Source organism: Sphingomonas sp. Ag1, assembly GCF_000980895.1.
Taxonomy (GTDB): domain Bacteria; phylum Pseudomonadota; class Alphaproteobacteria; order Sphingomonadales; family Sphingomonadaceae; genus Sphingomonas; species Sphingomonas panaciterrae.
The window spans coordinates 1-52,258 of record NZ_LAZX01000078.1; the positions used below are offsets into that span (position 1 = coordinate 1).

Below are 52,258 nucleotides of genomic sequence, written 5' to 3' on the forward strand. Positions count from 1 at the left end.
TACGCCAGCGATCCGGTTTACGGCATGGAGAATGGCCGTGCTCGTCCGCTCTACAAGGGCACTGGTAACGCACGTCGCAACATCAGGCTTCGCAAGCACTATTACGGCTACGGCGAGGCGTCCGTTCCTGAGACCAAACGCCCCCAATGCTGGCCGCTCGATCGCGTTCTGGGACAGCCCCACGACCTGTTCTACCCGCCTGACGAGATTGCGGCGCGTCGTCCAGGCGCAGACCTGGCGGCCGCCCTTCACGAGGGCACGCTGGAGCGCGAAGCGTGGCGGGTCTGCGAGAACGGCGCGGAATATCTCGCGCGCCTGACGATCAGCGCCCTGTTCGAAGGCGACACACATCGAGGCTTCGCCTGCATCAGCCGCGATGTCACCGACGAGGCGGCGGTCCGCGCATCGATCGAGACCCGCGAGCAGCATCTGCAATCGATTCTGGCGACGGTGCCGGATGCGATGATCATCATCGACGAGACCGGCGCCATCACGTCGTTCAGCGCAGCGGCACAACGCCTGTTCGGCTACAGCGAAGCCGAGCTCGTCGGCCGCAACGTCTCCTGCCTCATGCCCCAGCCCGATCGCGACCGGCATGACGAATATCTCGCGCATTATCTGCAGACCGGCGAGCGCCGGATCATTGGCCTCGGTCGCGTCGTGGTCGGCCAGCGCCGCGACGGCTCGACTTTCCCGATGCAGCTGACGGCGGACAGTCAGGATTACCGATCGGGCCAGACGCGACTGGCAAAGATCATGGTGAGGCCGAGCGCAGCGATCCTGATGAATTGCACGTTCATCTTCACAAAGGCCAACGACTGACCGGCGGGTTCCTAACCCCAGCTCCCGGCCGCCAGCCATTTGAGCGCGGACAGGCTTGGCATGAACAGATATTCGCCGCCCTTCATGACATTGAAAGTCTGCACACCGTCGATGCGCTTGCGCGCCGACGCCTGCGGGATCGTGAACCGGCCGTCATCCTCATGCAGGCCAACGATCGGATCGCGCTCTTCGCCAAGGTCGACGAAATTGCCTCGGTTGATCCACTCCTGCTGCATGAACTCGATCGTGTCATAGGCACGCGCGCTGATGAAGATGAAGAACAGGCCGCGATCGCCTTCGGCATCGTCTTCCGGCGCGACATCCTCGGAATAGACCGGTCCGAAGGTCGAGGAGCGGCGGATGATCCGGTGGATGTTGACGTCGGTAAGCAGCGTCAGCTCGGAATCGCGGGGATTGAGTCGACGCATATGGCAGCCGAGCGGCACAACGCGGCCTTTGGGGTCTTCCTTGAACGTGAAGTCATTGTTGCGCTGCGGATCGGCGCCGAGGTCGGGATCGTCATGGTCGGGCGACAGCGTCAAGGGCGCGCCGGAGCGCCAGCGCCCGAACATCTTGGCGGCTAATAGCTCGCGTTCCTCCGGCGTCTCGCCATGCGCCTTGAGGAAGGCGTTGAAGCAGCCGACCCGGCTGTTGTACTTGCGCATAACGACGAAGGTGCCGTTCTTGCCGAGCGCGGCGGGCTCCGGCATGCCGAGAGGCTGGCCGTTCTCGCTCTCATAGCCGAGGATGAATTCGCCGGCCTTGATCGGCCGCTCCTCGCCTGGCAGCGGATCAACGCCGCTGCCCTCCACTGCGGGCTGGGAGATCGAATCCCGGAAACCGAACGGGTTTTTCGCGCCGTCCGGCGCGCCGAAGCGATGCTCGCCGAGCAAGGTGACGCCGCTGCTCCGGTCGAGTTCGGTGCGCGCCGTCGCCAGCGCCTTGTCGAGCGCATCATCGTCGACCGCGTAGATGGTCAGCGCGAGATGGCAGTTGCCCGGCTTGAACACGTCTTCCCAGTTTTCCGGCGCGTTGGGTCCGAAGTCGCGAAGCTGCTCCGCGCGTGCGGCCATGCCCTGCTGGAACGGGAGCGGAAAGGTCTTGAGCTGGGCGTCGGGAACGCCGAGCGCCTTCAGACCCTCGAAGCTGAGCGCAGCGCCGATCCAGAAATCGAGATCCTCGCTCCAATTGTCGGCCGAAGCGACATGCGGTGCCAGCCGGCCGAGAAGATTGCGGGCTCCCGCTGCCTCGTCGAAATGGAGCATGGCGTGAACGCCGACATAGGGTTCCGGCCGGCTTCTGAGGATCAGCGCCTGGATGTCCTGCAGGTCGAGCGTGACGCTATCCCGCGAGAAGTGCTCTTTTAGTTTCTGAAGGATCGCCATGGCTCAGCCCACCTTGTCCAGGAATTCGTTGACGGCATGTTCGAGCCGTTGGAGCCGGCGCACATCGACGACGGTGACCTGCGGATTGGCGACGAACCAGCCGGCGGCGGTGATCTGATGCTCGGCGATGAAGTCCTTGACCTCGGGGCTGGCGATGCCCGGCCAGCCCTCGACCGAGGCGAAGATCAGGTCCATCAGATCGGGGATCTTGGTGGCGAAGTCGTTGATATAGGTGTCCCAGTCGCCGTCATAGGCGGTGGCGAACAGGATGCGGGTGTCGTTGTCGAAGAACACGAACCGCATGTTGTGCAGCGTGCCGACCTTCTGCGCCCCGTCGAAATTGCCGTTCACCAGCCCGAATATGCGTTTCAGCCGATCCGCGCCGCCGGGCTTGAGGTTGGCGATGGCGGTGAGCTCGGAGACATTGCCGGACTGCGCGCCGACGCGACCGGCCGAGCCGGCTGTGCCCTTGAGGTCGGGATTATGCTTCGTCACCATCTGCTCGAGGGCGAGCTTGGCGAGCTGTGGCGCATCGCCAACCACTTCCTCGATGCGGCGGCGGATGGCCTGCAAGCGGGTTTCATCGATCTGCGGGGTTTCTTCGGTCTCGGCCATGGCTGGCCTCCTTTCGTGATTGCGTGTGACGATCGGATCGTCAGTCCGGAATGACGTCGATGCTCGCCGGCTCGACGCGCGGTTGCGCGTTCATTTCGTGGCGGTAGCGGGTGGATCGTTCATAGGCGGCGATGCGCACGCGCATGATCGAGCCGAGTGGCTGATGATCGCGGATACCGTGCCAGGGATTGAACGACAGCACATCATCGCCGTAGACGCGCCGCGCCGGCGAATAGGCCTCCTGTGGCGGGATGCGCAGGGTCGCGATCGGCTGGTGCGGCGAAAGGTCTTCCGGCCAGAGCACGGCGGCGTCCTCGACCGGCATCCTGTCGAGATCGGCACAGAGCTGAGCACGGAGCTGATACTCTGCGCCTTGCTCGCGGAAATGTTCAACCACCAGATCGCGCATGGTGGAATCCTCAACCGCGCCGACATCCTTGCCGGTCAGTGCACGGACGTTGTCGGAGAACGGCGCGGCACTGATCTTGGCGATATGGTCGCCGAAGCGGATCGCCGCCATCGAATGATAGGTTTCGCCCAGCAGATGGTTATTGTCGCGAGCGAGCCCGCGCAGCGTGGCGCCGGGCTCGACGCCGACCGCTTCGACTGCCGCCTCCACGCCGCGCGCGACCCCAGCCATCGCTCGCTGGAGAAAGGCCGGGTTCTGGGCATTTTTCTCCAGAAGGCTGATGAGCTGGCGATATTTACCGATCGTGCCGAAGCTCAAGGTCGGGATGTTGACGAGCAGGAAATCCTGGTTGTGGCCCTGGTCTTCGGGGAGAAGCCGCTCGCCATCGACACCGATCACCTTGATCGCCATGCCACGCGGCGCGGGAATGGTATCGGAGTGGATGTCGCCCGGCGCCGAAGAGAGGCGGATCACCACCGGATAGTTGGCGGGTCGGGCGAACAAGCCCTGGCGCAGATGCGAGGGCAGTTCGTGAACGATCAGTTCGCCCTTCAGGAACCCATGGCTTTTGGCATGGGCGTCGCGCACGGCGTGGCGATGACGCTCGAAGGCCCGCCGGTTGGTGGTGGCCATGATCTCGAGGATCTCGGCGGTCAGCCGCTCCTCGTCCTCGCCGAGAACCTCCACGTCCGGGGAATAGCCAATGTAGGTTTGAGCCAAGAGCGCTCCTTCACACTGAGATTTCGTTGCCCAGGAACGATTTCGGGTCGAAATCGCCGTTGATTTCGGATATCAGTTGATATCTGGTTTCACTGAGAACGCGGAACCTCCGAAAAGGTTTCGCACGTCTCGCCCGTTGGTTGGAGAACGAACCCATGCCGCTTACGCGCAAGGACACGCAGCGCCAGACGCGGGACCGGCTGATCGCGGCCGCGCATTCCTCGATTATCGAGGAGGGGGTCTCTGCCATGTCGATTCGCAACATCTGCAGCGCCGCAGGGCATTCGCAGGGCGCCTTCTACTCGAACTTCGCCAGCAAGGATGATCTGCTGGTCGAGATCCTGCAAAGCCATATCCAGGACGAGGTCACACAGCTTCGCGACCTGGTCGCGCACTGCTCCGGCGACGATATCGAGGCGACGCTGCAGGTGCTGGCCGCGCGGCTCGCGAAGTTGGCCGACGAGGCACAATGGTCACTGCTCTCGATCGAATTGCAGCTCCATGCCCGGCGCGATCCGGCTTTCGCCGAGCGGCACCGGGAGGCCAAGGCGGCCTGCTATCGGATATTCGGTGAGCTCGTCGCCGATCTGACGCAACGCTTCGCACTTCGACCGGCCTTGCCGCCGATGCAGACCGGTATCGGTCTTTACGCGGTCTGGATGGGACTGGCGGTGCAGGGCGATGTCGAAGGCGCCATGCCGCGCGACGAGATGCTCGTCGGCTTCTTCCGCGCCATGGCAGGACTGGGTTCGTCGCATGAGGAGCAGGCGTATTCGTGAGCGGGATCGTGTCAGATCGTCGACGCATCGGCTGCGATGAGCACGGACACCCACTCGTCGGCGAGGTGGATGAGCATCGGCGCTTCCATATCCGCTTCCGCGCCCGGGACGCCGACATCGACGAACTCGGCCATGTCAACAATGCGGTCTGGGTGACCTGGATTCAGGATGTGTCGGTGGCGCATTGGCTGACGGCCGCGCGGCCGCAGGATCGCGACCGGTTCGTCGCGGTCGTGCTGCGCCATGAGGTCGACTATCGCGGCAATGTCCGGGCGGGAGACGAGGTCAGTGCGATCACCTGGGTCGTCCGAGCGCCGCGGGGTGCCCGCTATGCACGATGTGTCGAATTCCATGCCGAAGACGGCCGGACGATCGTCGCCTCGCTGACCCAATGGGCCCTGGTCGATCGGGAAACCGGCAAGCTGGCCCGCGTCCCGGTGGAGGTGGCGGCTCCGTTTCTAAGTGACGATACCGCGCAGAAGGAAATTGGATGAGCGATATCAGGAAAGTGGCGGTTCTCGGCACGGGAGTCCTCGGGAGCCAGATCGCCTTCCAGACGGCCTATAGCGGCTTCGATGTTGTCGCCTACGACATCAGCGAGGAAGCGCTCGAACAGGCGCGCGCACGGCTGGCGGCGCTCGTCGAAACCTACACGAACGAGGTGTCGGGCGCGGCTGGCGGCAAGGCGGCCGGGGCGCTCAAGCGGATCGCTCTGCTGAGCGATCTCGGCGCGGCCGTCGCGGACGCGGACCTCGTGATCGAGGCGGTTCCGGAGGTTCTTTCGATCAAGCAGGCGCTCTACGAGAAACTGGCGGGGCTCGCGCCGGACAGGACGATCTTCGCCACCAATAGCTCGACCCTGCTGCCGAGCGACCTGAAGGCTTACACCGGCCGACCGGACCGGTTTCTGGCGCTGCACTTCGCCAACAGCATCTGGAAGTTCAACACCGCCGAGGTGATGGGCACGGACGACACCGATCCGGCCGTGTTCGATGCCCTGATCGCCTTCGCCTCCGCCATCGGCATGGTGCCGATCCCGGTGCGCAAGGAGAAAGCGGGTTACGTCCTCAATTCGCTTTTGGTGCCGCTCCTGAACGCGGCCGCCGATCTGGCGGCCGGCGGCTATGCCGAGCCGGAAGATGTCGACAAGGTCTGGCGGATCGCCACCGGCGCGCCGATGGGGCCGTTCCAGATCTACGACATCATCGGATTGAACACCCCCTACAACATCCTCTCGCATGGCGACGAGCATGCTCAGTCGCTCGCCGCCTGGCTGAAGGAAAACTACATCGACAAGGGCAGGCTCGGCATCGCCTCGGGCGAAGGCTTCTACAGCTACAAGCCCTCCGCAGACTGATCCCAACAAGAAGAACAGGAGTTCGCCATGCACTATAGCAGCGGAAACTATGAAGCCTTCGTGCGTCCCCGCAAGCCCGAGGGCGCCGACAAGAAGACGGCCTGGTTTGTCGGTTCGGGGCTGGCGGGGCTTGCCGGCGCGGCCTTCCTGATCCGCGACGGCGGCGTTTCCGGCGACCGCATCACCATCCTTGAAGAGCTGGAAATCCCTGGTGGCGCGCTCGATGGTCTGGACGTGCCCGAAAAGGGCTTCGTCATTCGCGGCGGCCGCGAAATGGAAGAACATTTCGAGTGCCTGTGGGACCTTTATCGCTCGATCCCCTCGCTGGAGATCGAGGACGCCAGCGTGCTCGACGAGTTCTACCGGCTCAACAAGGACGATCCCAACTTTTCGCTCCAGCGCACGACGCAGAACCAGGGCCAGGACGTGCCCGACAAAGCGCTGTTGACGCTAAACGACAAGGCCCAGAAGGACCTGCTCTCGGTCTTCCTCGCGACGCGCGAGGAGATGGAGAACAAGCGTATCAACGAGGTCTTCGGCGAAGACTTCCTCAAAAGCAATTTCTGGCTCTACTGGCGCACCATGTTCGCCTTCGAGGAATGGCATTCCGCGCTGGAGATGAAGCTCTACCTGCACCGCTTCATCCATCATATCGGCAGTCTCGCCGACTTCTCCTCGCTCAAGTTCAACCGCTATAACCAGTATGAATCGATGGTCCTGCCGCTGGTGAAGTGGCTGACCGATCACGGCGTCACGTTCCGCTACGGCGTCGAGGTCACCGATGTCGATTTCGACATCCAGCCCGGCCGCAAGCAAGCGACCCGCATTCACTGGAAAGAGCGCGGCGTCGAAGGCGGCGTCGATCTCGGGCCAGACGATCTCGTCTTCATCACGATCGGCTCGCTGACCGAGAATTCCGACAATGGCGACCACAGGACGCCGGCGAAGCTCAATGAAGGACCGGCGCCGGCCTGGGACCTGTGGCGCCGCATCGCCGCGAAGGATCCGGCCTTCGGCCGCCCCGACGTGTTCGGCGCCCATATCCCGGAGACGAAATGGGCCTCCGCCTCCATCACTGCCCTCGACGCCCGCATTCCGGCCTATGTCGAGAAGATCACCAAGCGGAACCCCTTTACCGGCAAGATCGTCTCCGCCGGTATCGTCACGGTGAAGGACTCGGCGTGGCTGCTGAGCTGGACGGTTCATCGCCAGCCGCATTTCAAGAAGCAGCCCAAAGATCAGATGATCGCCTGGTTCTACGCGCTCTTTGTCGATTGCCCCGGCGACTTCGTGAAGAAGCCGATGCAGGAATGCACCGGTGAGGAGATCACCCAGGAATGGCTCTATCACCTCGGCGTGCCGGTCGAGGACATTCCCGAACTCGCGGCATCCGGCGCCAGCACCGTTCCCACGATGATGCCCTATATTACCGCCTTCTTCATGCCGCGCCAGGCGGGTGACCGGCCGGACGTGGTGCCGGAGGGCGCGGTCAACTTCGCCTTCATCGGCCAGTTCGCGGAATCGAAGCAGCGGGACTGCATCTTCACCACGGAATATTCGGTGAGAACCCCGATGGAGGCCGTCTACACGCTGATGAATGTCGAGCGCGGCGTGCCGGAGGTCTTCAACTCGACCTATGATATTCGTACACTTCTTGCTGCGATCGGTCCGCTGCGGGACGGCAAGGGCATCGATCTTCCCGGACCGGCCTTCCTGCGCAAGCTGCTGATGAAGAAGCTCGAAGGCACAGAGATCGCCAAGCTGCTCGAAGAGTTCCATCTGATCGAGGAGTGAACAAAGACCGGAAGGCACGCGCGGCGTGTGAAAGGTGATGAATGGCCGACGACGATCAGAAGAGCGAACGCGCCGCCGAGGTGACTGGGGCGCACGGCCATCATCACCATCATGAGCCGGACGGCGAAACGCCGTCCGGTCACGTCGACCATGATCCGGTCTGCGGCATGGTGGTCGATCCCGCCAGGACCGCTCACAAGGCTGAGTATGAAGGCGAGCGCTACGTCTTCTGCTCGGCCGGCTGTCCGTCGTCAGAACATTCGGCACAACTCGCGGCGTAGATTAGCGGAGTGCGGACCTCGTCAGGGGGTTGATGTTAGGCGGCGAACTTGCGGTGCTGCAAGCGCCGATGTTCGATGGTCTGTCGCTTGATCCTTTCGCGCAGTTTGATGATTGCCGGAGCCCTGCCGAAGTAGGCGTCGGCAGGCGTCACGTTGGCCAGGCTCTCGTGGTATCGCTGGTGATTGTAGTGCTCGACGAAGGCCTCGATGTGGGCTTCGAGGTCGCCGGGCAGGAAGTAGTTTTCCAGCAAGATGCGGTTTTTCAGGGTCTGGTGCCAGCGCTCGATCTTGCCCTGGGTTTGGGGATGACACGGGGCGCCGCGGACATGGCTCATCTTCCGGGCCTCGATGTATTCCGCCAGCTCACCCGCGATGTAGCTGGGACCATTATCGCTGAGTAGCCGGGGTTTGTGCAGCACCGTGGCGCTGTCGCAACCAGAAGCCGCCAGGGCGAGGTCCAGCGTGTCGGTGACGTCCTCGGCTCGCATGTTGGTGCACAGCTTCCAGGCGATGATGTAGCGCGAGAAGTCGTCGAGCACGGTCGACAGATACATCCAGCCCCACCCGATGATCTTGAAGTAGGTGAAGTCGGTCTGCCACATCTCGTTCGGCCGCGTGGTTTTCGTGTGGAACTGATCGGCAGCCTTGATCACGACATAGGCCGGGCTGGTGATCAGGTCGTGGGCCTTCAACAGGCGGTAAACCGTGGATTCCGACACGAAGTAGCGCTGCCCATCGGTGAAGCGCACGGCCAGTTCCCGGGGGCTCAGCTCAGACTGTTCCAGCGCCAGCTCGATGATCTGGTCGTGGATGCCCGCCGGGATGCGGTCCACACCCGGCTCGGCGCCGATGGCCGATCTTCCAACGCCTCCGGCCCGCCTTCGAGGTAGCGATCATACCAGCGGTAGAATGTCCGACGAGGGATGCCGAGTTGGTCCAGCGTGCGCTTGGCCGACAGGTGCGACTGCTCGACGGTTCTGATGATCTCGAGCTTCTCGGATGCGGGATATCTCATTCGTCGTTGCCCCCATCCGCGACCATGCTTTTTTTGAGCAGACGGTTTTCCAGTGTCAGATCGGCCACGCATTCCTTCAGGGCCCGGGCTTCGCGGCGCAGGTCCTGGACCTCTCCGGTGGTCGCGGCACGGGCGGTGTCGCCGGCCAGGCGGCGCTTGCCAGCTTCCATGAACTCCTTCGACCAGGTGTAATACAGGCTCTGGGCAATGCCTTCCTTGCGGCATAGCTCGGCGATGCTGTCTTCCCCGCGCAGGCCATCCAGCACGATGCGGATCTTGTCCTCGGCCGAAAAGTGGCGCCGGGTCTGTCGGCGGATGTCCTTCACTACCCGCTCTGCTGGGGCCTTGGCGGGCGATTTTACATTGGAGGATCTGGGCTTCATCTTCGTTCCTTCGTCACTACGACGAAGCCCAGATCCTCCTTAAATCACAACCTCAAATCTGTGCCATTGGTGCTGACGGCGGACACTGCCTGACCCGTGTCGCCCAAGTTCCCGGGTCTTGTAATGGCAGGTTCAACTGAAATCAGCCGCGCGCAATTGGACGTTGAATGGCTGGCTTTGGTCGGCTGCCGACTTAACGTGCGTGTCAGCTATCCTCGCAACCCGGCTCCGATCCGGACTGTCTCCTACCGGCCAATGTACGACAAACAGGTGTTTTCCGACGCCCTCAGGCCTTAGCGTATATCTGTGCCCGTTTTATGTGACGCCCCCATCCCGGTCAGGATCAGCAGGGCAACGATGATCGTTCCTACCAGGGAGAAGCCCGTCAAGGCCTCCTCGGCGAGCGAGACCCGCTCCATATCACCGGTCGCTGCTTTAGGCATAACCAGCGCGAGGAAGGCTGCAAGCGCGCCGACCCAGGCGCCGGCGGCGAGCAGATGGACGAGATCGGCGACCAGTTGCAGCCAGCCCGGATAGCCTTCGCCAGCCGCGCCATGTCCGCTCCAGGCGAGGGTCGCGAGCGCGAGCGCGCCTGCGAGAGTAGAGGCGATGAAGGCGGGACGTGATTGCCGTCGATACAAGAGGACGCAGAATAGGAGGACAAGGAGCGCGACAAGGCGCGCCTTCAACGCCGCCCCCATGGCCGTCTCATTGATGAGATCACCCAGCAGGGCGAAATCAGGCTGTGTGAGCGGCAGTCCGGACATGGCCGCAGCCTGCACCGCAAAGCCGAACGCAGATAGCAGCAGCCCGAAGCAGGCAAGACAGGCCACCATCGCCCCCATCGGCAGATGCCGCTGCACCGTCCGGCCGCCACCTGGGGCATAGAGCGCGAACAGCGGCAGGCCGAACAAGAGGCCGAGATCGGCGTACAGCGCCCAGCGGATCGCGATGCCTGCTACCTCACTCATTGCCCTATCGCACGATGAAGGCGAGATTGCCCTGGATGCGGTGCGTGTCCATCGAGACGACATGCCAGGTGACCTGATAGGTACCAGCGCCAAGCGGCTTGGCCAGTGTCAGCGCCAACGTCTTGTTACCGCCCTCGACCGCGGTCTTGAAGCCGGTCACCGCCATGCGATGGTTTGGCATGCCGGGCATACCGGTCATCACGATCTCGGCACCAGATAGTCTGGCCATCAGGCCTTCACTGAACGTCAGAGTGATACGCGACGGTGCCGAGACTCTGGCGTTGGCGGCGGGCGTTGAAGACACGAGCTTGGGATGTGCATAGGCCGGAGCCGAAACGCTCAGGCTGACGGCGGCGACAGCTGCGAAAGGCGAAAGGAAGCGCATTCGGGAATTCTCCAGTCATTGACATGAGAGAATACGCAGCTGCAGCCTGCACCCCTCTCAAATTTCTTTTCTGTTCCGAGCCAAGGGGTCGTGGGCCAGAATGCGTATTGTGAAGAGAAGACGGAGAAACACCATGGACCACCTTGACGAAATGCTCGCGAAATTGCGCGATGCCCCAATTGACCCCAGGCTTGCCGGCCTGGACAGCCGCGTCCTGACGGAAATCGCTAGGGTCCAGGCCATGCCGCGCTTGGGCGCAACGACGTTTGGTCTAGCCGCCGCAGTCGCGCTTTTCATCGGCATCGCGGGCTCCGCGGTTCCAATCGGGTCGGCGGACGCGAGCCCGATATCGCCCTTCGATGCGCAGTTGGCGCTCGCGCCCTCGACGCTGCTGGGCTCGCAATGATGCGGGACCGCCGCCGGCTCCTGCTCCTCCTACTGTTGACCTTTACCGCGGCGATCGCCGGGGTGGTGATCGGGCGGATCTATGTGGTGTCGGCACCGCCCGTGGAAAACGAACTGCACGAGCTGCTCCATCGGGATCTCAAACTGGATACGGCTCAGCACGCCCGGCTGGAGTTCATCGAGAAGAATTATGCCATTCGGCGTCAGGCACTTGAAGCCGAGCTGCGCGCCGACAATGCTCGCCTAGCAGAGGCGATTGAGGCGGAACATGGCTATGGCCCTAAAGTCGCGGCGGCAGTGGACCGCTCGCACCAAGCCATGGGCGCGCTGCAGAAGGAAACGCTCGAGCACATCTTTGCAATGCGTGCCGTACTTCGCCCCGATCAGACGCAGAAGTTCGACGACGCCGTAGTGAAAGCGCTGACGGCAAAGTCCGAATGACCATAATTCTCCCCGACTGCTCGGACGGGGAGCTTGCCGCTCTTGCACTCGTCGGCCGGCAGGCCGCTTTCGCCGAACTTGTGCGGCGACACCAAGGCTGGGTATTTCGGCTCGTGCGCAGCCATATAGGTGACGGAGAGGAGGCGCTGGACGTCACGCAGGCAAGCTTCGTCGCCGCCTTCGCCGCACTCAACCGCTATGACGCTGCGCGACCCTTCCAGGTCTGGATGTCCCGGATCGTCATCAACAAATGCCATGACTGGCGGCGCCGGCGCGCGGTCCGGAACTTCTTCTCCATGGCCCTGCCGCTGGGCGAGGCGGATGACGTCGCCGATGAGGCGCCGCTACCCGACCAGGCAATCGGCGCCGAGCAGCAACTGGCAGAGGCGATGAAAGCGATCGCCGCCCTGCCCGCCTCGCTCAAGGACACGCTCATCCTGCGGACGATCGACGAGAAATCGGAAGCCGAAACCGCCGAGATCCTCGGCATCTCCCAGAAGGCCGTCGAGACCCGCCTCTACCGCGCCCGGGCGCGCCTCGCGGAAAGTTTGAAGAAAGTTTGAGGGGCAGGCGGGTGGGCTGCGTATTTCCAATAGGTCCGCCCTCTTTCCGCAAGCTGAGACAAACCGAATGATTTCTGCCCTCGACCGCCGCCAGTTCCTTCGCGGCGCGGCCCTCGCCGGTGGTGGCGCCGCATTATCAGCCTGGCTGCCTGCCTGGGCGCAGACCATCTCGCCGGGGATGCGACCGACGCTACCGACCGTGTCGGGCGAAGACATCACGCTGACCATCGCCCGGCAGTCGATGAGCATCGACGGGCGCCAGTTCCGCGCAATCGGTCTCAACGGCACGGTCCCCGCCCCGCTGATCCGGCTGCGCGAAGGCCAGCGCGTGCGGCTCAACGTCGTCAATCAACTCGAGGAGGACAGCTCGATCCACTGGCACGGGCTGATCCTGCCGGCCAATATGGACGGCGTGCCGGGCGTGTCTTTTCCGGGCATCAAGCCGGGATCGAACTACCTCTACCAGTTCCCCGTCGTGCAAAGCGGCACCTACTGGTATCACAGCCATTCGGGCCTGCAGGAGCAGGAAGGCCATTACGGCCCGATCATCATCGACCCCGCCGGTGCCGATCCGGTCGCCTATGACCGCGAGCATGTCATCGTGCTCGCCGATCACAGCGCACTCTCGCCGCAGGCGATCTTCCGGCGTCTCAAGGTCAACCCCGGCCATTTCAACTTCCAGCGCCAGACGCTGGCCGGGCTGCTCTCGGGCAAGGACCAGCCACTCAAGGACCGGCTCGACTGGGGCCAGATGCGGATGGACCCCGCCGACATCTCCGATGTCACCGGATCGACCTACACCTATCTCGTCAATGGCCATGGTCCGATGGACAACTGGACCGCGCTCTTCACCCCGGGCGAGCGGGTGCGGCTGCGCGTCATCAATGCGTCGGCGATGACCACCTTCAACGTCCGCGTACCCGGCCTGCCGCTCAGCATCGTCCAGGCCGACGGGCAGAATGTGGTGCCCGTCACCGTCGACGAGTTCCAGATCGGTGTCGCCGAGACCTACGACGTCGTTGTCAGCCCAGGCGAGGACAAGGCCTATACTCTTGTCGGCGAGGCCATCGACCGCTCGGGTATGGCGCGTGCCACGCTCGCGCCGCGCGCCGGCATGGCTGGCGAGGTGCCTCCCTTACGCAAACGGCCGCTCGCCGACATGAAGGACATGGGCATGGACATGTCCTCGATGCCGGGCATGGAAGGCATGGACATGTCGGGCGGCGCTATGCGGGGCGTCGATCCGACGGCCGAGAAGAACGCGTCCGCGCGCCTCGCGACCGGCGCGGCGGCAGCGATGGCGACCATGGACAACAGCGCCATGGCGGGCATGGACCATTCGGGGATGGATCATTCCGCGATGAGCGGGATGGATCATGGATCGATGGCCGGCATGGACCACGGCGCGATGGGCGCCGATGGCCAGATGGCGGGCATGGATCATGGCGGGCACGCGATGGGTTCGATGAAGATGCGCGACTTCTCGAACGCGCCGCAGGTGAAGCGCGATCCGAGCGTCCAGACCATCTCGCCGATGCCCGTCGACCGCACCGGCGAGCCCGGCCAGGGCCTCACCGACGTCGGCCACAAGGTGCTCGTCTACAAGGATCTGATGGCGCTCGAGCGCAATCCAGACGTGCGCGCGCCGAGCCGCAGCATCGACATCCACCTCACCGGCAACATGGAGCGGTTCATGTGGTCGTTCGACGGCGAGAAAATGTCGGACCATCACGAGCCGATCCCGTTCATCGAAGGCGAGCGGGTGCGCGTCAATCTCATCAACGACACGATGATGGGGCATCCGATCCACATCCACGGCCATTTCTTCGAGCTGGTGACCGGGCATGGCGACCATGCGCCGCGCAAGCACACCGTCATCGTCCAGCCCGGCGGCAAGGTGAGCTGGGACTTCACCGCCGACGCGGTCGGGGACTGGGCCTTCCACTGCCATCTCCTCTACCACATGCATGCAGGGATGATGCGGGTCGTGAGCGTGCGTCCGAAGGGAGACGCGCAATGACCCGCATCCTCACGCCGCTGGTGAGCGCGATCGCCCTTCTCGCCGCCGCACCCGCCTTTGCCCAGGATCATTCGATGCACGACATGCCCGGCATGGCGCCGCCGGGCGGGGCGCGGCCGGCGCAGGAGAAAAAGAAGGACAAGGCCGCCGCGCCGCGCCCCAAGCCCACTGCCAGGCCGCGCGCTCAGAAGCCAGCGCCGGACACCATGCCGGCAATGGACCATTCGCAGCACCAGACCACTCCCGCGGCGCAAGCAAATGCGGCCGGTCAGCCGCAATCCACGTCTCCCGCAATGCCGGAGATGCCGGGCATGGACCACTCCCAGCATCAGGACGGCGCGATGCCCGACATGCCCGGGATGGACCATGCGCAGCATGGCCAGACAGCGACGCCGGGAACGCCCGCCATGCCCGGCATGCAAATGACCGGCACCGCACTTCCGGCCGGCAATGCGCCCCCGCCGCCGCCCCCAGGCGACCACTTCGCCGATCGGGATTTTCCCGGCGGCGAGATGGCGCGCTCGCGCGACATCATGATGAAGGACAGCGGCGGCAACAATTTCGGGCAGGTGCTGCTCAACCTGTTCGAGTATCAGGCGCATAGCGGCCGCGATGGCTATCGCTGGGATGGCGAAGGCTTTTACGGCGGCGACATCAACCGCCTCTGGCTCAAGAGCGAGGGCGAAGGCGAGTTCGGCCGCGGCATCGACAGCGCCGAGGTGCAGGTGCTCTACAGCCGGGCCATCGACCCCTATTTCAATCTTCAGGGCGGTATCCGCCAGGACTTCGGCCGCGGGCCCGACCGCACCTACGCGACGATCGGCGTCGAGGGCCTGGCTCCTGGCATGTTCGAGGTCGAAGGCGCGCTGTTCCTCTCGACCAAGGGCGATGTTCTGGGCCGGGTCGAGGGCTATTACGACCAGCGCATCACCCAGCGCCTGATCTTGCAGCCGCGCGCCGAGGTCAATTTCGCCGCGCAGGATATTCCGGAGAACGACATCGGTTCGGGGCTGGTCAACATAGAGCTCGGCGCGCGCCTGCGCTACGAATTCAGCCGCCAGTTCGCACCTTACATCGGCGTTTCCTATCTGCGCAAAGCCGGAGACACGGCGCGGCTGTCGAGGCTTGCGGGCGAGGACGTCCATGCCACCAGCTTCGTCGCCGGCGTTCGCTTCTGGTTTTAGCATCAGGACGGCTGATGGCGGGGGCGAACAAGAGAGCGGGGCGTTACACTCATACCCAGGTCGGCCGGCGCCGAGCGAAGGAGATACGCCATGGACCATTCGTCCCACATGAACACCCGGAAGATGGGTGCCTATTGGAGCCTTGCCGTTCAGACCGTCATCAGCGGCGTCATCATGTATCTGGTGATGTTCGTCATGATCGACGGGCTCGACAGCTTCTACAACAACCTCAACATGCTCTACATGACGCTGATGATGGTCGCACCGATGGTGGTGCTGATGATCCTCGCCATGCGACACATGTTCGTGTCGAAGGCCGCCAACATCGCGCTGATCGCCGCGTCGCTGGTCGCCTTCTTCGGCAGCTTTGCACTCATCCGCACCCAGACCACGATCGGCGACACGGCCTTTCTGCGCTCGATGATCCCGCATCATTCCGGGGCGATCCTGATGTGCCAGGAAGCAAAGCTCAGCGATCCGGAAGTCATCCGGCTTTGCGAAGCGATCAAGCGCTCGCAGCGGCAGGAAATCGACGAGATGAAGGCCATACTCGCGCGGCGCTGAGTGGCACGGTCGGGCTACGCCCGGATACGTGCGCCCGGCCAGGTATGTGAGCCGGCCGATGGTCGACACGAGGCGCGGGGCGGACGAGATTGCCAGGGAGGTGGTGCGGCTTGCGCCGTTGTTCCTGCGACAGGCTGGCGGCCATGTCCTGACGCTGCTCGATCCTGCCGGGATCGTGCTGAGCTATAATGAAGAAGGCGAGCGTGCCGAATGCTGGCCCCTCGATCGCGTCCTGGGACAGCCCCATGACCTGTTCTACCCGCCCGACGAGATTGCGGCCGGCCGCCCGTGCGCAGACCTGGCGGCCGCCCTTCACGAAGGCACGCTGGAGCGCGAAGCGTGGCGGGTCTGCGAGAACGGAGCGGAGTATCTCGCGCGCCTGACGATCAGCGCCCTGTTCGAAGGCGACGCACATCGAGGCTTTGCCTGCATCAGTCGCGATGTCACCGACGAGGCGGCGGTCCGGGCGTCAATCGAGACCCGCGAGCAGCATCTCCAGTCGATCCTGGCGACCGTCCCCGATGCGATGATCATCATCGACGAGACCGGCGACATCACGTCGTTCAGCGCGGCCGCCCAACGCCTGTTCGGCTATTCGGAAACCGAGCTCGTCGGCCGCAACGTCTCCTGCCTGATGCCCCAGCCCGATCGCGACCGGCATGACGAATATATCGCGCATTATCTCCAGACCGGCGAGCGCCGGATCATCGGCCTCGGCCGCGTCGTGGTCGGCCAGCGCCGCGACGGCTCGACCTTCCCGATGCAGCTGTCGGTTGGCGAGGCCGGTGAAGACGGGCAGCGGTTGTTCACCGGCTTCATCCGGGATCTCACCGCCAAGGAGCAGGATGAGCTCAGGCTCAAGGAACTGCAGGCAGAGCTGGTCCATGTCTCCCGGCTGAGCGCGATGGGCACGATGGCCTCGACCCTCGCGCATGAGCTCAACCAGCCGCTTGCCGCGGTCGCGCTCTATCTCGAGACGATCCGCGACATGCTCGACGAGCGGGACGACGAACCCTTCGTGTCGCTACGGTCGGTGATGGATGATGCTGCACAGGAAACGCTGCGGGCCGGCCATATCGTCCGGCGCCTGCGCGATTTCGTCGCCCGCGGCGAGGTCGACAAGAGCCTCCACGATCTGCCGCAGGTTGTCGCCGAGGCGAGCGAGCTCGCGCTGGTCGGTGCACGCGAGCGCGGCATCCGCAGCTTCTTCGCGGTCGATCCCGCCGCGACGCCGGTTCTCGTCGACAGGGTGCAGATCCAGCAGGTGCTGGTCAACCTGATGCGCAACGCCATCGAGGCGATGGCGGCGTGTCCTGTTCGCGACCTCAAGGTAGCGACCAGGTTGCGCCCTGACGGGCTGATCGAGGTGACCGTGGAGGATACCGGCCCCGGCATCGCCGACGAGGTCCGGGAGCAGCTCTTCACGGCGTTCAAGTCGACAAAGGCCGACGGCATGGGCCTCGGCCTTTCGATCTGCCGGACCATCATCGAAGCGCATGGGGGCCGTATCTGGATGGAGCGCCCCGACCGCGGCGGCGCGCGCTTTCATTTTACCTTGATCCATGCGCGGGCGGAGGAGGAACATGGGGGATAGACGCGTCATCCATCTGGTCGACGACGAGGAGAGCATCCGCAAGGCGGCGAGCTTTGCGCTCAAGACCGCGGGCTACGACGTCGTGACCTATGCCTCGGGCGTGGAGTTTCTCAAGGAGGCGAAGTCGGCGGCCGTCGGCTGCGTCATCCTCGACGTGCGCATGCCCGAGATGGACGGTCTCGAGATTCAGGCCGCCATGGCAGCACGCGGGGTCAATATGCCGGTCATCGTCCTGACCGGCCATGGCGACGTGTCGGTTGCGGTGCAGGCCATGAAAGGCGGCGCGGTCGACTTTCTCGAGAAGCCCTTCGAGAAAGCCGCCCTGCTCGGCGCCGTCAGCCGCGCGTTCGCGCGTCTCGACGATGTCGACCTTCGCACTCTGGAAACCTCTGAAGCCGGCGTGCGGGTCGCTGCACTGACGCCCCGGGAGCGTGAAGTGCTGGAAGGGCTGGCGAACGGCCTGCCCAATAAGACGATCGCCTATGACCTGGGCTGTTCATCGCGAACGGTCGAGGTCCATCGCGCGAGCCTGATGGCCAAGCTCGAGGTCCGCAATTTGTCCGAAGCCCTGCGGATCGCCTTTGCCGCGGGCATGGGCCGCAAGCCGAAGTGACTGCGACCTCTACGTAGCGACGGGACGAGGCGCGATATGCGATCGATGGTGCAATCGTCACACGGGTGTCCGCTTCTCGCAATGCCATCGGTCCGTTCCACTCAGCATGATGGCAGATACACCATCCTCGTCTCCGACGACGATCCCGGCGTGCGGCGTGGCCTCCAGCTGCTGCTGAGATCGCGCGGCTATGCCGTGTGGGGATATACGACCGGCCACGCGCTGTTGGCCGACCCCCGCGCGAAGGAGGCAGACTGCGTCATCCTCGACTATCGCATGCCCGACATCGACGGATTCGCGATGCTGCGTCACCTTCGCGAGATCGGATGGTCGGGACGCGCGATCATGATCTCAGGCTTTCATGACACGCTGCTGGCCTCGCGGGCCGCTGAGGCGGGCTTCGATCATGTTCTCGCAAAGCCGCTGATCGGCAGGGCTTTGCTCGAAGCGTTGGACCGGCACCGCATCGAGACGCTTCGAAAGCATTGAATTGTGGCGGCCGGCCCCCGGCAGCCTCAGCCCGGCGCGATGTGGAAAGCCGATCTGCGCCGTCAAAGCCAGTGGCTACGTTTGAACCGGATGTAGAGCCCAATGCAGACCGCAGCGATGACGCCGAGGATGACGAAATATCCCCATTGCGTCTTCAGTTCGGGCATATTCTCGAAATTCATGCCGTAGATTCCGGCAATCGCGGTAGGCACCGCGAGGATCGCAGCCCGGGCGGCAAGCTAACGGGTGATCGCACCTTGGCGCTGCTGTTCGAGCAGGTGACTCGCCTCGAACACCGAGATCAGGATGTCGCGGATGCCGGTGATGGCGCTCTCAACCCTGAGCATGTGATCGTCGAGCTTCGAAATCTGGTGGCCGTTGTCGGCACCTTCCATGGCAAGCGGGTGAAGGCCGTAATTCCCGGCGATGTCGGCAAGTTCTGTTTCGCTGGGCTGGGACATTTTGATCCACACGAAGTCATCCTTGCCGACGTGCTCGCACGCCGGATCGATCAGGGTCGCCGGCCGTAGCCGTTTGCCATTGTGACAAAGAACGGCGGCGGCGACCGGAAGCCGTGTGCCTCGCCTATTGAGACGCGCGCACAAACACTCGTCATTCTTCAAGCCCAATCGCAGGAAGAAGAAGGCGGCGCGCAGCAATTCGAGCGAGAGCTTATAGAAAATGCGGCGGAGCGTTGGGTTTCGCAGAAGGCCGCTCCCGTTCATGACGCGCGTGGCTGGGCGGCGCGCTGCCACATCAAGGGCACGCAGACTGCGAAGGTCTGCGCACCCTTGATTGGCGACCGCGAGGGTTTTCCTCTCTTGCGATGGTACCAAGCGATTGCCCGTGTGGCGCCTCTGCAATCGTGTCGGATGACTATACCTAAGTATCGGATAACGGCGCTGACGACAGGGTTGCCGGGCCCCGGTGAGGCGCGTCGCACCGCGCGGAGACGAAAGCTGGAAGACGGAAAAGCTCAACTGTCGAAAGCGACCGAGCGCGCGAGCGCTTCCTGGGACTGCAGAAAGGCGAGCCGCGATTGCAGCGCCGCCTGGACAACGCCGAAAGCGTCACCCCCCAGAGTCACGCGCAGCGGCGGATGGTCGCTGGTTGCGACATCAACGATCGCTTGCGCGATCTTTTGCGGGTCGAGCGTGTAGAGCTCGTTTCCGGCGGTCTCGAACATCTTGCGGATATGGCCGGCGGGCGTATCGCGATACGCGGCGATCTCGCTGGCGAATTGCAGATTGTGGCTGAAGCTGGTGCGCGCCCCGCCCGGCTCGATCAGTGTCACGAACAGGTTGAAGGGTTCAAGCTCCTGGCGGAGGCATTCGCTGAAGCCCTCCAGGCCCCATTTGGCCACATGATAGAGACTGCTCGTCGGAAGCGAGCCCTGACCACTAGCGCTGGAGATCTGGATGATCCGGCCGCTCCCGCGCAGCCGCATGGCGGGGACAAAGGCGCGGGTGATGTGGATGGGCGCCATGAGATTGAGCGCGATCTGGCCTTCGACCTCGGCGTCCGACATCTCTTCGGTGGCGCCGATCACGCCGCCGCCGGCGTTGTTGACCAGAATATCGACGGGTCGACGCGCCTGCGCCCGGGCCACGACCGCAGCAATATCGTCCTTGACCGTGACGTCGAGCGCTTCGACGCGCAGCTGGCTCGGATATTTCGCCGCGAGATCATCGAGGCTTTCGGGCTTGCGGGCCGTCGCGGTAAGGTCGTCGCCAGCGGCCAGGATCAGTTCGGCCAGATGGCGGCCGATGCCGCTGGACGCGCCCGTGAGAAACCAGTGATTGGACATATGTTACTCCATATATTACCAACTGGTAGGTAACTTGAAACCTGGAATGCGTCAATGCTTGGAGGTGTGATGAAGCAACGAACCCGGCGGAATGCCGCACAGAGCCGCGAGACGCTCCTGGCTGCAGCGACCGAGGAGTTCGCGTCCCATGGGCTGGCGGGCGCGCGGATCGACCGGATTGCGCAGGCGGCGGGTATCAGCAAGCCGATGCTCTACACCTATTTCGGGGACAAGGAGGCGCTCTTCGATGCCGCGCTGACGCAGGAAGTGATGGACGCGGCGCAGGCCGATCGCTTCGATCCCAATGATCTTGAGGGTTATGCGGGGCGCACCTATGACTTGCTGGTCGAACGCCCGCGCCTGTGGAGGCTGCTGACCTGGCATCATTTGGAGCGTGGCCAGGATGTTCTGATGCTCCCGGCCGGCGAGGTCCTTCTCGGGGAGAAGCTGGACGGGATCGCAGCGGCGCAGGCCGAGGGGCGGATCGTCGCCGACTTCACGCCCCTGGATGTCGTCCGGCTTGTCGCCGCCCTCACCCAGCTCTGGTGCATGACCGGAGCTGCACGCGACGCTGCCGAGCACGCGGCGCGCCGGGCGACGATCATGCGGGCGGTGGGGCGACTGCTGCGCGTGTGATCGTGCGAGGCGCGAGCTGCACGCCCGCGCGCCGACCGGGACACAGCAAGCATTTTTCGCAACCTGCCGTACTGCCCACCGGCAAAATCAGGGCGGCTCATGCACAAGCCGGCCCGTCGGCTCCGCGGATGCGATCGACGTTCGAGGACTGCGCCGCCACTGCCGAACCGGATTGGATCATCGCCAAGTGACCCAGTGGCTGCGCGACGATCTCAGGTCGCCGGACTCGTCGCACGACGTTTCGTCAGGAGTCGTTTCATCTGCCTCAAAAGGCGAACCTGCGGCTCAATCCGGAAGAAGGCGCGACACATCCAGGAAACGAGGATCAAATGCGGTCCGCATCGGTATTACTTTCCCTGGCGCGTGCAAGCTCAGCAAAGGACTAATGTTCCCGGAGCATCTCTAGCGCTATACCTAGGTATATCACGCCGACACCAATAACATGTGATCATGCCGCTTCGCATTCTTGCCGGCCAAATGTCCCGATCATCAAATCGAAGCGTGCGAGGCTGTATTACGATATGATATTCTAACTTCTATCTCAGCAGCTTTGCAAATGAGCGCTCGCAAAAATATCTCTTCAGTCATGAGGGTTCGACGTCTGGCGTGCGTATTATAGCTATATCTATATCTAAATTTCACGAGAATAAGGTATTGGAAAAACAGGAAAAATACTGTTGACCTGTATATACAACTGATGTTGTCTGTGGCTGTTCTAAAACGTCAGGGGGATTGCACATGACCATCAGGATGGCCCTGCTCGGCAGCGCCGCCATCGTCGCGGGCTACGCCGCGCCGGCTCTCGCTCAGGCCGATCCGACACCGCAGCCAAAAGCACAAGTCCTGGGGGATGACAGCGACATCGTCGTTACCGGCTCACGAATCCGTCGGCAGGATCTGGCCGGGGTTGGACCGGTCACCGTGGTCACCGCCGAGCAGATCCAAAATACCGGCATCGTCAATATCGAAACCGCCTTGCAGCGTTTGCCGGCCAATGCCGGCTTCGCGGGCAACCAGACATCGGCCTACTGGACCAACAACGGTTATGGCACTGCTCAGGTCAATCTGCGCGGCCTCGGCATCAAGCGCACACTCGTGCTCCTCAACGGCCGACGCCTCGTCGCGGGCGGCACCGGCGCCAATTCCTCACCCGATCTCAACATGATCCCGGTCGTGGCGCTGGCACGCACCGATGTCCTCAAGGATGGCGCGTCCGCTATCTACGGGGCCGATGCCATGGCCGGCGTGGTCAACCTTGTCACGCGCACCGATTATGAAGGCCTGGGTCTCAGCGTCCGACAAGGCATTACCGAGCGCGGCGACGGCTCCGATCTCACCGCGGACCTACTTTGGGGCATTCGCAACGATCGTGGCGGGTTCATGGCAGCAGTCACCTACCAGAAGACCAGCGCCGTCAACATGGCCTCGCGTGCGCCCTGCTCGCTCGCTGAAACGACGCCGGGCTCGCTGAGCTGCGTCAACAGCGCCTCGACGATCGGCGGACGCGCGGTGCTGCCCAACGGCCAACAGATCAACTTCAACCAGGTACCCGGAGGGAACGGGAACTTCTACGAGCCTTACAGTCCCGCCAAGCACAACTTCAACTCGAACCCGTTTCTCAATGCGGTCAGCCCAGTCGAGCGCGTCAGCACGGCCTTCTTCGCGGACTATGCGCTGACCGACGGTATCCAGGCGTTCGGCGAGTTCCTCTATACGTTCCGCAAGTCGAATCAGATCGCGACACCCGGCACGCTGCGCAATCTCTCGATACCAGCCAGCAATCCGACCAATCCGACCGGCCAGAACCTGGTCCTGGCCCAGCGCCGCCTCGCCGAACCCGGCGCGCGCCACTTCTTCCAGGAGACCGATACCTGGCAAGGCACCTTCGGGCTGCGCGGCAAGCTGGCGAACGACTGGGCCTGGGAAGTCGCGGGCAGCTTCGGGCGTAACACGGCCGTCGACGGCTCGACCAACATCGCCAATCTCGAGCGCGTCGCGAACACGCTCGACAGGAGCAAATGCTCCAGCACGGCGGGCGCGGCCATCCCCTGCGGTGACTATCTTGGGTTCGGAGACCTGACACCTCAGGTTCTGGATTATATTCTGTTCACCTCGCGCGATCGCGGAGGCAACGAACTCGGCACGGTCACGGCTGACCTCAACGGCGATCTCTTCTCCCTTCCAGCCGGCGCGGTGTCCTTCGCCACCGGCGTGGTCTATCGGCGCGAAAAAGGCTGGCGCGATCCCGACCCGTTGACGGTGCTCGGCGTGGCGAACGTCAATCAGCAGGATCCTATTTCGGGCTCGAGCACCGCCAAGGAAGCCTATCTCGAGCTATCGGTGCCGGTGCTTGCCAACACAGCTTTCGCCAAGGCGCTCACGCTCGATGGCGCAGTCCGCTACTCAGACTATAATCTCTTCGGGAGCGACTGGAATTACAAGCTCAGTGCCGACTGGGTAGTCAATGACAGCATCCGTCTGCGCGGCACTTATGGGACGGGCTTTCGCATTCCCAACGTGCCGGAGCTTTTCGGCGGCGTCTCGGAAGGCAATCTGACCACGACCGATCCCTGCTCGCGCTACACCTCCAGCGGCAACGTGACCTTGATCGCCAATTGTCAGGCGTCCGGTGTGCCGGCCAACTATACGCAGCTCGGCACCACGATCCTCACCACAGTGGGCGGTAACCAGAGCCTTCGGCCCGAAAGCTCCACGACCTGGACCGTTGGTACGGTGATATCGCCGCGCGGCATCATCCCAGGGTTGTCGCTGACGGCAGACTGGTTCGACATCAAGATCAAGGACGCGATCCGGGCCATTCCCGGCTCGACCAAGCTCGCAGTCTGCTATGCGAGCCAGAACCTGTCGCACCCGTTCTGCAGCGACTTTACGCGCAGCGCGCTGACCGGCGAGGTCACTTACCTCTCCGCCCAGCCCATCAACACCGGCCGCGAGGAGATGAATGGTCTCGATCTGGGTCTGGTGTACAGTGGTGCGGTGGGCGAGGTGAAGATCTCCTTGGATCTCAACATGACCTATCTCAACAAATATGTCGTAAACCCCTTCCCCGGCGGCGCGCCGATCTATTTCGACGGGTTTATCGGGGGCGGCAATGGCGGCTATCCGAAATGGCGTGGTTATGGCGTGCTGACGGCGGAAAAGGACGGCATCAGCGCGACCTGGTCGACACAATGGATCGGCAAGGCGACCGACTTCAACGCATCGGCCGGCGACATCGGCTACCGCACGCCGAACGTCTTCTACCACAATCTTCAGCTTGCCTTCGCGATCGACGAGAAGACACGTTTCCAGATCGGGGCCGATAATCTGTTCGACCGCAAGGCGCCCTATATCCAGAGCTTCACCGATGCCAACACCGACACGATGACCTATGATCTGCTCGGACGGCGCTTCTACGCCGGCTTCCGAACCGCGTTCTGAAGGGCAGCACATGGCAATTCGCTGGCCTTTGGTCATCCGCCGGACGCACAAGTGGCTGGCCCTGATCGTCGGCGTCCAGGTTCTGCTCTGGACGCTGACCGGCTTCTATATGGTGGCCGTCCATATCGACATCATCCATGGCGACGATCTGGTCCGCCCACCGGTCGTCGCCCCCATCGACCTTGCGAGCTTCGTCCCGCCGGCGCGGATTGTTCAATCGGCTCCCGACGCGTCCGAGATCCGCCTGCAACGGTTCATGGATCAGCCCGTCTGGCGCGCGCAAACCTCGGGTGGTCCAAGACTCTTCGATGCAGGTTCGGGACAGCCCATCCCCGATTTGAGCGAGGCACAAATCCGCGCCGCCGCTCGGCGCATCTACAGCGGCACCGGGGACATCGTCGCAGCCCGGCTGCTGACGACGGCGCCACTGGAAATGCAGGCGCGCAAGCCTCCCTATTGGCAGGTCGAATTCGATGCCTGGAACCGGCCAACCCTGTATCTCTCTCCGCAGACCGGTGAGCTGATCTCGCGCCGCCATGCGCTGTGGCGCGTGTTCGATTTCGCGTGGATGCTGCACATCATGGACTATGACGATCGCTCCGACGTCAACAATCCGCTGCTGCGCGTGGCGACCTGGAGTGCCCTTGCCATGGCGCTGGCCGGGGCTTGGCTGCTGCTTTGGTCGTTCCCGCGGCGCAGGAAGAAGAAGGCATGAAGAAAATCCGGTTCACCCCGCTCTTTTTTCGGCGCATCCACAAATGGGTCGGCCTGATCCTGGGCGTGCAGTTTCTCCTTTGGGCTCTGAGCGGCTCGATGATGGCCTTGCTCGATCAGGAGAAGGTCGGCGGACACAGTGCGCAGGCCAGCCATCAGCACGCCCTACCTGCCGGTGACTATATTGCGCCGGCAAAGCTCGCTCTTGATGGTCCCGTGCTCGGCATCGCCTTGCGGTCCCTTGCCACACGCCCCGTCTACGAGCTTCGATCCACCACGGGCACGCGGCTAATCGACGCGACGAGCGGCGCCCCGGTTCGGGTCGACGAGCAGGTCGCGCGCGACGTCGCGACGATGGTGAATGAAGCACCGATCCGCAAGGCAACGTTGCTCGCCGAACCGAATGTGGAAGCGCGCGAGCACGAAGGCACCATGTGGCGACTGGATTTCGCGGACGCAGAGAACAGCAGCGCCTACATCTCCGCCGACACCGGCCGATTCCTGGTCATGCGCGGCGACACATGGCGCACCTGGGATTTCTTCTGGATGCTCCACAATATGGACTATGTGAACCGCACCAGCTTCAATCACCCGCTGATCGTCTTCGTTGCGTTCGGTACTTTGTGGCTGTCGGGGACGGGCTTCTACCTGCTGTTTAAGAGCTTCAGTCGCGCCGACGTGCGATGGTTGCGGCGCAGGCGCAAATCGGCCGTCAAGTTGGGCGCGGGCTGATCGCTAGGTCCCAACAGAAAAAGCCGCCGATAGCTCGAACCGATTGCCCGGGTGCGTGAGCCAAGCGTGCGATACGAGACGTCCGCGACTCCAGGTTCTGCGCGTCATCATTAGCACTGGTTCTCCTTCAGCGAGGCCCAGCATTGTTCGCATGGCTGTATCCGGCATCGCCGCGCACACCCGGTGCTCTACTCGCTCGAGCGGGGCAACACGTGTCAGATATTCATTCGGCGTCGAGGCGCTGAAATCCCTCTCTCCGTAGCGTGGCGCAGCAGATGCCAGCACAAAGCGCTCCTCGACCTGAATTGGGAATTCGGTCTCGTGATGGACGATAAGCGAATGGAAGAGGCGCGTGCCCAAGCCGACTTCCAGCAGAGCTGCCCTTTCCGCATCAGCCCGTATCTCGATATTATAAATGACGCGCGCGCGATAGGCGTGGCCCCTGCCGCGCACCTCCTCCGCGATGTTGCGGATCTCGATCAGCTGCCCGATCGGCCGGGGCTCGGCGACAAAGCTGCCCCGCCCCGCCCGCCGTACCACGACACCGGCCGATTGCAGTTCCCGCAACGCCCGGTTTGCGGTCATGCGCGAGACTTTGAACGTCTCGACGAGCTCGGCCTCTGACGGCGTCTGGTCGCCGGGCTTCAGGCGACCTTCCCGGATGTCCTCGAAAATGCTGTCTTTGATCGCCACATAGCGAGGTTGCTTCTCCGCACCGGCAGCGTCGACCGCGGGTTCGCCCACAGAAGCAGCTTTCGTCCGGGGAGCGGATGCGCGGCTATGGGGGCGAGCGGGAGCATGCATCAAATGACTATACAGGTGGGGGCGAGCAAGTCCCAGTCATTCAAACAGGAAATCACCAGCGAGAGCCGAGGCGTGCGTGATCAATGCCGCGCGAAGACCTTCTGGCCCGAACTGCCGAACGACACCACCGCATAGGGTTGGCGGGCGGCGCCTGCCACTTCCATGCCCTCCGAGCCGATCGGCATCCCCGCCACCGCAATGCCTCTGACGCCTACGGGACGGGTTGCCAGCAGGCGCTTGATATCGGCGACCGGGACATGGCCCTCGATCAGATAGCCATCAACCATCGCGCTGTGGCAGGATGCCAGCGTGCCCGGCATGCCGGCCCTCCGCTGAAGCGCCCCGCGCGACGCATCGTCGCGCATGACGACCGTGCGGCCCAGCTTCGCGCGAAGCGCCTGGGCCCACTTCTCACAGCATCCACAACCCGGGTCCCGGTGGACGACGACATCATTCGCCGCAAGCGCTGCGCCGGGCAGGGCGAGGAACAGCAAGGCGGCAGAAAGACGGGTCTTCATGAACGGCTCCCGGAAGCATGCGATAGGGTTCCTAATGATCTATACGCATTGATGCCCCCTACCCCTCATCACGCTGAAGATTTCACGATGGCGCGCGGCCTCCAGGCGAGCGGCAAGGACACAAGCAGCGCCAGCGACAGACCACCAATCCCCCACAAGACTAAGTGCTGCGCCCCGGGAGCGACGACGGCGATCGCCAGCGGCGCGAGCGCCTGCCCGATGCTGGCGGCGGAATGCTGGAGACCGAGCTTCAGACCCGAAGGGGCTGCCGCACCGCTGATCCAGAAGCTGGTGACCAATCGAAGGGTTGCCGAGCTCCAGCCGGCAGCAACGATGATCCCACTGAGTTCGGCCATGCTCGCGGCGACAGGGAACAGGAAGAGCGCCGCAGCCAGCAGGCCGAGCGTCAGCCCCGCAAGCCGCCTCGGCATGGTCACCAGCCAATCGAGCCTCGCATGGAAGATCTGTGCTGCCAGCATGCCCAATCCGCAGAGACTGAGCATCCAGGCGATCTCTTCGCGGCTCAGCGAAATGACGCTCCGCGTCACCAGGAGATTGACATGCATCGCCGCCAGCCCGCCGCCCGCGACGATCGTGACGAAAAGCAGGATCAGCGTCGCGCCGAGCGTCGGCGCGGGCAGGTCTCCGCCATCGATGCAAGGTGCACACCAGCGCGGCAGACGCACGGCGCAAAGCGCCGCCCCGACGGCACCGATGCCGAAAGCGAGGATCATGAGGGGAGCGCGGGGCAGGATCGCGGCCGAGACCTCCGCCACCAGCGGACCGGCGAGATCGCCCAGAAACAAGAAGGCGGTCAGCCAGGTGAAGCGCCGCGCCTGGTCCGCGCGCTCGTTTGCGGCAAAGCTCGCGCAGAGCAAGCCCAACGGTATGATGGCGGCCGACGCCATCCCCGCCACCAGGCGCAATGCATAAAGCTCAGGCAGCCCGACGAGGCCGATCGGCGCGGTCACCAGGGCGAGGATGACCAGCGCTGCGCGCAACATCGCCCGATAGTCGACCCGGTCCGCGATCCAGCCCCAGAGCGGCGCCGCCAGCAAGGCTGCCAGGGGATGGACCGCGGTCAGGCTCGCGACATGAAAATCATGAGCGCTTGACGATAGCGCGCCACGAGCCGGGTCGACCAGTGCCGGAAGGAAGGCGAGAATGGCCGTCTGTCCCGCCGACGCCGCAGCCGCCGCGAGCAACAAGACGAAAAAGGAGGCCGGCCAGCGACCGTTGGCTTGCGATCCAGCCTTGTCACGCGGCGCGTTCGCGGTCGACCCCTCGAGTGGCCATCCGCGGATCACCACCAGGCGCGCAAGCCGATCACCAGCCTGTGTTCGGAAGGCCCTTCCCCGCGCAGGCGACGGAAATCGGCCGTGCCGTCAAATGCGCGCTCCCAGACGAAGCCGATATAGGGCGCGAACTTGCGCGACACCTCGTAGCGCAACCGTCCGCTCAGCTCGACATTGCTGAAGCCGCTGCCGAGCTGCCGATCGCTCGACCGCTTCGAATAGATATTGGTCTCCACCTGCGGCGTAAGGATCAACCGATTGGTGAACAAGACCTCATAGGACGCCTTGGCGCGCGCCGCGAGACGCCCATCGGTTCCTACATAGCCGGTGAGCTGGACGTCGAACCAATAGGGCGCCAGTCCCTCGACGCCGGCGGCCAGCCAGGTGGTCGCACCCTTGCCGAGATCCTGCCTGACCCCGAGCAGCGTGCCCCAGAACGGGTTCTTGCTGTGCCACCACAGCGCCTCGACGCTGCTCTCCGGATCGAGACGTTGGTCGCGGGAGTTCTTGAGCCCCTGGCTGCGCAGCCAGAGCTTGTCATTGTCCTGACCCTTGGTGACGAGCACGGTCCAGCCCACGCCCTGACCCTCGTTGCCGCTGGTGAACTCAAGCTCATCGACAAGTATCTTGGGGATTGAGAGCTTGTCGGCCATCTCATAGCCCGGCAGCGTCGAGTTGCGGTAGCCGTCGGCATAATCGTCCGAGTTGCGCGCGTCCGGCGGGGCCTGGCCGCCCTGCATCGAGCCCATGTCCATCGTGGCGCCGTTACCGGACGCCTTCGTGTCGGTCATATCCATGCCCGGCATGTCCATGCCCGCATGGTCCTGAGAGCCTTGCGCGGAAGGGGTGTGCTGAGCGGGAGTGGCCGTTTGGGCAGGGGTGGCGGCGGGCGACGGGGGCGAGGCATCCTGCGCGAGGGCGGGAGCCGTGATCGCCGGCGCCAGGAAGAGGGCAGCGCCAAGAGCGATGCCGCGCGAGGGGAAAATCCGGATCATGCGACCACCACCTCCCGGAACATGCCGGCCGCCATGTGATAGAGCAGATGGCAGTGGAAGGCCCATCGGCCCATGGCGTCGGCGGTGACGCGGAAGCTCACCCGCTGGGCGGGCTGGACCACGACCGTATGCTTGCGGACCTGGAAGGCGCCGTCCGGGCCTTCGACATCGCTCCACATGCCGTGCAGATGCATCGGATGCGCCATCATCGTGTCGTTGACGAAGGTGACGCGCAGCCGCTCGTTTGGCTTGAAATGAAGCGGCCTGGAATCGTTGAGCTTGATGCCGTCGAGCGACCAGATGAACCGTTCCATATTGCCCGTCAGATGCAGCTCGATGTCGCGCTCGGGCTCGCGCGGGTCGGGATCGCCGCCCGGCGTGCGCAGATCGGCCAGCGTCAGCACGCGCCAGCCGCGCCCGCGCAGCCCGGCGCCGGGATCGTCGAGATTGGTGCGCGGATAGTCGACGCGCATGTCGGTATTGGCGCCATATTCGGTGCGGGCGTGCCGTGCCCTGGCCGGCATCTCGGTCATGCCGTGCCCGGCATGCGCGTCGCCTCCCATTGCGCCCATCGTCGCCATCGCGCCCATCATGTCGACCGGCTCGAGCCAGGTCCGGGCATCGAGCGGCGGCACGGCTGCCGCCATGCCCGGGGCCGGTGCGATCGTGCCACGCGCATAGCCGCTCCGATCGATCGCCTGCGCGAAGATGGTGCGGGCGCCGCCCTCGGGCATGGTGAACTCGACGTCGTAGGTCTCGCCCGGGCCGATCCGGAATTCCTCGACCGTGACCGGCTCGACCGGCTGCCCGTCGGTCGATACGACCGTCAGCTCGACCCCGGGGATCCGCACGTCGAAGAACGTCGCCGTCCCCGCGCCGACGAAGCGCAGGCGCACGCGCTCGCCGGGCGCGGCGATACCGGTCCAGTTGCCGGCGGGCGGCGCGCCGTTCATCAGATAGGTGTAGGTCGCGGCAGAGACATCGCTGTAGTCGGTCGGGTTCATCCGCGAGCTGTTCCACATCCGCCGCCGCTCGAGCGCCTTGCCCAAGCCCATGGTGCCGACATCCTTGAGGAAATCGCCGGCGGTCGGCTGCGCAAAATTATAGTAGCTGCTCTGCTTCTTGAGATTGAGGAAGATCTGCAGCGGCGGCTCGTCCGACCAGTCGCTGAGCACGATGCAATAGTCGCGATCGGGCGCCCGCGCCGTCGGCACCTGTTTTGGCTCCACGATGATCGCTCCATAGAGTCCCGTCTGCTCGGCGAGCGTGTGAGCGTGATACCAGTAGGTTCCGCTCTGGCGGACCTCGAAGCGATAGGTGAAGGTCTCGCCCGGCGCGATGCCGGCAAAGCTGATGCCGGGCACGCCGTCCATCTCCGCCGGCACGATGATGCCGTGCCAATGGATGCTCGACATCTCCTTGAGGCCGTTGCGTACGCGCAGCGTGACCGTGTCGCCTTCGCGCAGGCGCAGGACCGGCGCGGGCACGCTGCCGTTCACGGCGGTCGCGATACGGCGTTTGCCGGTGAAGTTGACCGGCAGCTCGGCGATCTCGAGGTCGAACTCGGTCCCGCTCAGCTCAGCGGGCAAGGTTGGTGCGGATCGCGCGAGAAGCGCCGGGGCGAAACCGGCGACCGCGCCGCCGATCGCCAGCCCCTGGACGAAACGGCGCCGCGCGATCGGCCGGATATGTAAGGGAGACATGAACTGTACTTTCGCGAAGTCGGCTTCAGGCGAGGTCGAGGACGATCCGGCCCTCGATGTCGCCATGATGCATGCGGGAGAAGACGTCGTTGATGTTCTCCAGCTTGTCTGCATGGACCGTGGCCTTGACCTTGCCCTCGCCGGCGAACGCCAGTGCCTCGAGCAGATCGAGCCGCGTGCCGACGATCGAGCCGCGCACGGTAATGCCGTTCAGCACGGTGTCGAAGATCGACAACGGGAAGTCGCCCGGCGGCAGGCCGTTGAGCGCGACCGTGCCGCCGCGCCGGACCATGCCGAGCGCCTGCTGGAACGCCTTGGGCGAAACGGCGGTCACCAGCGCCCCGTGCGCGCCGCCAATGGCTTTCTTGAGCGCTGCCGAAGGGTCCTCGTTGCGCGCGTTGACCGTCAGTGTGGCGCCAAGGCGTGTAGCGAGGTCGAGCTTGCTATCGTCGATGTCGACCGCGGCCACATTGAGACCCATGGCTCGGGCATATTGCACCGCCATGTGGCCGAGCCCGCCAATGCCGGAGACGACCACCCACTCGCCGGGTCGGGCCTCGGTGGCCTTCAATCCCTTGTAGACGGTGACGCCCGCGCAGAGGATCGGCGCAATGTCGAGGAAGTCGACATTGTCGGGAAGGTGACCAACATAGTTGGGATCGGCGAGGACATATTCGGCAAAGCTGCCATTGACCGAATAGCCGGTGTTCTGCTGTTCGTGGCAAAGCGTCTCCCAGCCACCCAGGCAATGCACGCAGTGCCCGCAGGCGGTGTAGAGCCAGGGCACACCGACCCGGTCGCCTTCCTTCACATGGGTGACGCCGGCACCAACGGCGGCGACATGCCCGACGCCCTCATGGCCAGGAATGAAGGGCGGGTTGGGCTTGACCGGCCAGTCCCCTTCTGCCGCGTGCAGGTCGGTATGGCACACGCCGGTTGCCGCAATCTTGACCAGGACCTGCCCGGGGCCGACCGTCGGGATCGGCGCGTCCTCGATGACCAGGGGCTTGCCAAATTCGCGGACGACCGCCGCCTTCATGGTTTTCGCCATGTCCGTTTCTCCTTTTAAGCGGGGGGTCAGAATAGGCCGAGCGCGTGCTCGTCATAGGAGACGAGCAGATTCTTGGTCTGCTGATAATGATCGAGCATCATCCGGTGGTTTTCACGCCCGAAGCCCGATGCCTTGTATCCGCCGAAGGCGGCATGGGCGGGGTACTGATGATAGCAGTTGGTCCAGACCCGCCCGGCCTCGATCGCGCGGCCGAGCCGGTAGGCGGTGTTGCCGCTCCGGGTCCAGACGCCCGCGCCAAGACCGTAGGCGGTGTCATTGGCAAGTGCGATCGCCTCCTCGACCGTCTTGAACGTGGTGACCGACAGGACGGGACCGAAGATCTCCTCCTGGAAGATGCGCATGTGGTTCTGACCCACGAACACGGTCGGCTGCACGAAATAGCCCTGGTCGAGCGCACCGCCCGGCAGCGCCCTGGCGCCACCGACCAGACACTGCGCGCCCTCGGCCTTGCCGATATCGATATAGCCCAGGATCTTGTGGAGCTGGTCCTCCGACGCCTGCGCGCCGACCTGGACCGACGGGTCGAGCGGATCGCCCTGGCGGATCGCGGCGACGCGCGCCACGGCGCGCTCGATGAAGCGGTCGAAGATCGACTCATGGATCAGGGCGCGCGACGGGCAGGTACAGACCTCGCCCTTGTTGAAGGCGAACAAAGTAAAGCCTTCGAGCGCCTTGTCGAAGAAGGCATCGTCCTCGTCGAGCACGTCCGCCATGAAGATGTTGGGCGACTTGCCGCCAAGCTCCATCGTCTGGGGGATCAGATGGTCCGCCGCGGCGTGCATGATCTGCTTGCCGGTGACGGTCTCGCCGGTGAACGAGACCTTGGCGATGCGCGGATTGGCGGCGATCGCCTGGCCAACGGTCCGTCCCGGGCCGGTAACGACATTGAGCACGCCGGGCGGCAGGATGTCGGCGGTGAGCTCGGCGAACATCAGCAAGGTGAGCGGCGTCTGGGATGCGGGTTTGATGACGGTGCAGTTGCCCGCCGCCAGCGCCGGGGCGATCTTCCACGCCGCCATCAGCAGCGGGAAGTTCCACGGGATGATCTGGCCGACGACGCCGAGCGGCTCGCGGAAATGATAGGCGATGGTGTCCGCATCGATCGTCGAGATGCCGCCTTCCTCCGCCCGGATGCAGCCGGCGAAGTAGCGGAAATGGTCGATCGCGAGCGGCACGTCGGCAGCGCGCGTCTCGCGGATCGGCTTGCCATTGTCGATCGTCTCGGCAAGTGCCAGCAACTCCAGATTGTCTTCGAGCCGGTCGGCGACGCGATTGAGAATCCTGGCGCGTTCGGCGGGCGCGATCCTTGCCCATTGATCCTTGGCGGCGTGCGCCGCATCGAGCGCGCGCTCGACATCTTCCGGCGTCGACAGCGCGAACTCTGCGATCTGGGCGCCATTGATCGGGCTCGTGTCGGCGAAATACTCGCCGCCCGCAGGAGCGCTCCAGCGGCCTCCGATGAAATTATCATAGCGGTGTCGGAAGGAGGCCGCCGCGTTAATGGTCCCGATCGCCTTCTCGAACATAACCTGACTCCATCTCTATCGATGGCCTGACGGAGTAATCTCTTTGCCCGGGTGGCCTATAAGTAAGTTCCGCAGAAGGTAGTCTGGTATCGGGGTCGCGGGCTTGAGGGTCAGACACGCCAACAGAGCCGATGACTATTCATCGACTCCTGAACGTATTCGCGCACGCCTGATCGGAATTATGCCGAGACAGGCGTTACTCGGCCGAGTCTTCTTTTGGCGAGGGCGGCGCTTGGCATTCCAATTCTGGCGTTACGCCCGGACGCGCTTTAGGCTCACCCAATCGCCTTTCTGAAGCGTCCCGTCCCTCACGCGGAAATGAGCATAATGGTCGTCGAAAATCTGGTCGACTTCGACATGACCGACAAGACGGCGGTGGCGCGGCGTTGCGTGATAGACTTCGAGTATCTGCCCGATGTGCGCGCCATCGGCCTTACCCAGGCAGGCCACTGTGCCGCCCGCATCCATACGGACGATCTTGCCGCGCATGAACAAGCTATGGCCGATACCCTGTGCGAGGAGCGGCGTGCTGCCAAAGAGCAGAAAGCCAACAGCAGCACCGACGCCAAGATGTTTTCGCATCGCTGTTTCCTCTGTCAAGTCAGACGCTCGGACCCGGTTTTGAAAGCTGGGAGCACGGGGCGACGCTGGGCATCGTCAAAGAACTGGCCCGCCGCGGGGGAACGGCGGGCCCTCAGCCCCTGGGGTCTGTTCTCGGGGCTGGAAACCTCACATGTCGCTCATCGGCTTGTCGGCCATGGGCTTGGCGGTCTTCTTCTTCGCCGCCGGCTTGGCCTTCTTCATCGGCATCTTGCAGCAGCCACTCTTCGCCTTACCGGCCATGCCCGAGCCGTTCGATGCAGGCGAGCCGCCGGACATGCCGGCCATCCCCGACATGCCCTGTTGATCCTGCTGGGCCGGTTGCCCCTGCTGCTTCTGCGCGCCGGCCTGATGATCCTTCATCATCTGATCGTGCATCTGCTGCCCGCCATGATCCATGCCCTGCTGGTGGGCATGGGCCGGCGCAGCCTGCGCGGGCGCGGGCGTCGACTGGGCGAGAGCGGTGCCGGCGGCGAAGGTTAGCGTCGCGAAGAGGCTGACGGGCGCCGCGAGAAATGTCGTCTGTCGCATTGAGGGTCTCCGAGTGTTCTTCCTGTTGCCCGATCGACGTTCCGATCCCGGCAATTCCGAAGCTTCAATGCTGCTAGCGAGACGCTGTCTGTATACGTAAGTTACGAATCGAAATCCGATCGGCCGTGTGCCTGCTGGAGCAGGCGCGTAAAATGATGATCCGGGATCGATCAAAAATGTGACCCGGCCTGGTTTTCTCGTCCTGAGACCGGCCAGAAAAGCGATTGGCCCGCCGTGGGAACGGCGGACCAAGGCTTCGGTTGAAAGCGGCCATGATCTTGTCCGTCAACCTTGTCGTCTGATGGAATGATGGCAGGGTCAGCAACCACCGTCCGACCTGTGTGACATGCCGGAGGCGCCGTCCTGGTCCTGCGAATCCCGCATCGCCATTCGATGGCCCTGCATCATCTGGCCGTGCATCTGCTCCTTACCGTGAGCCATGCCCTGCATGTGGGCAGGATCGGGCTGGGCAGGCGCCGGCCTGGCCTTGAGGGTCTCCTCAAGATCGGGCATGCCCGGCGGCATCCCGTCCGCCAGCACCGGTCCGGCACTGACGGCGAGGAAGCCGAGAGCTGCGAGCGAAGCGATCATTGCCGTCTTCTTGCGCAAGTATCCATTCCTTCAAGTCTGGGTTTCCCGTTCGATCGAGCATATGCCCGGTCGATTGTCGCCCCTTCCGGAGCTTGCCCGTGAAATGGTGTCACCTTCCGCCTTGCTGTATACGTAATGTGCGAAGTCCGTCTCTGAGATGGCCATAAATTATCGCACTGGCATCGTTGTTGTGCCGATGTGTAACTATGGTTCGGACTCGAGAGCAGGACAGGTCGGCAACAGTGACTAATCCATGGCGGCCAGCAGACGCTCGAGAGGAATAGTGGCAAAAGTGGTGAAGCTGTCAGCAATGGCATAAGGCAGTACCAGCACCCGATTATGTACCATCGCGCCGCAGCTGTAGGCTACGTTTGGCACATAACCTTCGCGCTCATCCATGTCCGACCGCAAAAGCGGTAGCTTCGTCCGCGCCAGCAGCTTCGAGGGATCGTCACGGTCCAGCAGGCACGCCCCGATGCAATAGTTCCGAACGGCGCCGACTCCATGAGTTACGACCAGCCAGCCTTCGTCGATCTCGATCGGCGATCCGCAATTACCGATCTGGACAAACTCCCAAGGCCAGCGAGGTTCGATGGCTTTCGCTCCGCCACTCCAGTCGTGAATGTCCGCGGACGTCAGGAACCAGATATTTTCGTTATCCTCGCGCCCAAGCATGGCAAAGTGCCCGGCAATGCGTCGGGGGAAAAGCGCCATGCCCTTGCTACCGGTGGCATCCCCACGCAGCGGTCTGAGTTCGAATGTCCGGAAGTCCGGCGTGGACAACAACTCCTGCCGGACGGACTGGCCGCTAAATGCCGTATATGTACCGAAATAGGTGGCTCGGCCATCGTCGTCCAGGAAGCGGACCAAGCGAAGGTCTTCGATGCCACCACGCTGGCTGGGGGTTGTCGGAAAGATCACGATCTCCGAGAGATCGTGGCTGCCATCGCACTTGATCCGAATGCCCGCGTCCGGCCCGTCCTCGCCGGAGATGTTTTCAGTCTCCAGCACGAGCGGCATGGGGCTCGGAGGATTGATTGCTATGGTTCCGTCCGCGGCGCAAAACCCGGTGCGAAAGGTGACGGAGGAGATATGCCCCTCGCCCACGCCTCGCAGGGAAAGAATGAATCGGAGAGAGTTTTCAGGTACAGCAGACTGATCAGGATGCAGGACGATGCTCGGATTGAAAAGCGCTGCTGCCTCATAGGAATATTCGTTGCAAAAATGGGCACCGATCAAGAGCGCCTGTTCATGGGTGACCTCGCAATCACAGACGATGATGCCATCAACCTCGTGGAACCGCCGCAAAAACAGGGACGGAACCTCACGATGCCTTCCCGAGAAATCATCAAGAATGCGTTGCAACTCATCGTGGAGCGATGCTGGGTCGAGCGCCAGGACGCGGTCGGCGATGCGCTGCGCACGTGGCTGATCCGGTACCGCATATTTATAGGTTTCCGTCGACGGCATATAGGGTCTGATCACTACCCTTGCTGGATTGGGGCGGAGCAATTCGGGTAGCCGGTTGACAAATTCGGCGGTTGACACTGACTTCTCCAATACAGATCGACCGTGGAGCGTTCACGCAATCGTAAAGATGGTGCTCGGCATTACCCGACTATCGGGTGGCGGCACGGAAGGCTCCGGCGATGGCGGGTGCGATGATTTCCGCCGTTGCCGGATACTCGGACTTTGTGCCACGTGCCATGATCGCTGTCCTGGCGTAGTTGTCGGACACACAAGCTGTGACCGGGGGCTCTGGCCTGAACGTGACTATGTGGGGCACGTGCGAAGCGCGCCGCTCAGCTCGACATGTCCGCCATCGTTCGGCAGCTCGCCGCGCATTTCTTGCAGGTGGCCGAGCAACGCGCGATCCGCTGGTCCGCGCTATGGCGTCCGCATTCCTCGGCGCAGCGCTCGCAAGCGTCGGCGCAGGCGCGGCAGACGATGCGGTGCAGGGCAGATTCCCGCAGCATCGAGTTGGCGGTCGCCTGGCACAGTTCCGCACAGTCGTTCAGCATGGCGATCAGCGACGCCGTAGCTGACGCGCCGCCTTGCTTCGTCAGCCAAGCGGCGGTTTCCAGGCACATGCGGTGCGAAGCCACGCAATCGTCGATGCAGTCCGTCATCGACATCGCCATCCCTTCCATTCGATGCTGCTGCGCCGCCGCCGGCACAGCCAGCGTTCCGGCGGCGGCAAGGCCGGCGCCGGCCATCAGCAATTCGCGTCTCTCGATCATCATGCACCTCCCATCTGCTATCCCTTGAGCGCTGTGCCGCATCCGGCGGCCTCAGCCGTCGCAGGCGACCCATCCGACGCCGCACGCGCCTTCTCCCGCGCCATCCGGGTTTCCTCCCAGGGCCAGTGGCCGTTGATCTCGACCCCGAGCGAGATGCTCAGGAAGGTCCGCACCAGCACCAGCCCGGCCAGAACGATGAGATCGTCGAGCGTTGGGTTGATCACCAGCGACTTGACGATGTCGCCGGCGACCAGAAATTCCAGGCCGAGCAGGATGCTGCGGCCGAGCGCCGAGCGGAACGCGCTATAGGCCTCGGTTCGGTCGCCCGCCCTCGCCCGCCGCGCAAACAGAAAGGTTGCGAGCCCCGCGCCGACCAGGATGGTCAGCGTGCCCGCCAGTTCCAGGCCGATCACCGCGAGCCGGAAGAAGGCGCTCAGCCAGTCGGCCTCAATGGTGATCATACCAGCCTCGCTTGCGGATATTGTTGAAGCTGTCGGTGGCGTGACAGGCATAGCATTGGTCGACGCGCGCCTTCGATCCGGCTGCGCGCTGCGAGACCATGCTGAAATGCTCCATGAAGTGACTCGGCGGCGCCTTGTGGCACTCGGCGCACTGCGTCGAATTGACCGATGGATGGCGGTAATTGGCGATCTTCCAGCTGTCGGTCTTGTGGCAGCTCGCGCAGTCGGTGCCGAACAGGCCCTGGTGCGGATCGCGGAACGCATGGCAGCTCGCGCAATTGAGCGCGGTCTCGGGGGTCAGGCTTCGAGTGTTTGTCGACATGCCCGCCAAAGGCTGCCGCCACTTCGCCATGTCGAGCAACGCGGCGTGATCCATGCGGATGATGCCGCGCTCTCCCTCATGTTCGACGTGGCAGGAGGTGCACTGCGTCGCTTTCGCGTGGAACTGCGTCGACTGCTTCGTCCCGAAATCGGTGCCCGCATGGCAGGTGAGACAGGTCCGGGTTTCGACGCCCTTGCCCGGCGTGTGGCAGGCCGTGCATTGGCCGGCAAAGGACTGGTGCGCGCTCGAGAGCGGGCCGGGCGAGACGAGCTGCGCCACCAGGCCGGCATCCCTCGGCGCGTCCGATCGCATCCGGATCGCGACCGCGGCGACCATCACCAGCAGGGCTGCGATGAAGACGGCGTAGGAAAGACGCTGCCAGCTCATAGCCAGCGCAGCCCGTAATAGATCGCCGCGCCGACGTGGAGCGCGAGCAGCGCGAAGATGAGACAGCCCAGCAGGATGTGCAGGAACCGCCACCGCGCGAACAGGGTGTTGGTTGCCTCTTCGGCACGGATCGCGAATTCGGTATCGGCCAGCGCTGCGGCGATCCCCGCCTTGTCCTGGGGGCGCTGGCCCGCGGACGCATCCCCGGCGACGAACAGATAGCGCTTCCAGCCCGACAGCGGCGGGGCTGCGGTATCGGCCTGCGTCGGCGCCGCCGGCTCCTCGAGGAAGGCGGCGCGAAGCGAGGCCAGTTCTGACCTGCGTCCGCGCAGCGCCCGACCAAGCTGGGCAAGCAGGTAGCGGCCGATGAAGCCGGTGATGACCGTCATCAGCAGGAGGACGGTCAGAAGCAGGCCGACCGGGCTTTCGAGCTTGTGCGCGGCGTGGACCAGACCCAGGATCGGCGCCAGCACGCCGGCATAGATGTGGATGGCGAGCAGGGTTGGCTTGCTGACGACCCGGGAGAGCGCCTTGTCGACCCAGGCGATGTGCTTGGCCGCGACATAAGGAAGCGTCAGCAGCATCAGCACGAGCGCTGCGATCCCGATGATCCCGCCGGCCAGGCTACCCGGAAAGCGGGGCGACACATGCACGAGATAGCCGAACGGGAACAGCAGCAGGAACGCGACCAGCAGGCCCACGGCAATGTCGCTGCGTTCGCGCATCAGGCTTCGACCACGAGCGGCGTGCCCGTCCCCTTCGCCTGGCACGCGAGCACATAGCCTTGCGCCTTGTCGGCGGGCGCAAGGCCGGATTCGACCTCCATCGTCACTTCGCCCTGCAGCAGCTTGACCACGCAGGCGCCGCATGTGCCCGCACGGCATGCATAGGGGATCTCGACGCCCGCGCCCTCGGCCGCCTCCAGCACGGTCTCGTCCGCGGGCAAGGCCGCCGACACCCCCGACACGGAGAAGGTCACCGTGCTCGGCGCCACCTCGGCGCTCGGGGCCGGCTTATCCGCTGGCGGGGGCGCGGGCTTGACCTCGAGATCCTCGTGGTCGGCCGGCAGCGAGGCCGGACCGAACGCCTCGGTGTGCAGCTGCGCTTCGGGGACGCCGAGTTCCGCCAGCACGCCGCGCATCGCGCCCATCATCGCCGGCGGGCCGCACATATGGATGCGCCGGCTCGCGATCTCCGGCACCGCGGCCAGGATCATCTCGCGCGTGATCGGCCCTTCGGGGCCCATCCAGACGGTGCCGGGCGCGCGCTGCATCGCGGCGACGACATGGAGGTTGGGAAAACGGCGTTCGAGCCGCTCGAGCTCGTCGCGGAACACGAATTCCTCGGTCGACCGTGCGCCGTAGAAGAAGAAGATATCACCCTTCCACGCGGTGTCGGTGAGATAGCGCAGCACCGACATCATCGGGGTGATGCCGACCCCGCCCGCGATCAGCACGATGCTCTGGGCATCCGTTCCCGTGAAGGTGAAGGCGCCGAACGGTCCGCTGACCTTCAGCAGATCGTCGGCGACGACCTTGTCGTGCAGGTATCGCGAGACCACGCCCTGCTCCTCGCGCTTGACCGTCAGTTCGACATAGGCCCGCTGGGTCGGCGAAGAGGCGATCGTGTAGGAACGGCGCGCGGTCTTGCCCGCTTCGGGCTCTACCTCGACCTGCAGGAACTGGCCCGGCAGGAAGTCGAACGGCAGCCGGTCGGCGGTCGGGTCCGCGAGCCGGAAGGTCAGCACGCTCGGCGTCTCTCGCACGATCTGGACCACGCGCAGCTGCCCCGCCCAGCTTTTGGGCTTGCGCAGCGACGCCCCAGCGGGTGCGGCCGCATTGCTCGGCGCGAGCCCGGCGCTGTCGGCAACGGGTGCAGGCGCGGGCGCAACCCTGGTAGCGGGAGGGGCAGCCTTCGGCTCCGGCTTTGCTGGAACCTTGGCGGTGGCGACACCGCCGGCGATCGCCCCGATCCGCCGCAGGCGGAAGATCTGCAGCGCGATAAGCGTGGCGCTCACCAGCCCCAGGAACAGCATGAGAAGGAGGTGCGAGGGCGAGATGCCGAACCAGTGATCGGCATGGCCGGGCGCGGCCTGGTCGATGTCGAGCTGATCGCGCAGCCAGGCAAGCCCGACCTCCCGGGGCGGCTGCAAGCCCCCGATCGCGCCCTGCGCGGCGGTGCCGGAGCGGAACAGGTCGGTTCCCTCGCGCAGGCGCCGCGCCGCATCGAGCCGGGCCGAGACCGTGGTCGCACGCGCGCCGTCGGCCGAGGCGGCGTTGATCATCGCCAGACCCGTGCTTACCCGTTCGCCGGCCTGCGCAGCGACCCGCTGCCTTGCCGCTTCGTCAAGCGCGGGAAAGGCGAGCAGCTGCGAGATGAAGCCGGTCCGGCGCGATTCGTGGCCGTGCTCATTCTCCCCTTCCCCATTGATCATGCGATCCATCATGGGGTTCATCATCTTCGCCATGTCCGACGACCCCGGCTCTGCCGGTGCGGACATGCCCCCGCCGGCCGGCATGCCTGCGCCATGATGCGCGGCATGATCCTCGCCCTCCTGCGCGCCCGCGCTCGCGGACAGGCTGAGAGCGATTGCGCAGCCGAGGCTCAAGCGTCGAAGGCTGATCCGCCTGGACATCCTCATCCCCTTAGTGTGCGAGCCTACATATCCTTCATCGGCATCGCCGCATTGCCCGGCGCGGGATCGGGTGCCGGCGCGGTCTGGTTGCCGGCCCCGGCGCGCATCGCGTCATGGTCCATCGCCTGACGGTGATGCCGCTCCATCTCGGCCTGGTTGCTCATCGCGTCCATCGGCGCCGCGTCTGCAGCGTTGCCGCTGTCGGTCAGGACCGGGGTGGCGGCGACGCTGTTCGCCGCGGGCGGCACCGTCTGGTCGGCCTGGCGGTCGCAGCCCGAAAGCGCGAGCGCCAGCAACAGGCTTCCGCCGACAAGTGGAAGGGCTTTCTTCGCATGGTCGATCATGGCTTTGCTCCTTGGCTTGAAAACTGTGTCCGGGCGCCATCCCTGGCGTCCGGACCGGCTCATTGCGCGCTGCGCAGAATCCGGAGACACCGGTCGTGCGAGAGGTTCATCGGGTTGCGCCCCTGCCCCTTCATCTCGCCATGATCATGCGGCGTCTGGAGACCCATATTGCCCTCCATCGCCCGGCAACTCTCGACCTGCGCCGAGGTCGGCCGCGTGGTCACACAGGCGCCTAGAAGCAGCGCCGGCGTGAGGACGGCGATCAAACGCATTTTCTTCATGACAAAACCCCTTTCGCTCGTGGTGATCGTTCGTCCTGCGCTGCCTGATGTTTCTTGTTATGCTGCTGGTCTTTCCGCCGCGCCGTCAGGAAGGCGAGGATCGGGCAATCGGAGACCGGCACTTCGCCCGGGCATTCGTCGGCGAGCATCCGCAGCATGTCGCGGATATCCGACAGGCGCTCGAGCCGGGCTTCGGCGTCCGCGATCTTGGCAAGCGTGATATCGAGCACGGCCTGGGCATGCGCGGTGTCCGACGCCCTGAGCGCCAGCAGCTGCCGGGCCTGTTCGAGTGTGAAACCAAGCTCCTGCGCCGAGCGGATGAAATTGACGCGCTCGAGGTCGGTCGCGTCGTAGAGCCTGTAGCCCGCTGCCGTGCGCGCGGGCTCGCGCAGCAGGCCCATCCGCTCATAATAGCGGATCGTATCCCGCCCCACGCCTGCGGCCGCGGCCAGTTCGCCGATCTTGAAATTGCCCATGTCATCCGCTCGATCATGCCGGTTGGACCATGGTCCAGGGTCAAGCGGTTTCGCTTTGACCCCGAACGGTCTCCTCGTCGCCGGCGGCCCGCTGCCCCGACGCGTCGCAGGGCAGCCCGTGCCGCCGGGCCACCGGCTTGTCAGTTCTTGCGAAGCTCGACGATGTCGTGCCTGGCAGGCGTGCCGTCGGCGACGGACACGTGCGCGAAGTGATCGTCAAAGATATGGTCGATCGTCACATGGCCGACGAGCTGGCGGTGATAGGTCGGCGCCACGCCCTTGGACGGACCCGGATGGGTCACGACGCGATAGACCTCGAGCTTCTGGCCGACCTCGGCGCCATCGGCCTTGCCGATGCAGACGACCGTGCCGTTGCTGCCCGTGTCGACGATCGAGCCGCGCATGAACAGGCTGTGCCCGATGCCCTGGGCCATAGCGGGGACGGCAGCAAGCATCGAAATGCCGGCAAGCGCGACCATGAGAGTTTTTCTGACCATATTCACCTCCTTGGATGGTAAGCCACCGCCCGGACTTTGCCGAGGGGAAGAGCGTCTCTTCAGGCTTGGGACTACGGTCCCGGGTCCAGCCTCGATATACGTAGAGGCCGCAGCCGATCTTCTTCCCCGGGCCGGATCTTTATTGACGCGGAGTTGACGGAATCAGCCGTCAGCACTTCAAAATCCGCGCGGCGCGAGACTTTGGTTGGCTGCGCCCGCGAAACCCGCTAGATATCGAGGCCCGTGAAACGCCTGCTCGCCCTCCTGCTCGTCATCGGAGCGCTGTCCGGTCTCTTCGGAGCCCAGATGGCGGCCGCGCACAGCGTGCCGCAGGCGGCAGGCGCGCCGCTGGCCAAGGGCATGGATGCGGACTGCATGGCGATGATGGCCAAGCAGCAGCCTGCGCCCAGCGAAAAGCCCTGCAAGGGCCTGACGCTCGATTGCATCGCCGCGATGGGGTGCGTGATCCCGCTGGTCGCAGCGGACCTGGCAGGCGGCGTTGCGCCTGCGCGTCTCTACGACGCGCCCAGCTTCTGGACGACCGACACGATATTGACCGGCAAGGCGGTTGCGCCCGAGCCGGATCCTCCCACCAGCCTTGCCTGATTGAACGAGCACGGGCTGCGCGCATCGATCGATGCGTGCGCGCCCGGTTTCCTTCTTTTCAGTCAAAGGTTTTCGTGATGATCAAACTGCTTCCGGCCGCCCTTGTGGCGGCCCTCAGTCTCGCCGCGCCTGCGCTTGCAACCGACGCGAGCCGCACGCCGCAAGGCCATTGGGAATGGCGGTCGGCGCCGCAATATGGTCCGCGGGCGACTGGCCCTGCGCGTGTCCGCATATGGGTGCCCGACAGCCGGGACATGGCCAGCTGCGATTGCGCGATGATGCAGGCAAGCGCCGCCGACTGCATGCGCGGCGCAGTCAGGTCGGACAAGGGCTAAACCCGCTCCGGAGCGGCGCGTCACATCTTGGCGCGCCGCCTCTGTCATGAGGGGATGATATCCATGATCATGATGCCGAGGCGCGCTGTGCGACGCCTGTTGCTCTCTATCGGTGCGACGCTTGCGAGCGCATGGGCCGTGCCGGTGTCGGCCGGCCCGCTCACCTACGAGCAGGCAGTGAGGCTCGCTGCCGCCAACGCGCCAAGCCTCAAGGCGCGCGCGGCGGCGACAGCCGGCGCCCGCTCTTCGGCGGTCGCGGCCGATCGCCTGCCCGATCCGACGCTCGACCTGGGCCTGCAGAACTTCCCGGTGAGCGGCCCCAATGCCGGCAGCTTCACGCGCGACGATTTCACTATGGCGACGATCGGGTTCAGCCAGACCTTCCCCAATCTCGCCAAGCGCCATGCACGCGCCGCGCGCGCCGCGGCCGATATCGGTATCGCCGAGGCGGGCGAGCTGGTCGAAGGCCGCAACGTGCGGCTCGAGACCGCCCTCGCCTGGGTCGATCTCTATTATGGAGAACGCCGGCTCCGGCAGCTCGACCTGCTCGATGCCAGCCTCGACGACCTGCAGAAGACCGTGACCGCACGCCTGGCGTCGGGCAGCGCGCGCCCGAGCCAGGCGCTCGAGCCCGACCAGCTCCGCGCCGCCATCGCCGATCGCCGCGCCGAGATGGCTGCGGTGGTGGCGCAGGCGCGGGCCCGGCTCGCGCGCTATACCGGCGACCCCGACCCGCAGGCGACGGGCGACCCGCCGATGCTCGATGTCGATCCGATCCGGCTGCGGGCCGAAATCGATGCGCTTCCCGCCCTGCGCGCGCAGGACGCGCGGATCGCAGTCGCCGAAGCGGACGTGCGTCTCGCGCGCGCCGACAAGCGCCCCGACTGGAAGGTCGGCGTCACCTATGGCCGGCGCGATCCCATGTACGGCGACATGGCCTCGGTCGGCGTGTCGATCGACCTGCCGCTGTTCGCCGGCAAGCGCCAGAACTCCAGGATCGCTGCAAGCGAGAGCCTTGCGCAAGGGGGTCGGTTCGACCGCGAGGCGATCCGCCGCGAGCTGGTGGCGCAGCTCGACGCCGATCTCGCAGACCATGCCATGCATCTCTCCCGGTTGCGCAATGCCCGCGAGACGCTGGTGCCACTCGCCAGGCACCGCGCCGAGCTCGACCGCGACAGCTATGGCGCCGGCAAGCTCGACCTTGGCGCCGCGCTGCTCACGACGCTCGGGCTCGCGGAGGCCGAGGTCGAGGCGCTCAACCGCGAAGCCGACGTCGCGCGCGACGCGGTCCGCATCACTATCACCTATGGGGAGGAGCGGCCATGACGCTCGATAAATCCGCGCTGCGCTGGGGCGCATCGATCCTGGCTGTCGCGCTGCTGGCCGGCGGCACAGGCTATTGGGCTGGCCATCGCCAGGCACCGCAATCGGAGGCGACCACGCCCGCCGGGGCAGGCAAAGTCCTTTACTGGTACGATCCGATGTTCCCCAACCAGAAGTTCGACAAGCCCGGCAAGTCGCCCTTCATGGATATGCAGCTCGTGCCGCGATACGCGGACGGAGGAAGCGCCGGCGCGGCCCCCACGGTCGCCGTCGATCCCGCCGCGCGGCAGAGCCTGGGATTGCGGGTCGTCGCGGCGAAGATGGGCAGCCTTGCCTCGGCCCTCGAGGTCACCGGCACGATCGACTTCAACCAGCGCGACGTCGCCGTCATCCAGGCGCGTTCGGGCGGGTTCGTGAGCCGCGTCTATGCGCGAGCGCCCGGGGACGTGGTCCGCGCCGGCGCGCCGATCGCGGACCTGCTCCTGCCCGAATGGGGCGGCGCGCAGACCGAATATCTGAGCGTCAGGCGGCTCGGCAAGCCCGACCTCACCGCGGCCGCGCGCCAGCGACTGCGGCTGATGGGCATGTCCGACGGCCTCATCGCCAGCGTCGAGCGGAGCGGACGCCCGAACGGCGTGGTGACGATCACGACGCCGATCTCGGGCACGATCCAGACGCTCGACGCCCGTGCCGGCGTGACGCTCGCCATGGGCCAGACGCTCGCCCAGGTAAGCGGGCTCGGCACCGTCTGGCTCAATGCCGCGGTGCCCGAAGCGCGCGCGGGCGATGTCCGGGTCGGCCAGAATGCCAGCACCACGCTGGCGGGCTTCCCCGGCGAGCGCTTCGCCGGCCGGGTGATCGCGATCCTGCCGACCACGCAGGCCGACAGCCGCACGCTCACCGTGCGGATCGAGCTGCCCAACCGGGACGGCCGGTTGCGGCCGGGCATGTTCGCCAGCGTCGCGCTTGGCGGCGATGCCAAGCCGGCGCTGCTGGTGCCGAGCGAAGCGGTGATCCGCACGGGCAGGCGCACGCTCGTCATGCTGGCCGCAGGCGACGGGCGCTATCATCCCGCCGAGGTCCGCATCGGCCGCGAGGCAGGCGGCGAGACCGAGATCCTTGCCGGCCTGTCGCCCGGCGAGAACGTCGTCGTCTCGGGGCAGTTCCTGATCGATTCCGAGGCGAGCCTGTCGGGAATCGAGGCGCGGCCGATCGGCGGCGGTGCGGCATCGGCGACCATCGCCGCGCCGGCGTCGAAAGCCACGCTGTACGAGACGACGGGCAAGATCGAGCGGATCACGGCCAATTCGGTGACGCTCAGCCACGAGCCCGTTCCCGCGCTCGACTGGCCGGCGATGACGATGACCTTCGCGCTCGCCAATCCGGGCATCGCGCGCGGCTTCAAGGCGGGTGACCGGGTCCGGTTCGGGTTCGACCGGCGCCCGGCGGGACCGACGCTGCGGCATATGGCGAAGGTGGCGGGCCAGTGATCGCCCATCTCATCCGCTGGTCGGTGAGGAACCGCTTCTTCGTCGTGCTCGGCATGCTCGCGCTGGTCGGCGCGGGCCTGTGGGCGGTGCGCTCGACCCCGATCGACGCGCTGCCCGATCTTTCCGACGTGCAGGTCGTGATCCGCACTTCCTATCCGGGTCAGGCGCCGCAGATCGTCGAGAACCAGATCACCTATCCGCTCACCACCACCATGCTGTCGGTGCCCGGCGCCAAGACGGTGCGCGGCTATAGCTTCTTCGGCGACAGCTTCGTCTATGTGATCTTCGAGGACGGCACCGATCTCTACTGGGCGCGCAGCCGCGTGCTCGAATATCTCAACCAGGTCCAGGGTCGGTTGCCGGCCAGCGCCCGCAGCGCGCTCGGGCCGGACGCGACCGGGGTCGGCTGGGTCTATGAATATGCGCTGGTCGACCGCACCGGCCGGCACGATCTCTCGCAGCTTCGCGGGTTGCAGGACTGGTTCCTGCGCTACGAGCTGAAGACCGTGACCGGCGTGGCCGAAGTCGCCAGCATCGGCGGCATGGTCAAGCAGTACCAGGTGCTGCTCGATCCGGTGAAGCTCGCGGCCTACGGCGTAACCCACGCCCAGGCAGTGCAGGCGATCAGCCAAGCCAATCAGGAAGCCGGCGGCTCGGTGCTGGAAATGGCCGAGGCCGAATATATGGTCCGCGCCTCGGGCTATCTGAAAACGCTCGACGATTTCCGGGCAATCCCGCTCAAGACTGCGGCGGGCGGCGTGCCCGTCCGGCTCGGCGATGTCGCCACGATCCAGGTCGGCCCCGAGATGCGGCGCGGCATCGCCGAACTGAACGGCGAAGGCGAGGTCGCCGGCGGCGTCGTTATTCTTCGGTCAGGCAAGAACGCCCGTGAGACCATCGCGGCGGTCAAGGACAAGCTCGCCGATCTCAGGAAAAGTCTGCCGCCGGGCGTCGAGGTGGTCACGGTCTATGACCGCTCGCAGCTGATCGATCGCGCGGTCGAGAACCTCACCCGCAAGCTGGTCGAGGAGTTCATCGTCGTCGCATTGGTCTGCGCCCTGTTCCTCTGGCACGTCCGCTCGGCGCTGGTCGCGATCCTGACCTTGCCGCTCGGTGTGCTGGCCGCGTTCGTCGTAATGCGGTTCCAGGGGGTGAACGCCAACATCATGTCGCTGGGCGGCATCGCCATCGCCATCGGCGCGATGGTGGATGCGGCGGTCGTCATGATCGAGAACGCCCACAAGAGGATCGAACGCTGGGAGCAGGATCACCCGGACAGACATCTCGATGGCGAGATGCGCTGGATCGTCGTCACCGAGGCGGCGGCCGAGGTCGGGCCGGCGCTGTTCTTCAGCCTGCTGATCATCACGCTGTCGTTCATTCCGGTCTTCACCCTGGAGGCGCAGGAAGGCCGGCTGTTCGCGCCGCTCGCCTTCACCAAGACCTATGCGATGGGCGCGGCCGCGATCCTGTCGGTGACCCTGGTGCCGATCCTGATGGGCTGGCTGATCCGGGGCCGCATTCCGGCCGAGCAGGCCAATCCGGTCAATCGCTGGCTCACCAATATCTACCGGCCCGCGATCGACTGGACGATGAAGCGGCCCAAGGCAGTGCTGCTGATCGCGGCTCTGGTGTTCGCCACCACGGCCTGGCCGCTCAGCCGGCTCGGCGGCGAGTTCATGCCCAATCTCGACGAGGGCGACCTGCTCTACATGCCCTCGGCGCTGCCGGGCCTCTCGGCCGCCAAGGCGAGTGAGCTGCTCCAGCAGACCGACCGCCTGATCAAGACCGTGCCCGAAGTCGAAAGCGTGTTCGGCAAGGCCGGCCGCGCCGAGACCGCGACCGATCCCGCGCCGCTCGAAATGTTCGAGACGACGATCCAATTCAAGCCCCGCGACCAGTGGCGGTCGGGCATGACGCCCGAACGCCTTGTCGACGAGCTCGATCGCCGGGTGAAGCTTCCGGGTCTCGCCAATATCTGGGTGCCGCCGATCCGCAACCGCATCGACATGCTCGCGACGGGCATCAAGAGCCCGATCGGGGTCAAGGTGTCGGGCAGTGACCTCGCCGAGCTCGACCGCATCGCGCATGATGTCGAGACCGTGGCCAGGAGCGTGCCCGGCGTCAGCTCGGCGCTCGCCGAGCGGCTGACCGGCGGACGCTATGTCGATGTCGACATAGACCGCGCCGCCGCCGCGCGGTTCGGGCTCAACATCGCCGACGTCCAGGCCATCGTCTCCGGCGCGATCGGCGGCGAGACGATCGGCGAGACGGTCGAGGGCCTCGCCCGCTACCCGATCAGCGTGCGCTATCCGCGCGAATTGCGCGACAGCCTCGACGGGCTGCGGGGGCTACCGATCCTGACGCCCGCGGGCCAGCAGATCACCCTCGGCACGGTCGCCAATGTCACGATCGCCGAAGGGCCGCCGATGCTCAAGACCGAGAATGCCCGGCCCTCGACCTGGGTCTATGTCGATGTGCGCGGGCGCGATCTCGCCTCGGTGGTTGGCGATCTGCAACGCGCGGTGGCGAGACAGGTTCGGCTCTCGCCGGGGGTCAGCATCGCCTATTCGGGCCAGTTCGAATATCTCGAGCGCGCAGTCGACCGGTTGAAGCTGGTCGTGCCCGCGACGCTGCTGATCATCTTCGTGCTGCTCTACCTGATCTTCGGCCGCTTCGACGAGGCTGCGCTGATCATGGGCACGCTGCCGTTCGCGCTGACCGGCGGCATCTGGACGCTCTATCTGCTGGGGTTCAACCAGTCGGTTGCCACCGGGGTCGGGTTCATCGCGCTCGCCGGCATCTCCGCCGAGTTCGGGGTGGTGATGCTGATCTATCTCAAGAACGCGCTGGCGGAGCACACCGCAAATCCGGACGCCGCCGAAGTCGAGGCCGCCGTGCGCGAAGGCGCGCTGCTGCGCGTCCGTCCCAAGGCGATGACGGTGGCGGTGATCCTGGCCGGCCTGCTGCCGATCCTGCTGGGATCAGGCGCGGGTTCGGAGGTCATGAGCCGGATTGCCGCGCCGATGATCGGCGGCATGCTGACCGCGCCCTTGCTCTCAATGTTCGTTCTGCCCGCCGCCTATCTGCTGTTGCGCCGGCCCAAGACCGATCCCATCCCTCAACCCGTTTCATCATGAAGGAGAAGACGATGAACCATGCACGACTGACCATTGCCCTCGGCCTCGCCGCCCTGACTGCCGCGTGCGGCAAGAAGGCGGAGGCCCCCGTTGCGACTGAGACCAACGAGGCGGCGCCCGCCGCGACCATGAGCGGCGACATGGGCAACATGTCGATGGCGCCTGACGCGAACGCCGCGATCAAGGCCAAGGGCCATGGCACCGTCACCGCGATCGACAAGGCGGCAGGCACGATCACGCTCGATCATGGTCCGATCCCGGAGGCCAAGTGGCCCGCGATGACGATGGCGTTCAAGGCCGCGCCGTCGATCACCGATGCGGTCAAGGTCGGCGACAAGGTCGATTTCGACCTCTCGCTCAAGGGCAGCGATGGCGAGGTCACCGCGATCGCAAAGCAGTGATCCGCTAAGTTCGACCGGAAAAAGCTGGTTGCGTCGCCGCTCCCGGGCGGCGACGCCCGTGCCGGCCGTCTGCCTGGCTGTGCGCCCGGTCGACGGTTGCGACCGGCAACGCCCAATGCCAGCGGCGTTTCCCTGCGCGATCACCGACAATTTGAGCACGCTTCGCGGATCGCACATTGAACGTGCAAGCCGCCCTTGCTCGCGATAGCCTGAACGGCAAGGAGCCCAGTTTAGATGACCCAGCCAGTATGACCTTGTTACCCGCGACACATCATGATCTCGTGAGCGAGCTTGTCCGTCGTTGGCGAGACGATCCCGGCGCCACCTATCGCTCCTGGTTTCTGTGGGACGAACGGCTGAAAAACTTCCGCTCCATCCGTCGCGGGCTGCAGCAGGTGGTCGCAGAAATCGAAAGTGGGCGGTTCGGCGTCGCCTATCGCGGCTCGTCACTGGAAACGGTTGTCCACTCGATCGCCGAACAGCGGCAGATCTTCAAGGGCGCCGACCATGCCTGGCTGTGGAAGCCCAAGCTGCGCATTCCAGACATCTACGAAAGCCCGGACAACCAGCGGGCGTTCGGTCGCCTGCTCGACAATTGCTCGTGCTGCGATACCGCCGAGGAGATCATCAGCCACATCCGCAGCATAGACGCGCTCAAGATCAAGGGGCTGGGGCCGGCGGCGGCCAACCTGCTCTATTTCCTTCACCCGACGCTGGTGCCGCCCTTCAATACCGCGATCGTCAAGGGCTACAATGCCGTCACCGGCGCCAAGGTGAAGCTCGGGTCATGGGATCATTTTCTCGCCATGCGCGCCGGCATCCTCGACCTCAACGACCGTTACCGCGAGTTGCTCTCCAACGATCTCGGCGCGATCGGCGGACTGTTGTTCGACATTGGCTCGGGCCGCTATCCCGCGCCACCGCTGGAGGATGACGCAACGGCGGCCGACGACTGGCTCGGCAGATTGGAACATGCCAGAGCGGAGGCAAGCCGGCTCGACAAGACAGCCGCCGCGCAGGGCGAAACCGATCGCACGCACGCCGAAATCCAGGCCTGGCTGCGCGACCTCGGCCATGCCCTCGGTTACGATGTGTGGATCGCCGCCAATGACCGCGGTCGACTTCACGCTGGCTGCCCGCTTGGACAGGGATGCCTCGAGCGCCTTCCAGACGCCATTGCGACCTCTCCCGGAGCGGACTCGATCCGCCTCATCGACGTGTTGTGGCTGGCGAAGGGTGGCGACGGCGTCGCCGCCGCGTTCGAGGTTGAACATTCGACCTCGATCTACTCGGGGATCGTGCGCATGCTCGATCTGGCGCTGTCGGGGAGCGATCTGCACGCTGCCGCCGGGCTATTCCTGGTCGCACCGAATGCGCGCGAGCAGGACGTTCGCGCGCAACTCCGTCGCCCGGCTTTCAGCCGTATTGCCGATCTCGACTTCGCCTATCTGCCCTATGGCGAGCTGGAGAGAAACAGGGACGCGATCGCTCGTTTTGGAACGGGATTGAAGGCCATCAAGGCGATCTCAAGCCCCCTTCCCTGAAAGGGGGCGTTTGCGGGAGGGG

52 protein-coding genes and 3 pseudogenes are annotated in these 52,258 nt (G+C 64.7%); 26 read left to right on the forward strand and 29 right to left on the reverse strand.

Going from position 1 to position 52,258, the window contains the following annotated elements:
• Positions 1 to 135: 135 nt before the first annotated feature.
• Positions 136 to 708, forward strand: a pseudogene (locus XM50_RS03385) (PAS domain-containing protein); the annotation flags it as partial.
• A 125-nt stretch (positions 709 to 833) separates the two neighbouring features.
• On the opposite strand, the gene XM50_RS03390 reads toward XM50_RS03385, so the two are convergent.
• From XM50_RS03390 to XM50_RS03400, 3 genes are read right to left on the reverse strand one after another with little or no spacing between them, the layout of a single operon-like run.
• The gene (locus tag XM50_RS03390; protein ID WP_046407401.1) at positions 834 to 2,207 is read right to left on the reverse strand and encodes a Dyp-type peroxidase; all 1,374 of its coding nucleotides are present in this window, start codon (positions 2,205 to 2,207) and stop codon (positions 834 to 836) included.
• 3 nt (positions 2,208 to 2,210) lie between these two features.
• Entirely contained in the window at positions 2,211 to 2,822 is a 612-nt protein-coding gene (locus XM50_RS03395) for a hypothetical protein (RefSeq protein WP_035219808.1), read from the reverse strand.
• 40 nt (positions 2,823 to 2,862) lie between these two features.
• Complete coding sequence (locus XM50_RS03400; RefSeq protein WP_035219810.1) at positions 2,863 to 3,951, reverse strand: catalase family protein; 1,089 nt, start codon at positions 3,949 to 3,951, stop codon at positions 2,863 to 2,865.
• Between the two features lie 155 nt (positions 3,952 to 4,106).
• Here XM50_RS03400 and XM50_RS03405 point away from each other — a divergent pair, with 155 nt between their 5' ends.
• Entirely contained in the window at positions 4,107 to 4,730 is a 624-nt protein-coding gene (locus XM50_RS03405) for a TetR/AcrR family transcriptional regulator (RefSeq protein WP_046407404.1), read from the forward strand.
• A gap of 11 nt (positions 4,731 to 4,741) precedes the next feature.
• Here the strand turns inward: XM50_RS03405 and XM50_RS20930 are convergent, their stop codons facing one another.
• Positions 4,742 to 4,864 carry a hypothetical protein gene (locus XM50_RS20930; protein WP_267903939.1) on the reverse strand — a complete coding sequence of 41 codons (123 nt, stop codon included), beginning with the start codon at positions 4,862 to 4,864 and terminating at the stop codon, positions 4,742 to 4,744.
• Between XM50_RS20930 and XM50_RS03410 the strand changes: the two genes are divergently transcribed.
• From XM50_RS03410 to XM50_RS03425, 4 genes are read left to right on the forward strand one after another with little or no spacing between them, the layout of a single operon-like run.
• Entirely contained in the window at positions 4,847 to 5,224 is a 378-nt protein-coding gene (locus XM50_RS03410; protein ID WP_231621840.1) for an acyl-CoA thioesterase, read from the forward strand. The two genes, XM50_RS20930 and XM50_RS03410, sit on opposite strands and share 18 nt — an antisense overlap.
• Positions 5,221 to 6,087: a 3-hydroxyacyl-CoA dehydrogenase gene (locus XM50_RS03415; protein ID WP_046407406.1), complete on the forward strand. Its 867-nt coding sequence runs from the start codon at positions 5,221 to 5,223 to the stop codon at positions 6,085 to 6,087. The genes XM50_RS03410 and XM50_RS03415 overlap by 4 nt, the downstream gene beginning before the upstream one ends.
• 27 nt (positions 6,088 to 6,114) lie before the next feature.
• A complete protein-coding gene (locus XM50_RS03420; RefSeq protein ID WP_035219816.1) occupies positions 6,115 to 7,881 on the forward strand; it encodes an oleate hydratase in 1,767 nt (588 codons plus the stop codon).
• Between the two features lie 41 nt (positions 7,882 to 7,922).
• A complete protein-coding gene (locus XM50_RS03425; protein WP_046407408.1) occupies positions 7,923 to 8,162 on the forward strand; it encodes a YHS domain-containing protein in 240 nt (79 codons plus the stop codon).
• Between the two features lie 35 nt (positions 8,163 to 8,197).
• Here the strand turns inward: XM50_RS03425 and XM50_RS03430 are convergent.
• From XM50_RS03430 to copC, 3 genes and pseudogenes are all read right to left on the reverse strand, one after another.
• Positions 8,198 to 9,560: pseudogene (locus XM50_RS03430) on the reverse strand (IS3 family transposase).
• Between the two features lie 293 nt (positions 9,561 to 9,853).
• Positions 9,854 to 10,474: a hypothetical protein gene (locus XM50_RS03440; RefSeq protein ID WP_231621839.1), complete on the reverse strand. Its 621-nt coding sequence runs from the start codon at positions 10,472 to 10,474 to the stop codon at positions 9,854 to 9,856.
• A 61-nt stretch (positions 10,475 to 10,535) separates the two neighbouring features.
• Positions 10,536 to 10,916, reverse strand: coding sequence for a copper homeostasis periplasmic binding protein CopC (copC, locus tag XM50_RS03445; RefSeq protein WP_037486754.1), 381 nt, complete (start codon positions 10,914 to 10,916; stop codon positions 10,536 to 10,538).
• Positions 10,917 to 11,049: 133 nt separating this feature from the next.
• On the opposite strand from copC, the gene XM50_RS03450 reads away from it, so the two are divergent.
• The 9 genes from XM50_RS03450 (at position 11,050) to XM50_RS03490 (ending at position 18,789) form a co-directional block, all read left to right on the forward strand.
• On the forward strand, positions 11,050 to 11,322 hold the full coding sequence (locus XM50_RS03450) for a hypothetical protein (RefSeq protein WP_007406377.1): 273 nt from the start codon (positions 11,050 to 11,052) through the stop codon (positions 11,320 to 11,322).
• Positions 11,322 to 11,762, forward strand: coding sequence for a periplasmic heavy metal sensor (locus XM50_RS03455; RefSeq protein WP_037486783.1), 441 nt, complete (start codon positions 11,322 to 11,324; stop codon positions 11,760 to 11,762). The genes XM50_RS03450 and XM50_RS03455 overlap by 1 nt, the downstream gene beginning before the upstream one ends.
• On the forward strand, positions 11,759 to 12,325 hold the full coding sequence (locus XM50_RS03460) for an RNA polymerase sigma factor (protein ID WP_046407413.1): 567 nt from the start codon (positions 11,759 to 11,761) through the stop codon (positions 12,323 to 12,325). The genes XM50_RS03455 and XM50_RS03460 overlap by 4 nt, the downstream gene beginning before the upstream one ends.
• A gap of 67 nt (positions 12,326 to 12,392) precedes the next feature.
• The gene (locus tag XM50_RS03465; protein ID WP_015449251.1) at positions 12,393 to 14,345 is read left to right on the forward strand and encodes a copper resistance system multicopper oxidase; all 1,953 of its coding nucleotides are present in this window, start codon (positions 12,393 to 12,395) and stop codon (positions 14,343 to 14,345) included.
• The gene (locus tag XM50_RS03470) at positions 14,342 to 15,529 is read left to right on the forward strand and encodes a copper resistance protein B (RefSeq protein ID WP_015449252.1); all 1,188 of its coding nucleotides are present in this window, start codon (positions 14,342 to 14,344) and stop codon (positions 15,527 to 15,529) included. The genes XM50_RS03465 and XM50_RS03470 overlap by 4 nt, the downstream gene beginning before the upstream one ends.
• A 90-nt stretch (positions 15,530 to 15,619) precedes the next feature.
• The gene (locus tag XM50_RS03475; RefSeq protein ID WP_015449253.1) at positions 15,620 to 16,093 is read left to right on the forward strand and encodes a DUF305 domain-containing protein; all 474 of its coding nucleotides are present in this window, start codon (positions 15,620 to 15,622) and stop codon (positions 16,091 to 16,093) included.
• A gap of 58 nt (positions 16,094 to 16,151) precedes the next feature.
• Positions 16,152 to 17,687 (forward strand): PAS domain-containing sensor histidine kinase, encoded by a 1,536-nt coding sequence (locus tag XM50_RS03480; protein ID WP_030089528.1) that lies wholly within the window; start codon positions 16,152 to 16,154, stop codon positions 17,685 to 17,687.
• Entirely contained in the window at positions 17,677 to 18,300 is a 624-nt protein-coding gene (locus tag XM50_RS03485; RefSeq protein WP_015449255.1) for a response regulator transcription factor, read from the forward strand. The genes XM50_RS03480 and XM50_RS03485 overlap by 11 nt, the downstream gene beginning before the upstream one ends.
• Positions 18,301 to 18,381: 81 nt before the next feature.
• On the forward strand, positions 18,382 to 18,789 hold the full coding sequence (locus tag XM50_RS03490) for a response regulator (RefSeq protein WP_016743851.1): 408 nt from the start codon (positions 18,382 to 18,384) through the stop codon (positions 18,787 to 18,789).
• Positions 18,790 to 18,851: 62 nt separating this feature from the next.
• Here XM50_RS03490 and XM50_RS21110 read toward each other — a convergent pair.
• A pseudogene (locus XM50_RS21110) lies at positions 18,852 to 19,154 on the reverse strand (CorA family divalent cation transporter); the annotation flags it as partial.
• A 611-nt stretch (positions 19,155 to 19,765) separates the two neighbouring features.
• A complete protein-coding gene (locus XM50_RS03500; protein WP_037479754.1) occupies positions 19,766 to 20,596 on the reverse strand; it encodes an SDR family oxidoreductase in 831 nt (276 codons plus the stop codon).
• A gap of 69 nt (positions 20,597 to 20,665) precedes the next feature.
• On the opposite strand from XM50_RS03500, the gene XM50_RS03505 reads away from it, so the two are divergent.
• The 4 genes from XM50_RS03505 (at position 20,666) to XM50_RS03520 (ending at position 26,119) form a co-directional block, all read left to right on the forward strand.
• Positions 20,666 to 21,232 carry a TetR family transcriptional regulator gene (locus tag XM50_RS03505; protein ID WP_015449258.1) on the forward strand — a complete coding sequence of 189 codons (567 nt, stop codon included), beginning with the start codon at positions 20,666 to 20,668 and terminating at the stop codon, positions 21,230 to 21,232.
• A gap of 738 nt (positions 21,233 to 21,970) precedes the next feature.
• Positions 21,971 to 24,673 (forward strand): TonB-dependent receptor domain-containing protein, encoded by a 2,703-nt coding sequence (locus XM50_RS03510; protein WP_046407421.1) that lies wholly within the window; start codon positions 21,971 to 21,973, stop codon positions 24,671 to 24,673.
• 10 nt (positions 24,674 to 24,683) lie between these two features.
• Entirely contained in the window at positions 24,684 to 25,388 is a 705-nt protein-coding gene (locus XM50_RS03515; protein ID WP_015449260.1) for a PepSY domain-containing protein, read from the forward strand.
• Positions 25,385 to 26,119: a PepSY domain-containing protein gene (locus XM50_RS03520; RefSeq protein WP_004213137.1), complete on the forward strand. Its 735-nt coding sequence runs from the start codon at positions 25,385 to 25,387 to the stop codon at positions 26,117 to 26,119. The genes XM50_RS03515 and XM50_RS03520 overlap by 4 nt, the downstream gene beginning before the upstream one ends.
• Positions 26,120 to 26,122: 3 nt before the next feature.
• On the opposite strand, the gene hutC is transcribed toward XM50_RS03520, so the two are convergent.
• The 20 genes from hutC to XM50_RS03620 all read right to left on the reverse strand — a co-directional run bounded on the left by hutC (position 26,123) and on the right by XM50_RS03620 (position 43,379).
• Positions 26,123 to 26,863: a histidine utilization repressor gene (hutC, locus tag XM50_RS03525; RefSeq protein WP_004213136.1), complete on the reverse strand. Its 741-nt coding sequence runs from the start codon at positions 26,861 to 26,863 to the stop codon at positions 26,123 to 26,125.
• A 140-nt stretch (positions 26,864 to 27,003) separates the two neighbouring features.
• Positions 27,004 to 27,441 carry a DUF411 domain-containing protein gene (locus tag XM50_RS03530; RefSeq protein WP_004213035.1) on the reverse strand — a complete coding sequence of 146 codons (438 nt, stop codon included), beginning with the start codon at positions 27,439 to 27,441 and terminating at the stop codon, positions 27,004 to 27,006.
• 68 nt (positions 27,442 to 27,509) lie between these two features.
• The gene (locus tag XM50_RS03535) at positions 27,510 to 28,751 is read right to left on the reverse strand and encodes an MFS transporter (protein WP_015449261.1); all 1,242 of its coding nucleotides are present in this window, start codon (positions 28,749 to 28,751) and stop codon (positions 27,510 to 27,512) included.
• On the reverse strand, positions 28,745 to 29,731 hold the full coding sequence (locus XM50_RS03540; protein WP_015449262.1) for a copper resistance protein B: 987 nt from the start codon (positions 29,729 to 29,731) through the stop codon (positions 28,745 to 28,747). The genes XM50_RS03535 and XM50_RS03540 overlap by 7 nt, the downstream gene beginning before the upstream one ends.
• Complete coding sequence (locus tag XM50_RS03545) at positions 29,728 to 31,434, reverse strand: copper resistance system multicopper oxidase (RefSeq protein ID WP_015449263.1); 1,707 nt, start codon at positions 31,432 to 31,434, stop codon at positions 29,728 to 29,730. The genes XM50_RS03540 and XM50_RS03545 overlap by 4 nt, the downstream gene beginning before the upstream one ends.
• A gap of 25 nt (positions 31,435 to 31,459) precedes the next feature.
• A complete protein-coding gene (gene adhP, locus XM50_RS03550; protein WP_004212676.1) occupies positions 31,460 to 32,485 on the reverse strand; it encodes an alcohol dehydrogenase AdhP in 1,026 nt (341 codons plus the stop codon).
• Between the two features lie 26 nt (positions 32,486 to 32,511).
• Complete coding sequence (locus XM50_RS03555; RefSeq protein ID WP_015449264.1) at positions 32,512 to 34,032, reverse strand: aldehyde dehydrogenase family protein; 1,521 nt, start codon at positions 34,030 to 34,032, stop codon at positions 32,512 to 32,514.
• Positions 34,033 to 34,284: 252 nt separating this feature from the next.
• Positions 34,285 to 34,614 (reverse strand): hypothetical protein, encoded by a 330-nt coding sequence (locus XM50_RS03560; RefSeq protein WP_004212674.1) that lies wholly within the window; start codon positions 34,612 to 34,614, stop codon positions 34,285 to 34,287.
• A gap of 147 nt (positions 34,615 to 34,761) precedes the next feature.
• On the reverse strand, positions 34,762 to 35,163 hold the full coding sequence (locus XM50_RS20385; protein WP_015449265.1) for a hypothetical protein: 402 nt from the start codon (positions 35,161 to 35,163) through the stop codon (positions 34,762 to 34,764).
• 318 nt (positions 35,164 to 35,481) lie between these two features.
• Complete coding sequence (locus XM50_RS03570) at positions 35,482 to 35,772, reverse strand: hypothetical protein (RefSeq protein ID WP_007406388.1); 291 nt, start codon at positions 35,770 to 35,772, stop codon at positions 35,482 to 35,484.
• Positions 35,773 to 36,000: 228 nt separating this feature from the next.
• Complete coding sequence (locus XM50_RS03575; protein ID WP_438830636.1) at positions 36,001 to 37,302, reverse strand: glycoside hydrolase family 130 protein; 1,302 nt, start codon at positions 37,300 to 37,302, stop codon at positions 36,001 to 36,003.
• 254 nt (positions 37,303 to 37,556) lie between these two features.
• Positions 37,557 to 37,997: a four-helix bundle copper-binding protein gene (locus XM50_RS03580; protein WP_015449267.1), complete on the reverse strand. Its 441-nt coding sequence runs from the start codon at positions 37,995 to 37,997 to the stop codon at positions 37,557 to 37,559.
• A gap of 14 nt (positions 37,998 to 38,011) precedes the next feature.
• Positions 38,012 to 38,455, reverse strand: a complete 444-nt coding sequence (locus XM50_RS03585) for a DUF1622 domain-containing protein (RefSeq protein WP_007406411.1) — start codon at positions 38,453 to 38,455, stop codon at positions 38,012 to 38,014.
• Positions 38,442 to 39,164, reverse strand: a complete 723-nt coding sequence (locus XM50_RS03590) for a hypothetical protein (RefSeq protein WP_007406380.1) — start codon at positions 39,162 to 39,164, stop codon at positions 38,442 to 38,444. The genes XM50_RS03585 and XM50_RS03590 overlap by 14 nt, the downstream gene beginning before the upstream one ends.
• Positions 39,161 to 39,889, reverse strand: coding sequence for a hypothetical protein (locus tag XM50_RS03595; RefSeq protein WP_007406424.1), 729 nt, complete (start codon positions 39,887 to 39,889; stop codon positions 39,161 to 39,163). Before XM50_RS03595 ends, XM50_RS03590 begins: the two co-directional genes overlap by 4 nt.
• Positions 39,889 to 41,799: a 2Fe-2S iron-sulfur cluster-binding protein gene (locus tag XM50_RS03600; RefSeq protein ID WP_030089529.1), complete on the reverse strand. Its 1,911-nt coding sequence runs from the start codon at positions 41,797 to 41,799 to the stop codon at positions 39,889 to 39,891. Before XM50_RS03600 ends, XM50_RS03595 begins: the two co-directional genes overlap by 1 nt.
• A gap of 23 nt (positions 41,800 to 41,822) precedes the next feature.
• The gene (locus tag XM50_RS03605; protein ID WP_007406382.1) at positions 41,823 to 42,143 is read right to left on the reverse strand and encodes a hypothetical protein; all 321 of its coding nucleotides are present in this window, start codon (positions 42,141 to 42,143) and stop codon (positions 41,823 to 41,825) included.
• 59 nt (positions 42,144 to 42,202) lie between these two features.
• Complete coding sequence (locus tag XM50_RS03610; RefSeq protein WP_007406426.1) at positions 42,203 to 42,424, reverse strand: hypothetical protein; 222 nt, start codon at positions 42,422 to 42,424, stop codon at positions 42,203 to 42,205.
• Positions 42,421 to 42,900, reverse strand: a complete 480-nt coding sequence (locus XM50_RS03615) for a heavy metal-responsive transcriptional regulator (protein ID WP_007406417.1) — start codon at positions 42,898 to 42,900, stop codon at positions 42,421 to 42,423. Before XM50_RS03615 ends, XM50_RS03610 begins: the two co-directional genes overlap by 4 nt.
• 140 nt (positions 42,901 to 43,040) lie before the next feature.
• Positions 43,041 to 43,379 (reverse strand): hypothetical protein, encoded by a 339-nt coding sequence (locus XM50_RS03620; protein ID WP_007406371.1) that lies wholly within the window; start codon positions 43,377 to 43,379, stop codon positions 43,041 to 43,043.
• A gap of 261 nt (positions 43,380 to 43,640) precedes the next feature.
• Between XM50_RS03620 and XM50_RS03625 the strand changes: the two genes are divergently transcribed.
• The 7 genes from XM50_RS03625 (at position 43,641) to XM50_RS03655 (ending at position 52,236) form a co-directional block, all read left to right on the forward strand.
• Entirely contained in the window at positions 43,641 to 44,003 is a 363-nt protein-coding gene (locus tag XM50_RS03625; protein ID WP_007406428.1) for a hypothetical protein, read from the forward strand.
• A 77-nt stretch (positions 44,004 to 44,080) separates the two neighbouring features.
• Positions 44,081 to 44,338, forward strand: coding sequence for a hypothetical protein (locus tag XM50_RS03630; protein ID WP_007683334.1), 258 nt, complete (start codon positions 44,081 to 44,083; stop codon positions 44,336 to 44,338).
• A gap of 63 nt (positions 44,339 to 44,401) precedes the next feature.
• Positions 44,402 to 45,664 (forward strand): TolC family protein, encoded by a 1,263-nt coding sequence (locus tag XM50_RS03635; protein ID WP_046407429.1) that lies wholly within the window; start codon positions 44,402 to 44,404, stop codon positions 45,662 to 45,664.
• Complete coding sequence (locus tag XM50_RS03640; protein WP_046407431.1) at positions 45,661 to 47,151, forward strand: efflux RND transporter periplasmic adaptor subunit; 1,491 nt, start codon at positions 45,661 to 45,663, stop codon at positions 47,149 to 47,151. The genes XM50_RS03635 and XM50_RS03640 overlap by 4 nt, the downstream gene beginning before the upstream one ends.
• Positions 47,148 to 50,291, forward strand: coding sequence for an efflux RND transporter permease subunit (locus tag XM50_RS03645; RefSeq protein WP_016746446.1), 3,144 nt, complete (start codon positions 47,148 to 47,150; stop codon positions 50,289 to 50,291). Before XM50_RS03640 ends, XM50_RS03645 begins: the two co-directional genes overlap by 4 nt.
• Positions 50,288 to 50,692: a copper-binding protein gene (locus XM50_RS03650; RefSeq protein WP_007406376.1), complete on the forward strand. Its 405-nt coding sequence runs from the start codon at positions 50,288 to 50,290 to the stop codon at positions 50,690 to 50,692. The genes XM50_RS03645 and XM50_RS03650 overlap by 4 nt, the downstream gene beginning before the upstream one ends.
• Positions 50,693 to 50,973: 281 nt before the next feature.
• Entirely contained in the window at positions 50,974 to 52,236 is a 1,263-nt protein-coding gene (locus XM50_RS03655; protein WP_007683327.1) for a hypothetical protein, read from the forward strand.
• Positions 52,237 to 52,258: the final 22 nt, after the last annotated feature.

Bases quoted from the DNA above. Each gene is read 5' to 3' on its own strand.
- XM50_RS03415 (WP_046407406.1), top strand. From the start codon at position 5,221: ATGAGCGATATCAGGAAAGTGGCGGTTCTCGGCACGGGAGTCCTCGGG.
- XM50_RS03635 (WP_046407429.1), top strand. From the start codon at position 44,402: ATGATCATGATGCCGAGGCGCGCTGTGCGACGCCTGTTGCTCTCTATC.
- XM50_RS03605 (WP_007406382.1), bottom strand. From the start codon at position 42,143: ATGATCGACCATGCGAAGAAAGCCCTTCCACTTGTCGGCGGAAGCCTG.
- XM50_RS03540 (WP_015449262.1), bottom strand. From the start codon at position 29,731: ATGATCCGGATTTTCCCCTCGCGCGGCATCGCTCTTGGCGCTGCCCTC.
- XM50_RS03425 (WP_046407408.1), top strand. From the start codon at position 7,923: ATGGCCGACGACGATCAGAAGAGCGAACGCGCCGCCGAGGTGACTGGG.
- XM50_RS03505 (WP_015449258.1), top strand. From the start codon at position 20,666: ATGAAGCAACGAACCCGGCGGAATGCCGCACAGAGCCGCGAGACGCTC.
- XM50_RS03590 (WP_007406380.1), bottom strand. From the start codon at position 39,164: ATGAGCTGGCAGCGTCTTTCCTACGCCGTCTTCATCGCAGCCCTGCTG.
- XM50_RS03460 (WP_046407413.1), top strand. From the start codon at position 11,759: ATGACCATAATTCTCCCCGACTGCTCGGACGGGGAGCTTGCCGCTCTT.
- XM50_RS03485 (WP_015449255.1), top strand. From the start codon at position 17,677: ATGGGGGATAGACGCGTCATCCATCTGGTCGACGACGAGGAGAGCATC.
- XM50_RS03560 (WP_004212674.1), bottom strand. From the start codon at position 34,614: ATGCGAAAACATCTTGGCGTCGGTGCTGCTGTTGGCTTTCTGCTCTTT.
- adhP (WP_004212676.1), bottom strand. From the start codon at position 32,485: ATGGCGAAAACCATGAAGGCGGCGGTCGTCCGCGAATTTGGCAAGCCC.
- XM50_RS03515 (WP_015449260.1), top strand. From the start codon at position 24,684: ATGGCAATTCGCTGGCCTTTGGTCATCCGCCGGACGCACAAGTGGCTG.
- XM50_RS03610 (WP_007406426.1), bottom strand. From the start codon at position 42,424: ATGAAGAAAATGCGTTTGATCGCCGTCCTCACGCCGGCGCTGCTTCTA.
- XM50_RS03585 (WP_007406411.1), bottom strand. From the start codon at position 38,455: ATGATCACCATTGAGGCCGACTGGCTGAGCGCCTTCTTCCGGCTCGCG.
- XM50_RS03615 (WP_007406417.1), bottom strand. From the start codon at position 42,900: ATGGGCAATTTCAAGATCGGCGAACTGGCCGCGGCCGCAGGCGTGGGG.
- XM50_RS03470 (WP_015449252.1), top strand. From the start codon at position 14,342: ATGACCCGCATCCTCACGCCGCTGGTGAGCGCGATCGCCCTTCTCGCC.
- XM50_RS03390 (WP_046407401.1), bottom strand. From the start codon at position 2,207: ATGGCGATCCTTCAGAAACTAAAAGAGCACTTCTCGCGGGATAGCGTC.
- XM50_RS20930 (WP_267903939.1), bottom strand. From the start codon at position 4,864: ATGGCCGAGTTCGTCGATGTCGGCGTCCCGGGCGCGGAAGCGGATATG.
- XM50_RS03600 (WP_030089529.1), bottom strand. From the start codon at position 41,799: ATGTCCAGGCGGATCAGCCTTCGACGCTTGAGCCTCGGCTGCGCAATC.
- XM50_RS03490 (WP_016743851.1), top strand. From the start codon at position 18,382: ATGCCATCGGTCCGTTCCACTCAGCATGATGGCAGATACACCATCCTC.
- XM50_RS03475 (WP_015449253.1), top strand. From the start codon at position 15,620: ATGGACCATTCGTCCCACATGAACACCCGGAAGATGGGTGCCTATTGG.
- XM50_RS03480 (WP_030089528.1), top strand. From the start codon at position 16,152: ATGGTCGACACGAGGCGCGGGGCGGACGAGATTGCCAGGGAGGTGGTG.
- XM50_RS03650 (WP_007406376.1), top strand. From the start codon at position 50,288: ATGAAGGAGAAGACGATGAACCATGCACGACTGACCATTGCCCTCGGC.
- XM50_RS03580 (WP_015449267.1), bottom strand. From the start codon at position 37,997: ATGATGATCGAGAGACGCGAATTGCTGATGGCCGGCGCCGGCCTTGCC.
- XM50_RS03620 (WP_007406371.1), bottom strand. From the start codon at position 43,379: ATGGTCGCGCTTGCCGGCATTTCGATGCTTGCTGCCGTCCCCGCTATG.
- XM50_RS03530 (WP_004213035.1), bottom strand. From the start codon at position 27,441: ATGAAGACCCGTCTTTCTGCCGCCTTGCTGTTCCTCGCCCTGCCCGGC.
- XM50_RS20385 (WP_015449265.1), bottom strand. From the start codon at position 35,163: ATGCGACAGACGACATTTCTCGCGGCGCCCGTCAGCCTCTTCGCGACG.
- XM50_RS03555 (WP_015449264.1), bottom strand. From the start codon at position 34,032: ATGTTCGAGAAGGCGATCGGGACCATTAACGCGGCGGCCTCCTTCCGA.
- XM50_RS03500 (WP_037479754.1), bottom strand. From the start codon at position 20,596: ATGTCCAATCACTGGTTTCTCACGGGCGCGTCCAGCGGCATCGGCCGC.
- XM50_RS03640 (WP_046407431.1), top strand. From the start codon at position 45,661: ATGACGCTCGATAAATCCGCGCTGCGCTGGGGCGCATCGATCCTGGCT.
- XM50_RS03595 (WP_007406424.1), bottom strand. From the start codon at position 39,889: ATGCGCGAACGCAGCGACATTGCCGTGGGCCTGCTGGTCGCGTTCCTG.
- XM50_RS03395 (WP_035219808.1), bottom strand. From the start codon at position 2,822: ATGGCCGAGACCGAAGAAACCCCGCAGATCGATGAAACCCGCTTGCAG.
- XM50_RS03465 (WP_015449251.1), top strand. From the start codon at position 12,393: ATGATTTCTGCCCTCGACCGCCGCCAGTTCCTTCGCGGCGCGGCCCTC.
- XM50_RS03420 (WP_035219816.1), top strand. From the start codon at position 6,115: ATGCACTATAGCAGCGGAAACTATGAAGCCTTCGTGCGTCCCCGCAAG.
- XM50_RS03630 (WP_007683334.1), top strand. From the start codon at position 44,081: ATGATCAAACTGCTTCCGGCCGCCCTTGTGGCGGCCCTCAGTCTCGCC.
- XM50_RS03545 (WP_015449263.1), bottom strand. From the start codon at position 31,434: ATGTCTCCCTTACATATCCGGCCGATCGCGCGGCGCCGTTTCGTCCAG.
- XM50_RS03405 (WP_046407404.1), top strand. From the start codon at position 4,107: ATGCCGCTTACGCGCAAGGACACGCAGCGCCAGACGCGGGACCGGCTG.
- XM50_RS03510 (WP_046407421.1), top strand. From the start codon at position 21,971: ATGACCATCAGGATGGCCCTGCTCGGCAGCGCCGCCATCGTCGCGGGC.
- XM50_RS03455 (WP_037486783.1), top strand. From the start codon at position 11,322: ATGCGGGACCGCCGCCGGCTCCTGCTCCTCCTACTGTTGACCTTTACC.
- copC (WP_037486754.1), bottom strand. From the start codon at position 10,916: ATGCGCTTCCTTTCGCCTTTCGCAGCTGTCGCCGCCGTCAGCCTGAGC.
- XM50_RS03450 (WP_007406377.1), top strand. From the start codon at position 11,050: ATGGACCACCTTGACGAAATGCTCGCGAAATTGCGCGATGCCCCAATT.
- XM50_RS03520 (WP_004213137.1), top strand. From the start codon at position 25,385: ATGAAGAAAATCCGGTTCACCCCGCTCTTTTTTCGGCGCATCCACAAA.